55 protein-coding genes and 1 other RNA gene (1 of these 56 running past the window's edge) are annotated in these 54890 nt (G+C 66.4%); 36 read left to right on the forward strand and 20 right to left on the reverse strand.

What is annotated here, in order from left to right:
• The first annotated feature begins 358 nt into the window (after positions 1–358).
• Positions 359–790 carry a hypothetical protein gene (locus EO139_RS12050; protein ID WP_104649338.1) on the forward strand — a complete coding sequence of 144 codons (432 nt, stop codon included), beginning with the start codon at positions 359–361 and terminating at the stop codon, positions 788–790.
• Positions 791–822: 32 nt separating this feature from the next.
• Here the strand turns inward: EO139_RS12050 and EO139_RS12055 are convergent, their stop codons facing one another.
• Positions 823–1302 carry an Lrp/AsnC ligand binding domain-containing protein gene (locus EO139_RS12055; protein WP_024940284.1) on the reverse strand — a complete coding sequence of 160 codons (480 nt, stop codon included), beginning with the start codon at positions 1300–1302 and terminating at the stop codon, positions 823–825.
• Between the two features lie 148 nt (positions 1303–1450).
• Between EO139_RS12055 and EO139_RS12060 the strand changes: the two genes are divergently transcribed.
• The gene (locus EO139_RS12060; protein WP_104649339.1) at positions 1451–2740 is read left to right on the forward strand and encodes a D-amino acid dehydrogenase; all 1290 of its coding nucleotides are present in this window, start codon (positions 1451–1453) and stop codon (positions 2738–2740) included.
• Complete coding sequence (alr, locus tag EO139_RS12065) at positions 2740–3840, forward strand: alanine racemase (RefSeq protein ID WP_126970816.1); 1101 nt, start codon at positions 2740–2742, stop codon at positions 3838–3840. Before EO139_RS12060 ends, alr begins: the two co-directional genes overlap by 1 nt.
• 389 nt (positions 3841–4229) lie before the next feature.
• Here alr and EO139_RS12070 read toward each other — a convergent pair whose 3' ends face one another.
• Positions 4230–4805, reverse strand: a complete 576-nt coding sequence (locus EO139_RS12070) for a DUF3016 domain-containing protein (RefSeq protein WP_126970818.1) — start codon at positions 4803–4805, stop codon at positions 4230–4232.
• A 249-nt stretch (positions 4806–5054) separates the two neighbouring features.
• On the opposite strand from EO139_RS12070, the gene EO139_RS12075 reads away from it, so the two are divergent.
• The 5 genes from EO139_RS12075 (at position 5055) to EO139_RS12095 (ending at position 9777) form a co-directional block, all read left to right on the forward strand.
• Positions 5055–5501, forward strand: a complete 447-nt coding sequence (locus EO139_RS12075; protein ID WP_164739831.1) for a hypothetical protein — start codon at positions 5055–5057, stop codon at positions 5499–5501.
• Positions 5488–5778: a hypothetical protein gene (locus EO139_RS12080; RefSeq protein WP_016903448.1), complete on the forward strand. Its 291-nt coding sequence runs from the start codon at positions 5488–5490 to the stop codon at positions 5776–5778. The genes EO139_RS12075 and EO139_RS12080 overlap by 14 nt, the downstream gene beginning before the upstream one ends.
• Positions 5779–5885: 107 nt before the next feature.
• Positions 5886–7919, forward strand: coding sequence for a PAS domain-containing sensor histidine kinase (locus EO139_RS12085; protein WP_164739836.1), 2034 nt, complete (start codon positions 5886–5888; stop codon positions 7917–7919).
• Positions 7920–8046: 127 nt separating this feature from the next.
• The gene (locus EO139_RS12090; RefSeq protein ID WP_104562110.1) at positions 8047–8355 is read left to right on the forward strand and encodes a DUF3247 family protein; all 309 of its coding nucleotides are present in this window, start codon (positions 8047–8049) and stop codon (positions 8353–8355) included.
• A gap of 87 nt (positions 8356–8442) precedes the next feature.
• Entirely contained in the window at positions 8443–9777 is a 1335-nt protein-coding gene (locus tag EO139_RS12095; protein ID WP_104649342.1) for a sorbosone dehydrogenase family protein, read from the forward strand.
• Between the two features lie 87 nt (positions 9778–9864).
• Here the strand turns inward: EO139_RS12095 and EO139_RS12100 are convergent, their stop codons facing one another.
• Positions 9865–10125: a hypothetical protein gene (locus tag EO139_RS12100; protein ID WP_104583227.1), complete on the reverse strand. Its 261-nt coding sequence runs from the start codon at positions 10123–10125 to the stop codon at positions 9865–9867.
• Positions 10126–10318: 193 nt separating this feature from the next.
• Here EO139_RS12100 and EO139_RS12105 point away from each other — a divergent pair, with 193 nt between their 5' ends.
• Both EO139_RS12105 and EO139_RS12110 read left to right on the forward strand, forming a co-directional pair.
• The gene (locus tag EO139_RS12105) at positions 10319–11386 is read left to right on the forward strand and encodes a class I SAM-dependent methyltransferase (RefSeq protein ID WP_126970822.1); all 1068 of its coding nucleotides are present in this window, start codon (positions 10319–10321) and stop codon (positions 11384–11386) included.
• Entirely contained in the window at positions 11383–12096 is a 714-nt protein-coding gene (locus EO139_RS12110) for a pseudouridine synthase (protein WP_119131752.1), read from the forward strand. Before EO139_RS12105 ends, EO139_RS12110 begins: the two co-directional genes overlap by 4 nt.
• A gap of 53 nt (positions 12097–12149) precedes the next feature.
• On the opposite strand, the gene EO139_RS12115 is transcribed toward EO139_RS12110, so the two are convergent.
• From EO139_RS12115 to EO139_RS12140, 6 genes are all read right to left on the reverse strand, one after another.
• Positions 12150–12956 carry an SDR family oxidoreductase gene (locus tag EO139_RS12115; protein WP_126970943.1) on the reverse strand — a complete coding sequence of 269 codons (807 nt, stop codon included), beginning with the start codon at positions 12954–12956 and terminating at the stop codon, positions 12150–12152.
• Between the two features lie 235 nt (positions 12957–13191).
• A complete protein-coding gene (locus EO139_RS12120) occupies positions 13192–13752 on the reverse strand; it encodes a DUF1415 domain-containing protein (protein ID WP_104583230.1) in 561 nt (186 codons plus the stop codon).
• A gap of 154 nt (positions 13753–13906) precedes the next feature.
• The gene (locus tag EO139_RS12125) at positions 13907–14728 is read right to left on the reverse strand and encodes an alpha/beta fold hydrolase (protein ID WP_126970824.1); all 822 of its coding nucleotides are present in this window, start codon (positions 14726–14728) and stop codon (positions 13907–13909) included.
• Positions 14715–16454: an ATP-binding protein gene (locus EO139_RS12130; RefSeq protein ID WP_126970826.1), complete on the reverse strand. Its 1740-nt coding sequence runs from the start codon at positions 16452–16454 to the stop codon at positions 14715–14717. The genes EO139_RS12125 and EO139_RS12130 overlap by 14 nt, the downstream gene beginning before the upstream one ends.
• Complete coding sequence (locus EO139_RS12135; RefSeq protein ID WP_126970828.1) at positions 16447–16911, reverse strand: hypothetical protein; 465 nt, start codon at positions 16909–16911, stop codon at positions 16447–16449. Before EO139_RS12135 ends, EO139_RS12130 begins: the two co-directional genes overlap by 8 nt.
• Before the next feature lie 133 nt (positions 16912–17044).
• The gene (locus tag EO139_RS12140) at positions 17045–17530 is read right to left on the reverse strand and encodes a YajQ family cyclic di-GMP-binding protein (protein WP_016903460.1); all 486 of its coding nucleotides are present in this window, start codon (positions 17528–17530) and stop codon (positions 17045–17047) included.
• A gap of 106 nt (positions 17531–17636) precedes the next feature.
• On the opposite strand from EO139_RS12140, the gene EO139_RS12145 reads away from it, so the two are divergent.
• From EO139_RS12145 to EO139_RS12170, 6 genes are all read left to right on the forward strand, one after another.
• Positions 17637–18533, forward strand: coding sequence for a DMT family transporter (locus EO139_RS12145; RefSeq protein WP_126970830.1), 897 nt, complete (start codon positions 17637–17639; stop codon positions 18531–18533).
• Positions 18534–18723: 190 nt separating this feature from the next.
• Entirely contained in the window at positions 18724–19731 is a 1008-nt protein-coding gene (locus EO139_RS12150; RefSeq protein WP_104583235.1) for a methionine ABC transporter ATP-binding protein, read from the forward strand.
• A complete protein-coding gene (locus tag EO139_RS12155; RefSeq protein ID WP_104583236.1) occupies positions 19728–20423 on the forward strand; it encodes a methionine ABC transporter permease in 696 nt (231 codons plus the stop codon). Before EO139_RS12150 ends, EO139_RS12155 begins: the two co-directional genes overlap by 4 nt.
• Before the next feature lie 136 nt (positions 20424–20559).
• Positions 20560–21363, forward strand: coding sequence for a MetQ/NlpA family ABC transporter substrate-binding protein (locus EO139_RS12160; protein WP_024940265.1), 804 nt, complete (start codon positions 20560–20562; stop codon positions 21361–21363).
• 62 nt (positions 21364–21425) lie between these two features.
• A non-coding RNA gene (locus EO139_RS12165) (sX9 sRNA) lies at positions 21426–21502 on the forward strand.
• Positions 21503–21527: 25 nt separating this feature from the next.
• Complete coding sequence (locus tag EO139_RS12170; protein ID WP_104583237.1) at positions 21528–22085, forward strand: DUF1453 family protein; 558 nt, start codon at positions 21528–21530, stop codon at positions 22083–22085.
• 267 nt (positions 22086–22352) lie between these two features.
• Here the strand turns inward: EO139_RS12170 and EO139_RS12175 are convergent, their stop codons facing one another.
• Complete coding sequence (locus EO139_RS12175) at positions 22353–23024, reverse strand: OmpW family outer membrane protein (RefSeq protein WP_016901022.1); 672 nt, start codon at positions 23022–23024, stop codon at positions 22353–22355.
• A 184-nt stretch (positions 23025–23208) separates the two neighbouring features.
• Between EO139_RS12175 and EO139_RS12180 the strand changes: the two genes are divergently transcribed.
• From EO139_RS12180 to EO139_RS12205, 6 genes are all read left to right on the forward strand, one after another.
• Positions 23209–23727, forward strand: coding sequence for a DNA-deoxyinosine glycosylase (locus tag EO139_RS12180; RefSeq protein ID WP_126970832.1), 519 nt, complete (start codon positions 23209–23211; stop codon positions 23725–23727).
• A gap of 233 nt (positions 23728–23960) precedes the next feature.
• A complete protein-coding gene (locus EO139_RS12185) occupies positions 23961–24755 on the forward strand; it encodes a DUF2884 family protein (protein WP_126970834.1) in 795 nt (264 codons plus the stop codon).
• A 128-nt stretch (positions 24756–24883) separates the two neighbouring features.
• Positions 24884–26647 carry a dihydrolipoyllysine-residue acetyltransferase gene (locus EO139_RS12190; RefSeq protein WP_126970836.1) on the forward strand — a complete coding sequence of 588 codons (1764 nt, stop codon included), beginning with the start codon at positions 24884–24886 and terminating at the stop codon, positions 26645–26647.
• Complete coding sequence (locus EO139_RS12195) at positions 26644–27291, forward strand: hypothetical protein (RefSeq protein ID WP_126970838.1); 648 nt, start codon at positions 26644–26646, stop codon at positions 27289–27291. The genes EO139_RS12190 and EO139_RS12195 overlap by 4 nt, the downstream gene beginning before the upstream one ends.
• Before the next feature lie 16 nt (positions 27292–27307).
• Positions 27308–29143, forward strand: coding sequence for a dihydrolipoyl dehydrogenase (gene lpdA, locus EO139_RS12200; RefSeq protein ID WP_126970840.1), 1836 nt, complete (start codon positions 27308–27310; stop codon positions 29141–29143).
• A 62-nt stretch (positions 29144–29205) separates the two neighbouring features.
• Positions 29206–29493, forward strand: a complete 288-nt coding sequence (locus EO139_RS12205) for a hypothetical protein (protein ID WP_126970842.1) — start codon at positions 29206–29208, stop codon at positions 29491–29493.
• 138 nt (positions 29494–29631) lie between these two features.
• Here EO139_RS12205 and EO139_RS12210 read toward each other — a convergent pair whose 3' ends face one another.
• The gene (locus EO139_RS12210) at positions 29632–30444 is read right to left on the reverse strand and encodes a hypothetical protein (protein WP_042594608.1); all 813 of its coding nucleotides are present in this window, start codon (positions 30442–30444) and stop codon (positions 29632–29634) included.
• A 530-nt stretch (positions 30445–30974) separates the two neighbouring features.
• Here EO139_RS12210 and EO139_RS12215 point away from each other — a divergent pair.
• The 10 genes from EO139_RS12215 (at position 30975) to EO139_RS12260 (ending at position 39146) form a co-directional block, all read left to right on the forward strand.
• Positions 30975–31340 (forward strand): hypothetical protein, encoded by a 366-nt coding sequence (locus tag EO139_RS12215; RefSeq protein WP_016901016.1) that lies wholly within the window; start codon positions 30975–30977, stop codon positions 31338–31340.
• A gap of 25 nt (positions 31341–31365) precedes the next feature.
• Positions 31366–32166: a F0F1 ATP synthase subunit A gene (atpB, locus tag EO139_RS12220; protein ID WP_039421795.1), complete on the forward strand. Its 801-nt coding sequence runs from the start codon at positions 31366–31368 to the stop codon at positions 32164–32166.
• Between the two features lie 72 nt (positions 32167–32238).
• Positions 32239–32541 carry a F0F1 ATP synthase subunit C gene (gene atpE / locus EO139_RS12225; RefSeq protein ID WP_002814105.1) on the forward strand — a complete coding sequence of 101 codons (303 nt, stop codon included), beginning with the start codon at positions 32239–32241 and terminating at the stop codon, positions 32539–32541.
• A gap of 113 nt (positions 32542–32654) precedes the next feature.
• A complete protein-coding gene (locus tag EO139_RS12230; RefSeq protein ID WP_016901014.1) occupies positions 32655–33125 on the forward strand; it encodes a F0F1 ATP synthase subunit B in 471 nt (156 codons plus the stop codon).
• A gap of 3 nt (positions 33126–33128) precedes the next feature.
• Positions 33129–33656, forward strand: coding sequence for a F0F1 ATP synthase subunit delta (locus tag EO139_RS12235; protein ID WP_115050627.1), 528 nt, complete (start codon positions 33129–33131; stop codon positions 33654–33656).
• A gap of 47 nt (positions 33657–33703) precedes the next feature.
• Positions 33704–35251 carry a F0F1 ATP synthase subunit alpha gene (gene atpA, locus EO139_RS12240; protein WP_104535126.1) on the forward strand — a complete coding sequence of 516 codons (1548 nt, stop codon included), beginning with the start codon at positions 33704–33706 and terminating at the stop codon, positions 35249–35251.
• 112 nt (positions 35252–35363) lie between these two features.
• On the forward strand, positions 35364–36227 hold the full coding sequence (atpG, locus tag EO139_RS12245) for a F0F1 ATP synthase subunit gamma (RefSeq protein ID WP_065032896.1): 864 nt from the start codon (positions 35364–35366) through the stop codon (positions 36225–36227).
• A 125-nt stretch (positions 36228–36352) separates the two neighbouring features.
• Positions 36353–37759, forward strand: coding sequence for a F0F1 ATP synthase subunit beta (atpD, locus tag EO139_RS12250; RefSeq protein ID WP_104649355.1), 1407 nt, complete (start codon positions 36353–36355; stop codon positions 37757–37759).
• Positions 37760–37926: 167 nt separating this feature from the next.
• On the forward strand, positions 37927–38349 hold the full coding sequence (locus EO139_RS12255; protein ID WP_104583248.1) for a F0F1 ATP synthase subunit epsilon: 423 nt from the start codon (positions 37927–37929) through the stop codon (positions 38347–38349).
• Positions 38350–38576: 227 nt separating this feature from the next.
• Complete coding sequence (locus EO139_RS12260; protein ID WP_126970844.1) at positions 38577–39146, forward strand: chorismate mutase; 570 nt, start codon at positions 38577–38579, stop codon at positions 39144–39146.
• A gap of 132 nt (positions 39147–39278) precedes the next feature.
• Here the strand turns inward: EO139_RS12260 and EO139_RS12265 are convergent, their stop codons facing one another.
• Complete coding sequence (locus tag EO139_RS12265; RefSeq protein WP_104583250.1) at positions 39279–39662, reverse strand: GtrA family protein; 384 nt, start codon at positions 39660–39662, stop codon at positions 39279–39281.
• A 145-nt stretch (positions 39663–39807) separates the two neighbouring features.
• On the opposite strand from EO139_RS12265, the gene glmU reads away from it, so the two are divergent.
• Both glmU and EO139_RS12275 read left to right on the forward strand, forming a co-directional pair.
• Positions 39808–41172 (forward strand): bifunctional UDP-N-acetylglucosamine diphosphorylase/glucosamine-1-phosphate N-acetyltransferase GlmU, encoded by a 1365-nt coding sequence (gene glmU, locus EO139_RS12270; protein WP_126970846.1) that lies wholly within the window; start codon positions 39808–39810, stop codon positions 41170–41172.
• Positions 41173–41284: 112 nt separating this feature from the next.
• Positions 41285–42256: a NosD domain-containing protein gene (locus EO139_RS12275; protein WP_126970848.1), complete on the forward strand. Its 972-nt coding sequence runs from the start codon at positions 41285–41287 to the stop codon at positions 42254–42256.
• A 23-nt stretch (positions 42257–42279) separates the two neighbouring features.
• Here the strand turns inward: EO139_RS12275 and EO139_RS12280 are convergent, their stop codons facing one another.
• The 8 genes from EO139_RS12280 to EO139_RS12315 form a co-directional block, all read right to left on the reverse strand.
• Positions 42280–43635, reverse strand: coding sequence for a HAMP domain-containing sensor histidine kinase (locus EO139_RS12280; RefSeq protein ID WP_104649359.1), 1356 nt, complete (start codon positions 43633–43635; stop codon positions 42280–42282).
• Positions 43636–43643: 8 nt separating this feature from the next.
• Entirely contained in the window at positions 43644–44987 is a 1344-nt protein-coding gene (locus tag EO139_RS12285; protein WP_115677870.1) for a sigma-54 dependent transcriptional regulator, read from the reverse strand.
• 108 nt (positions 44988–45095) lie between these two features.
• On the reverse strand, positions 45096–46331 hold the full coding sequence (locus EO139_RS12290; RefSeq protein ID WP_126970850.1) for an FtsX-like permease family protein: 1236 nt from the start codon (positions 46329–46331) through the stop codon (positions 45096–45098).
• Between the two features lies 1 nt (position 46332).
• Positions 46333–47661 carry an ABC transporter permease gene (locus EO139_RS12295; RefSeq protein WP_126970852.1) on the reverse strand — a complete coding sequence of 443 codons (1329 nt, stop codon included), beginning with the start codon at positions 47659–47661 and terminating at the stop codon, positions 46333–46335.
• Between the two features lie 42 nt (positions 47662–47703).
• Positions 47704–48936, reverse strand: a complete 1233-nt coding sequence (locus EO139_RS12300; protein ID WP_126970854.1) for an FtsX-like permease family protein — start codon at positions 48934–48936, stop codon at positions 47704–47706.
• Positions 48937–48991: 55 nt separating this feature from the next.
• Complete coding sequence (locus EO139_RS12305; protein WP_126970856.1) at positions 48992–50293, reverse strand: ABC transporter permease; 1302 nt, start codon at positions 50291–50293, stop codon at positions 48992–48994.
• A gap of 12 nt (positions 50294–50305) precedes the next feature.
• Positions 50306–51025 (reverse strand): ABC transporter ATP-binding protein, encoded by a 720-nt coding sequence (locus EO139_RS12310; protein ID WP_104583259.1) that lies wholly within the window; start codon positions 51023–51025, stop codon positions 50306–50308.
• A 106-nt stretch (positions 51026–51131) separates the two neighbouring features.
• Positions 51132–52403 (reverse strand): efflux RND transporter periplasmic adaptor subunit, encoded by a 1272-nt coding sequence (locus EO139_RS12315; protein WP_126970858.1) that lies wholly within the window; start codon positions 52401–52403, stop codon positions 51132–51134.
• Positions 52404–52607: 204 nt separating this feature from the next.
• Between EO139_RS12315 and glmS the strand changes: the two genes are divergently transcribed.
• Both glmS and EO139_RS12325 read left to right on the forward strand, forming a co-directional pair.
• Positions 52608–54437 carry a glutamine--fructose-6-phosphate transaminase (isomerizing) gene (gene glmS, locus EO139_RS12320; RefSeq protein WP_126970945.1) on the forward strand — a complete coding sequence of 610 codons (1830 nt, stop codon included), beginning with the start codon at positions 52608–52610 and terminating at the stop codon, positions 54435–54437.
• A gap of 344 nt (positions 54438–54781) precedes the next feature.
• On the forward strand, positions 54782–54890 hold the beginning of the coding sequence (locus EO139_RS12325; protein WP_126970860.1) for a hypothetical protein. The gene runs 365 nt beyond the window's last position; 109 of the gene's 474 nt are visible here — the first part of the coding sequence; the start codon lies at positions 54782–54784; its stop codon lies beyond the right edge, outside the window.

Consider the following 54890-nt stretch of genomic DNA (forward strand, 5'->3'; position numbering starts at 1 on the left):
GATCCGCACCGAGATCGTCTGCGCGCGCTGGCAGGGGTGCCGCGCCTGCACTCGTGATGTGGGCGTTGTCGGCGTGGTTCAAGCGTGCGGGTGACCAAGCCCCTCTCCCGCCGGCCGGGGCGCGGAGCGGGGGTTGGGCTGAGGGTACGGCGGCGGGGCCATGGCCCCGTACTGATCGCCAGGTGTTGCACGCACCCTCATCCGGCGCTGCGCGCCACCTTCTCCCGCTGGGAGAAGGATGCTTTCGCGCCGCTATCACCTCACGAACGCGTTCATCCCGCAGCCAATCTCCCGCATTGCCGCAGCACATCGGCGCCCCCATCCAGTCGGTACTCCTCGATCAAGCACGGTGTCCGTCATGGCGATTCCTTCTTCGATGCGCGGCCTGCTGCTGTGTGGTCTGTTGCTTGCCGCAGGCGCGGCAACGGCGCAATCGGCCACCAGCACACGCGCGTCCAATACCCTGCAGCCGATCACCAGCCCCACGCCCGCCCAGCCCACGCTGACCGCACCGCGCGCCGTGCAGCCTGCGCCGGGCACGGCTCCGGTGCCCTCGCAGCTCGGCCAGCGCCCGTCCGCGCCCACCATTCCGACCCGTGGCCCGGCACAGACGCCGGTGGCACCGGCCGGCAGCCAGGTTGCGCCGGCCAGCGCGCCAATGGTCTACGACCGCAATGGCCGCTTGCTGCAGGGCATGCAGCCGGCTGGCGCCAACCGGGTGCTGGATACCAAGACCGGGCGCTACTACGACGCGGTTCCGGCCGGCGACGGCATGCGCGTGGTGCGCTGACCCACGCTGTCACGAATCCCGAATCCCAGCCATCAGCCCTCGATCGGCAACGCCAGGGTCTCCTTGACCTCTTCCATCACGATGTAGCTCTTGGATTCGCGCACATGCGGCATGGTCAGCAAGGTGCTGCCGAGCAGCTTGCGATACGACGCCATCTCGCTGATGCGCGCCTTGAGCAGGTAGTCGAAATCGCCCGACACCAGATGGCATTCCAGCACGTTGGGCAGCTTGAGCGCGGCGCGGCGGAACTCCTCGAAGATGTCGCCGGACTTGTAGGCCAGGCTGATCTCGACGAACACCAGCAGGCTGGCCTTGAGATAGTGCGGGTCCAGCCGCGCGTAGTAACCGGTGATGGCGCCATCGCGCTCCAGCCGGCGTACGCGCTCGGTGCAGGGGGTGGTCGACAGACCCACCCGCTCGCCCAGTTCGGTAAAGGAAATCCGCCCCTCCTGCTGCAGGATGCGCAGGATCTTGCGGTCGATCTTGTCCAGCTCGCGCGTGCGGGTCGTCATCGGGTCTGCTTCCACAAGTTTTGACAGGAGGATTCACTGCCAAGGTGCGCTGATTCCAGAAATGGCACTGCCTGGCTCGCAATATACTGCGTCTAACTATCCCCCTCGGCGCCTGGTTGTGGGGGAATACCCTTTCCAGGAGAACGACATGCGGGTGCTCATTCTCGGTAGCGGCGTCATCGGCACCACCACGGCCTGGTATCTGGCGCAGGCCGGTTGCCAGGTCACCGTGGTCGACCGCCAGCCGGCGGCGGCGTTGGAGACCAGCTATGCCAACGCCGGCCAGCTGTCGTTTGGCTACACCTCGCCATGGGCTGCGCCGGGTGTGCCCGGCAAGGCGATGAAGTGGCTGTTCGAGCAGCATGCACCGTTGTCGATCCGGCCCACCCGCGACCTGCGACAACTGGCCTGGCTCAGCCAGATGTTGCGCAACTGCACCGCCGAGCGCTATGCGGTGAACAAGGCGCGCATGGTGCGCATGTCCGACTACAGCCGTGATTGCCTGAACGCATTGCGTGCCAGCACCGGCATCGAATTCGAGGGTCGCCAGCTCGGCACCACCCAGCTGTTCCGCACCCAGCAGCAACTGGATGCCGCCGCGCAGGACATCGAGGTGCTGGCCCAGTACGGCGTGCCCTACGAGCTGCTGACCCCGGCGCAGATCGCGCAGTTCGAGCCGGGCCTGGCCGGCGGTGGCGCGCAGATGGCCGGTGCCTTGCGCCTGCCCGAAGACCAGACCGGCGACTGCCGGCTGTTCACCCAGCGCCTGGCCGAACTGGCCACGCAGGCCGGGGTGGAGTTCCGCTACGGGCAGCAGATCGAGCATCTGCAGCACGCAGGTGGGCGCGTCACCGGCGTGCAGATCGATGGCCGCATCGAAACCGCCGACCGCTACGTGCTGGCGTTGGGCAGCTATTCGGCCGACCTGCTGCTCTCGCTCGGCCTGCATCTGCCGGTGTATCCGCTCAAGGGCTACTCGCTGACCATTCCGATCGTGGACGCGCAGCGCGCGCCGACCTCCACGGTGCTGGACGAGAGCTACAAGATCGCGCTGACCCGCTTCGACGACCGTATCCGCGTCGGCGGCATGGCCGAGGTGGCCGGCTTCGACCTGTCGCTGAATCCGCGCCGCCGCGCCACGCTGGAGATGGTGGTCAACGACCTGTTTCCCGGGGCCGGCGATCTGGCCCAGGCCGAGTTCTGGACCGGCCTGCGCCCGGCCACGCCGGACGGCACGCCGGTGGTCGGCGCCACGCCGTATGCCAACCTGTTCCTCAATACCGGCCACGGCACCCTGGGCTGGACCATGGCCTGTGGGTCTGGCCGCTACCTGGCCGACCTGATGCAGGGCCGTACGCCCGACATCGATAGCGAAGGCCTGGACATCTTCCGTTACCTGTCGCCACGCAGCGCACGCGCGCAGCAGGAGGCCGCGTAGTGCGTCCTGCGCAAGCGTTGATCGACTTGGACGCATTGCGTCACAACTACCGCCTGGCCAGGCGCCTGGGTAACAGCAAGGCCCTGGCGGTGCTCAAGGCCGATGCCTACGGCCACGGCGCAGTGCGCTGCGCGCAGGCGCTGGACGGCGAGGCCGACGGCTTTGCGGTGGCCTGCATCGAAGAAGCGCTGGAGCTGCGCCATGCCGGCATCCGCGCGCCGATCCTGCTGCTGGAAGGGTTCTTCGAACACGACGAACTGCGCCTGATCGCCGAGCACGATCTGTGGACGGTGGTGGCCACGCCGCAACAGGTGCGCGCGCTGGCCGAATTCCAGAGCCCGCGCCCGTTGCGGGTGTGGCTGAAGCTGGACAGCGGCATGCACCGGCTGGGCCTGTCGCCGGAAGATTTCCGTGCGGCGTGGCTGCGTCTGCGCGGGCTGCCGCAGATCGCCTCGCTGGTGCTGATGACCCATCTGGCGCGCGCCGACGAGCTGGAGTGCAGCCGCACCGACGAACAGGCGGTGGCGTTCGCGCTGACCGCCGGCGGCATGCCTGCGGAAACCAGCCTGCGCAATTCGCCCGGCCTGCTTGGCTGGCCGGCGCTGCGCAACGACTGGTCGCGTCCGGGGTTGATGCTGTACGGCGCAAACCCGTTCCCGCAGGACACCGACATCACCGCGCAGCTGCGCCCGGTGATGACGCTGCGCTCGCGCATCATCTCGGTGCGCGAGCTGCCGGCCGGCGAGCCGGTGGGCTACGGCGCACGTTTCGTCGCCGAACGGCCGACCCGCGTCGGCGTGGTGGCGATGGGCTATGCCGACGGCTATCCGCAGTTTGCCCCCAACGGCACGCCGGTGCTGGTGGATGGACAGGTCTGCCCGCTGATCGGCCGCGTGTCGATGGACATGCTGACCGTGGATCTCACCGAGCATCCGCAGGCCGACATCGGTGCCAGCGTGCAGCTCTGGGGAGACGCGCCGCGCGTCAGTCCGCTCGCAACGCAGTGCAATGTCAGCGCGTATCAGTTGCTGTGCGGACTCAAGCGCGTGCCGCGGGTGTATGTGGGCGAGGCTGCAGTGGGCGAGGGCCTCACGCGGTGAGGTGTCTCGCTTCTCCCATCGGGAGAAGCTGCCCCGAAGGGGAGGATGAGGAGACGTGCGAAGCCACAGGCACTTGGAACGACACGTGGGCTTCGCCCCATACCCTTACCCCAACCCCCGCTCCGCGCCCGGCCCGCGCCAGCAGCGCGGGCACTCCAAGGCCCGCGCGCCAATGGCGCGCAGGCAGTGCCTTATCGCCCCGCCGGGAGAGGGGCGATAAGGGGTTGTCGTACGCCGGAAGTGCGCTAGTAACTCCTATGGCGCTGTTAACCGTCATGGCATTGCGGATGCGTAATCGCCTTGCGCGCTATGAATAAAAACGGCGCGTCGCGACGCGCCGTTCTCACACAAAGCCGAGTTGCTTTTCTGGCGCCGTCAGCACCAACCAATCACAGCCCGGCCGTGTTCCGGTCGCCGCGGAACTGCTTGCGCACCCAGTCGTCGATCATCGCCTTCTCGAAGCGCAGCGGGTCGCTGTCGGTCAGGCGCGGCCCGCTCATCAGAAACGCCGAATCCACCAGCTTGCGTTCGCCCTGGTCGATCACCTGGCCATCGGCGCCGGTCAGCGTGTAGTTGAAGCTCAGGCGCGGCGGGTAGATGTCCTTGACGATGCGCACGTCCTGCATGCGCGGCCCGCGCCAGGGCTCGTACTGGCCGGCGCGTCGGATGTCGGTGATGGTCACGCTCAGGTGCTGGCCGTCGGGGAGTTTGCGCGCGGCGCTCTGCTGGAAATAGCTCGCCAGCTGGGTGACCCAGTCGCCACGCTGTGCTTCCCAGCGGTTGCCGCTGAAGCGCACTTCGGAAAACTGTGCCGGATCGGTCCAGCGGACATCGACCTTGCCGTCGCCGCTCACCGCGCGCGGCGCCTGTGGATCGGTGACGTTACGTATACGTGCCTGCGCGCCGGTTGCCGCGAGCAGTCCTGCCAGCAACAGGCTGGCGCCGCAAAGGCTGGAACGTTTCATGGAAAGTCTCCAAGCGGAAGGTACGTGGAAGTACCGGGCGTTTGTGCAGTGTGGGGGCGCGTCTGCTTGCCGGCAACGCTTGCCGCGCAAGGCCTGGCAGGCCATTGCCACGCGGTTAATCCGCGGCGTCGGCACCATGACGGCGGGTTCACTGCGCCTGCGCCTGCGCTTCACGGCGCAGCCGGGAAGATCGCCAGCATGGACACCCACTCTTTCCGCACAAAATCAGCCTCTTCGGCGCCGGCACATATGCCGTCGGACGTGCGCCTGCAGTTCATCGACTGGGCGAAGCAGCACGGCCACAACCCCGCCACCGGGGCGGCCGCCTTCGTCGCCCTGCAAAGCGAGGTGGACCTGGATCTGGCAACGCGCACGCTGCGCCTGGCACCGGGGGCCTCGCCGCGCGAGGCCTTGCGCGAGCACCTGGCCGCGTTGGCGCGCCAGGGCGACGTGGCGGTGCAGTTCCCGCCGGTCTACGCCTACATCGCTGCCAACGGGCTGGAGTATCGCTACTCGCTGATGCTGGTGATTGCCGAGGATTGCGTTGAGTGGACCGGGCGGGTGTGGCAGGACCTGGATTACCAGGGAATGCTCACCGGCCGGGGCCAGGGTCCGCGTGCCAACTACACCCAACTGGCGCGGATGGCGCTGGAACACGAGCTTGATCAGGAGCGTCCCCGTTATGTCCAGGCATGAACTCGAACTGCAGCTGCCGCTGGGCGCACAGGTCGCCACCGGCGAAGATGGTTTCAGCGAGCGCTGCCGCAGCGAATGCGCCAAGCTCGGCCTGTCGCGGGTGAGGCTGCTGTTGCTCGATGCCGAGTACGCGCGCTCCACCGCCTGGCGCGAAGAAGCGCAGCGCTGGATGGACGAGCAATTGCGCCGCGAAGGCGAGTGGGTGTTCCGCGGCGTGATCGCCGGGATCGTGGTGCTGGCGGCATGCATCGCGCTGTGCGCGGCGCTGTTGTGGTGATCGCCGGGGAACCGGCTGGATGCGTGTGAACCGGGTCGGCTGGCTGTGCACCCGCTGACGACACCGTGCGTGCTTTCATCTGCCCGTCATCCGCCCTGGCATCACCCCTGGATCCCGATTTGAGCACCTCGACCACCCGCCCCGATCTGGCCACCGGCCTCCCGGCAGCATCCGCCGAGCCCTTCCTCGACCCGGGGATGTACCACGAGATCTTCCATAACCTGGATGCGGGGTTTTGCGTCATCGACATGGTGTTCGACGGCGACCAGGCCGTCGATTACGTGTTCCGCATGACCAATGACGCGTTCGAGCGTTACACCGGTCTGTCTGACGTGGTGAACGTGTCCATTCGCGGCATGCTGGCCGACCACGAACAGGAGTGGTTCGACCGCTACGGCCATGTCGCCCGCACCGGTAACCGCATCCACTTCGAAATGCAGGCCAAGGCGCTGCGCCGCTGGTACTCGGTGGATGCGTTCCGGGTCGGTCAGCCGGAGCAGGCGCGGGTGGCGGTGTTGTTCATGGACATCACCGAGCGCAAGCGGGTGGAGCGCGAGCTGGCCGAGAGCGAGGCCCGCTTCAGCGCGCTGGCCGACGGCCTGCCGATGCCGGTCTGGGTGCTGGACGCGCAGGGCGTGGTGCGCTTCGTCAACAGCGCGTATGGCGAATTTTTCGGCATCGACATTTCCAGCGGCACGGTCTCGGCCTGGAGCGAGTTGCTGCATCCGGACGACCTGTCGATCTTCCAGTTCGAACTCGCCGCCGCGCTGGACGAACAGCGCGGCCTGCACGCGCTGGTGCGTGCGCGGCGCCACGACGGACAGTGGCGCTGGATCGAGATGACCGCCACGCCGCGCTACTCGGCCGACGGGCGCTTCATCGGCCTGGCCGGCAGCAGCCCGGACGTGACCGAACAGCGCGAGATCGAACTGGCGCGCGAGCAACTGCTCGAATCCGAGCGCAGTGCGCGCAACGAAGCCGAGAGCATGGCGCGGCTCAAGGACGAATTCCTGGCCACCTTGTCGCACGAATTGCGCACGCCGCTGACCACCATCCTGGGGTGGAGCGAGCTGTTGCTGCAGCGGGTCGAGGAAGGCCATCCCAACTACAAGGGCCTGTCGGTGATCGCCAGCAGCGCCCGTGCGCAGAAACGCCTGATCTCGGACATGCTCGATCTCAGCAGCATGTTGCTGGGCAAGGTGCAGCTGGAGGTCGAGTCGCTGGACCTGGCCGAGCAGGTGCGCGAAGCCTTGAACACCCAGGAGCTGGCGGCCGAGGGCAAGGACCAGGTGCTGGAGGTGCATGCCCCGTCGACGCCGTGCCTGGTGCTTGGCGATGCCACGCGGCTGCAGCAGGTGTTGTGGAATCTGCTGTCCAATGCGATCAAGTTCACTCCGGCGCATGGCCGCATCGACGTCACCATCGAGCGCGACGATGGCCACTTGCTGGTGTCGGTGCGCGATTCGGGCGACGGTATCGCAGCCGAATTCCTGCCGCATCTGTTCGGCCGGTTCCGCCAGGCCGACGGCACCACCACGCGCCAGCACGGCGGCCTGGGCCTGGGCCTGGCGATCGTGCAGCAGCTGGTGGAAATGCATGGCGGCCAGGTCAGCGCCACCAGTGGCGGGCGCGGCAAGGGCGCCACGTTCACGGTGCGCCTGCCCGAGCATGTTCCCGACCAGGCCAGGCGTCCGCGGCGCGAGCTGCGCCGGCGGCTGATGTCCGAGCAGATCATCGAAGCGCGTGCGCTCAATGGCCTACGCCTGCTGGCGGTGGAAGATCAGCCGGACATGCTCGACTACCTGCGCCGCCTGCTGGAAGAGCAGGGCGCCGAAGTGGTCACCGCCGGCAGCGCCACCGATGCGCTGGCATTGATCGATCATCGCGGCCACGCACGCTTCGATCTGATGCTGACCGACATCGGCATGCCGGGCATGGACGGCTACGGGCTGATCCGCACCGTGCGCGACAACCTGGGGCTGGATGCGGCGGCGCTGCCGGCCGTGGCAGTGACCGCACTGGCACGCGACGACGATCGCAAGCGCGCGCTGGACTCCGGTTTCCAGGAGCATCTGGCCAAGCCCTACAGCGTCGCCCAGCTAGTCACCGCGGTGCGCGCCGCGCGCGAATCGGTGGAGTGAGGCCGAAGGCGGGTCTGATGTCGCGCCGTCGCGGCGACAGATCCGCCACCGGCCGAAGGGGGCTGTTTGCTGCCTCTTTCACAGCATGTGGCCTAGCGTGATGCACTCCCTCGATGGAGATGACGCCATGTCCAGATACGCCCCGCACGTCTATTCGGAACAAGTGCAGATCGCCACGCTCGAACATTGGGTCTCGCTGCTCGGTGGCCAGGAGCGCGTCCGCGTCGAGCTCGACGACGGCAGCACGATCAGCGGCACCGTCGCGGTGCGCCCGAGCATCCAGACCTACCTGGACGACCAGCAGCGCGAAGGGCTCAACGGCCAGCTGCGCATCGACCAGCTGGACGCCGCACAGGAGCCGCACTGGATCTGGATGGACCGCATCGTGGCCGTGCATCCGTTGCCATTGGGCAGTGATCCGCAAGCCGCGCCCTGAACGATGCATTGACGATGTGTTTACTTCTCGTCCTGGCGGTGACGGCATGATGGCCGATTGTCGCAACTGTTCAGGATTGCCCGCGCAATGAATGCTCCCGCGTTGAAGCTCGCCCGCTGGCCGCTGTCGTTACTGACCGTCGCCGTCCTCGCCGCCTGCGGCGACACCGCCACGCTTGCCATCGAACAGGGGACCGGGCCGAACCCGCAATTGCCCGAGCCGGTCAAACGCCTGATCCCCACCGTCAAGGTGGCGCCGGTCAAGCGCTGGACCGAGAACGCCAAGCCGATCGCCGCCGACGACCTGCAGGTTGCCGCGTTCGCGCGTGATCTGGACCACCCGCGTTGGATCTATGTGCTGCCGAATGGCGACGTGCTGGTGGCCGAAACCGCCGAGCCGCCAAAACCGGACAGCGCCGAAGGCGGTGGCATTCGCAAGAAGGTGCAGGGCGCGATGATGAGCAAGGCCGGTGCCGTGGTGCCCAGCGCCAACCGCATCACCTTGCTGCGCGATGCCGACGGCGACGGCGTGGCCGAAGTGCGTACCCAGTTCATCAGCGGCCTGTTTTCGCCATTCGGCATGGCCCTGGTCGGCGATCGTTTCTATGTGGCCAATGCCGATGCGCTGGTGAGCTTCCCGTACAAGCCCGGCGAGACGCATATCACCGCCAAGCCGACCTTCGTGGCCAATCTGCCTGGTGGGCTGAATCACCACTGGACCAAGTCGCTCCTGGCCAGTGCAGACGGCAGCAAGCTCTACGTCGGCGTCGGCTCCAACAGCAATGTGGCCGAAAACGGCATGGAGGCCGAACTCAACCGTGCGGCGATTCTGGAGATCGACCCGGCCACCGGCAGCAGCCGCGTGTTTGCCAGCGGCCTGCGCAATCCGGTCGGCACCGCCTGGGAACCGCAGAGCAAATCGCTGTGGGTCGTGGTCAACGAGCGCGACGAGATCGGCAGCGATCTGGTGCCCGACTACCTTACGTCGGTGCGCGATGGCGGCTTTTATGGCTGGCCGTACAGCTACTACGGCCAGCACGTGGACGAGCGGGTCAAGCCGCAAAACCCCGAGCTGGTGGCCAAGGCGCTCAAGCCCGATTACGCGTTGGGCCCGCATACCGCTTCGCTCGGTCTGAGCTTTGCCAGCGGAAGCCTGCTGCCGGAGCGCTTCCGGCAGGGCGCCTTCATCGGCCAGCACGGCTCGTGGAATCGCGATCCGCCCAGCGGCTACAAGGTGTTGTTCGTGCCGTTTGCCGACGGCAAGCCCAGCGGCACGCCGATCACCGTGCTGGATGGTTTCCTGGACGCCGAGGGCAATGCGCAGGGGCGCCCGGTGGGCGTGAGCCCGGACAATACCGGCGCGCTGCTGGTGGCCGACGATGTCGGGAACGTGATCTGGCGGGTGACACCGAAGACGCGCTGATCCAGGCCGTCAAACAGGAAAAACCGGGCCCAGGCCCGGTTTTTTCATGCGCGTTCCGCTATCGCGCGCGCTGTTGCGCCGGTGCGCTCAGCGCGGCGATTCGGGCGACGCGCTGAAACGTCGTGCATAGCCGCGTTCCTCGGTGATCCGGCTGATGTCTTCATCGGCCATCTCCGGCGCGCCATAGACCGCATACGCCACGCTGCCGTCATCGCGCTCGCCGACCTGATGCAGGCGATAACGCGGCCGGCCCGCGCCGGTGTTTTCGGGGTAATGCATCGGTGGCGGGGTGTCATCCAGATCCATTTCGCTGTTGTCGACCACTCCACCTACGAACAGGGCTCGCATCGCGTCTCTCCGGTATTGGTGTGATTCCAGCCTAGGTGGGCGGATGTTGCGTGCGCATCAATAGTCCGTATAGACATTGGAAGGGCCGCGGTCTGCAGGTCACGCAATCGAACGCCCGTTCAAGCCAGCACCAGGGCGGGGGGACAGGCAGTGCTCCCTTACAATGGCAGCCTGTTCCCGACCCGATGATCCGATGGCTGGCCCGCACGATGCCCCGCTTCAAGCCCTGTTTCTGCCCTTTGCCCAGGGCGTGCTGCCGTGGCCCAGCGGCCCGGTGCTGTTCCTGCGCGCGCGCGACGGCTTTCCGCTGCGCGCGCATGCGGCGGCCGATGCACTGACCTGCGAGCAGAGCTTTCGCCCGTTCGCCGAGGCGCTGGAGCGCAATGGCTGGAGCGTGCGCGAAGAGAGCCAGATCGAGGCCGACAGCACCCGTTACGCCCTGGTGCTGGTGCTGCCGCCGCGGCAACGCGAGGAAGCGCGTGCCTTGTTTGCGCGCGCAGTGGCGCTGGCTGCGCCGGGCGGCCGCGTGGTGGCCTGCCAGTCCAACAACGAGGGCGCGCGCTCGGGCGAGGCCGATCTGTGTCAGCTCACCGGCCTGGCCGGCAGCCTGACCAAGCACCATTGCCGCACCTACTGGAGCCCGCCGCTGCCCGCCGACACCGATGCGGCGCTGCAGGCGCGCTGGGCCGCGCTGGATGCGCCGCGCCCGATCCTGGACGGGCGCTTCGTCAGCCGCCCCGGTGTGTTCGCCTGGGACCGCATCGATCCTGCCTCGGCGCTGCTGGTCGAGCATCTGCCGGGCACGCTGGCCGGGTACGGTGCCGACCTGGGCGCGGGCTTCGGCTATCTGTCGGCCGAGGTGCTGGCGCGTTGTCCCAAGGTCACCGGACTGGATCTGTACGAGGCCGAGGCGCGTGCACTCACCCTGGCGCAGCGCAATCTGCAGGCCATCGCGCATCCGGCGCAGTTGCAGTACCACTGGCGCGACGTCACCGCCGGCCTGGCGGCGCAGTACGATTTCATCGTCAGCAACCCGCCGTTCCACACGCCTTCGCGCGCCGACCGCCCGGATATCGGTCAGCGCTTCATCGCCGTGGCCGCGCAGGCGCTGCGCCCGGGTGGGCAGCTGCTGCTGGTCGCCAACCGGCATCTGCCCTACGAATACGTGCTCAACGAAAGTTTCGGGCAGGTGCGCGTGGCCGCCGAACGCGATGGGTTCAAGCTGATTTCCGCCATCCGCGGCCGCGGAGCGCGCGCATGAAGCTGGTCAAGCACATCGCCAATCTCGGCTACGGCAGCCGCAAGCAGGTGACCCAGCTGTTTCGCCAGGGCGCGGTCACCGATGCCGCCGGCGAGGTGCTGTATGCCGACGACCAGGTGGAGCACGATGCGATCCGCATCGATGGCGAGCCGCTGGATCCGCCACCGGGTCTGAGCCTGTTGCTGCACAAGCCCGGCGGCTACACCTGCTCGACCAAGGACACCGGCCGGCTGATCTACGAACTGCTGCCGCCGCGCTTCCGCTCGCGCGCACCGGTGCTGGCGCCGGTGGGGCGGCTGGACCGCGAGACCAGCGGCCTGTTGCTGATGACCGACGACGGCGCGCTGCTGCACCGGATCATTTCGCCCAAGTCGGCGCTGGACAAGGTCTACGACGTCACCCTGGCCGAGGACCTGCGCGGCGACGAAGCGGCGCTGTTTGCCAGCGGCACGCTCCTGCTGGAAGGCGAAACCAAACCGCTGCTGCCGGCCGAACTGGACGTGCTCGGCCCACGCCAGGCACGCCTGACCTTGCACGAAGGCCGCTATCACCAGGTGCGGCGCATGTTCGCCGCCGCTGGCAACCACGTGGTGGCCTTGCACCGCAGCCGCATCGGTGGCTTGTCGCTGGATGGCCTGCCGTCCGGGCAATGGCGCGCGTTGGCGGCGGAGGATCTTGCGGTGTTGTTCGGCCGCGGTGCGCAGGCCTGAGCCGCCGCGGCCGTTGAGTGTGCATGCGCCGATCCTGGCATGCGCGGCACTCCCTAGACGTACTGCATCTTGCGCGACATGCCGCCATCGATGATGAAGTCCTGCCCGGTCACAAAGCCCGACAGCTGCGGCGACAGCAGATAGACCGCCAGTTGCGCGATGTCGTCCGGCGTGCCGACCCGTCCGGCCGGATGCTGGGCATGGTCGCGTCGCGACAATTTCGGTGCGCGCCGGCGCTGCGGCGCGCGCCAGGCGTCGGTGCTGATCCAGCCCGGGCTGATGCTGTTGACGCGTACCTGCGGGCCTTCGCTCAGCGCCAAGGCGTGGGTGAAGGCCACCAGCCCGCCCTTGGCGGCGGCATAGGCCTCGCTATGCGGCTCCGATTGCCAGGCGCGGGTGGAGGCGATATTGACGATCGCGCCGCCGCTCGGGGCCTGCGCCAAGGCGGGCAAGGCTTGCTTGCTGCACAGGAATGCGCCATGCAGGCTGGCCAGCCGGTGATTCCACTCGTCCCAGTCCAGTTGCGGCAGTGGCGCCACATGCGGATCGGCCACGCCTGCGTTGTTGACCAGGCCATCGAGTCGCCCGAAGCGCTTGAGCGCGGTAGCGATCAGGCGCGCTGCCTGCGGTTCGCGCGCGGCATCGCAGCGCACGAAGGCACTGCGCCGCGGCAACGCCCACTCCTGCAGGCAGGCCTTGCCGGCATCGGCATCCAGGTCGCCGATCACCACGCTGCCGCCGGCGCCCAGCACCGCCTGCGCGATGCCACGGCCGATGCCTTGGGCACCACCGGTGATCACCACCACGCGGTCCTGCAACGGGGAGGGATTCCATGCGGAGACGGCGGGAGTCAGCGGCATCGGGCGCACCATGGCAGTGAGGTCGCGCGCACTGTAACGCGGGCGCCGTGGTGGCCACAGCAACGCGATTCCCGCGTGCGGCCCGGGCATGCTGGTGCCTCCTGGTGCCTCCTGGTGTCTTACCGCGCCGTCATCGGTGGGCCGAGCTAGGGCGCGCCGGCACGGCGCCACGTGTCTCCGACGCGGCCGTCGCGGCCGTCCGGTACCGCTGGTGCCGCCGCACGCGCTGCGGCGGTCAGTGCTGCGATGCGCTCAACAACCGTTCCCAGCCGTCCTGGCCCAGGCGTTCCAGCGTCTGGATATTGCGTTCGACGATCACGTCCGGGTCCGGGAACGCGGCCACCGCGCGCTCCACGCTGTCTTCGCGCAGCAGGTGCAAGGTGGGGAAGGGCGAGCGGTTGGTGAAGTTGGCCACGTCATCCACCGCCGCGCCTGCGAACTGATAGTCCGGATGGAAGCTGGCCACCTGCAGCACGCCGTCCAGATCCAGCGCGTCCACCGCCGCGTCGGCGTTGTCGAGGAAGTCGTTGTAGTCCAGGAAATCGGTGAGCACGTCCGGATGCACGATCAAGGTGGTGTCGATCTGCTCGGCCGGCGTGTCGCGCAGCAGCACCAGCTCCTCGGCCAGTTGTTCGAGTAGCGCCTCGGGCGTGCTGGCATCGCTGAGCACCAGCCGCACCTGCTCCTTGACGTAGACCGCCTTGGCGAATGGACACAGGTTCAAGCCGATCACCGCGCGCTCGATCCACTGGCGGGTGGCGGTCAACGGATCAAGCGTGGCAGGCGTGGGCGTCATCGTGGCGGCGGCGTGATGGTGGGCCAGTGTATGCGATCGCTGCCGGCGCGGCCGCCCGTGCCGCTGCGGCGCCGCGCCGAGCAGGCGCGGCCGACACGGCGAGCGGAGTGCAGGGAAAACCCGCGGCAGTTGCAGCGCTCACGCGGATACGGCGTCATCGGCGTGCGCCCTTGAGGCCGACATGCGCGCGCAAGAATGCAATCGAGGCCCGCGCAACCGTATCGGCGTGCGGGGTCTTGTGCGGCGAGCCGATCGCATGCGCGCCGGTATCGAAGGCCATCGCGCAGGTGTGTGCCGGCGCGCTGCCGAGCGCGGCGAACATGGCCAGCATCGCCGGCACCGAGGCGGTTGGATCCTCCTCGCCGTTGGCAGCGCGGTAATAGCCCAGAAACACCGGGCAGCGCACGCGTGGCCACGGTGGATCGGCGGCAACCGCGTCGAACAGGCTGCGCAGCGCGCGGAAGCCGTCCGGGTGGATGGTGCTCGACCAGAACGCCAGGGACGCGGCGGTGCGCGGGCGTGGGTCGGTCAAGGGCGTTTGCGCGGCGCAGACCTGATCCAGCAGCGCCGGGTCGGCCGGCCGGATGCCCGGTGACCAGGCAATCACTGCGGCCACCGCATCGGGCCGTTGCGCCGCCAGCCACAAGCCCAGCGTGGCGCCCATGGACGAGCCGACGATCGCCACGCGCGCGCCCATGCGCTGCGCTTGCGCCAGCGCATCCAGTGCCGAGGCCTGCAACACCGCCGGCGTCAGCCCCTGCATCGCATCGGCCGCGCTGCGGCCATGCCCTGGCCACCGGTGCACGTACAGGTTGGCAGCCAGCGCATCGGCGATCTGCTCGGGCAGGTCGCCGGCTTCTCCCGGGCTGGCGGTGAACCCGTGCAGGTACAGCAGCGCCAGCGGTGTGCGCGTCTGCGCGCCGGCATGCCAGTGCTGGCGCGCCCCGTTGCCCGGTTTCAGGTCAGCCGGTTGCATGGGGGGCCTGCGCGCCCAGGATGGCCAGCAACTCGTGCGCGTTGATCGGCTTGGACAGATAGCCGGCAACGCCGGCGGCGGTGGCCTCGCGCATCGAATCGGTGCGGGTGTCGGCGGTCAGCACGATGATCGGCGGCAGGGCGGCGATCGCCTCGCGGGCCTCGCGCAGCGCGTCCCAGCCCGAGGTGCCGGGCATGTGCAGGTCGAGGAACACCAGGTCCGGCGCCGCTTCGCGGATGCGCTGCACCGCGTTGCTGCCATCGCTGTGAAAGCTCACCCGATGCCCGGCGCGGGTGAGCAGGTTGCCGATCACCAGCCGATTGGTGTCCAAGTCCTCGAACACCAGGCAATGCAGCGGCGGCACCGTCGCGGCATGCTGCTGCAGGGCCTCGCGCAGCGCCGGCGGTCGGCTGCGGTGCGCCGCGGCGGCAGCCAGCGCGAAGGTCCAGCGAAACACGCTGCCGCCGCCGGGATTGTCGCGCACGCTCAGGCTGCCGCCCATCGCGTCGGACACCGACAGCGCAATGTACAAACCCAGGCCGACCCCGCCCTCGGTGCGGCTGAAACCGGTGCTGAGCTGGGTGAAGGGGGTGAAGATGTAGGCCTTCTGGTCGTCGGCAATGCCGATGCCGGTGTCGGTCACGGTCACCGAAATCGCCCAGCGCTGCTGCACCTGCGTGGCGGCGAGCAGCACGTCCACCGACCCACCGGCCGGGGTGAACTTGATCGCATTGATGACCAGGTTGGTGATGACCTGTTCGATACGCCCCTCGTCGCCGATGAGGTCAGGCGTCTGCGCCGCATCGCTGCGCAGTTCCAGCGCCACGCCCTTGGTGGACGCGGCACTCGCACACACCGCTTTGACCGTGGCCAGCACATCGAGCAGGCTCAGCGGCTTGCTGTGCAGCTGCAGCCGACCACCGTCGATGCTGGCCACGTCGATCACTTCGTTCACGCGGTGGCGCAGCGCGATCGCATTGACCGTCATCGCCTGCATCAGTTCGCGTTGTTGTGCCGACAAGGTATCGCCATCGATCAGCTGCGCGCAGTTGATGACCGCGTTCAACGGTGTGCGCAGTTCGTGATTCATGGTGCTGATGAAGCGGCTCTGCGCATCGCGCGAGGCCAGCGCCTGCAGGGCGATCTCCTGCATCGCGCTGACGATGCGCGCCACCAGCAGCGGCAGTACCACGCTCAGCGCCACCGCGTACACGAAATAGGCAGGGCGCGAGAGCCAGTAGCCGGCCGGCGCGGTCAGCAGCATCAGCACGAAGGTGCTGAGCAGCACCGGCAGCGTCGCCTTCTGCCCGTAGCGCGCCACCGCGGCGATGGTGATGAAGGGAAGGAAGGCATTCAGCGACATCAGCAGGATGAAGGCCAGATAGGTCTGGATGCCGATGAACAGCAGGTTCATCGCAAACCCGACCGCATCCAGCCACTCGCCGGGCGGGATGAGCCGGCGTCGCACCAGCACCATCCAGACCACCGCCAGCCCCCACAGCATCGCCGCGGTGGGGAACACCGCCTGCGCATCCCTGACCAGCACCGGCTGCGGCCCGTACAGCCAGCCGAAACACCACAGGGCCACGATGGTCTGCACGATCACCCGGCCGACGCAGGCGCGGTATTCCAGGAACGATTCGAACAGCCGCACCAGCCGGTCGTTGCGCAGCTGCCGGGCGGCCAGAATCAGGCCGGGCGCTGCACGGTTGGATCCACTACGCATCGGGGCCGGTGTCGTCGTTGGGGAGGGTGCGTCGGTAATTCTTGACCAACAGGCCGGCCGCGGTCGCAATGGCGGTGTAGCGCTGCGCAAGCGCGCACCCGAGTTCGCCGCCGTCGACATCGCCGCGCAACTGGTCGCAGGCGTTCAGCAGTTCGGCAGAGCCGGTCAGCGAGAGCGTGTTCTTGAGCGAATGGATCTGCTCCAGCGCCTGCGCCCGGCTGGTGCTGGCCTGGCCGAGCGTGCAGCTGGCGATGGCGCGCTGCACTTCCGTCGCATAGGCATCGGCAAACGCTGCAGCCGCGAGCGGGTCCAGCCCGGCCAGCGTGTGCAGCGTCGAGCCGGCTTCGATGCGTGGCTGTGCGTGCGTCATGGCGCACGCCGTCCCGGCACCGGGCGGCGCCTGCGGCACCGTGGCCAGGTGCGCGCGTTGCAACAGGCTGGAGAGCAGGCCACGCATGCTTGCATCAGCTCCGTAACGCGCCGGCGCGCGCGTGGCCGATGCCCGGGTAACGGGCGGCCGACACACCGCGCTGCGCGGCCCGCCTGCACAGCGCGGCACAACAAGGCGCCGTGTCAGCCACAACGCGTGCTCAGTCGCGGAAGTTGTCGAACTGCAACGGCAGCTCGAAATCGGCCTTCTTCAGCAGCGCCATCGCATCCTGCAGGTCGTCGCGCTTCTTGCCGCTCACGCGCAGCTTGTCGCCATTGATCTGCGCCTCGACCTTGAGCTTGGCCTCCTTGAGCTTGGCGACCAGCTGCTTGGCCTGTTTCTGCTCGATGCCCTGCTTGACGGTGACCTTCTGGCGCGCACCGGCCAGGTTGGTCTCCATGTCGCCGAACTCCAGACAGCGCACGTCGATGCCGCGTGCCAGCAGGCGCGCGCGCAGGATGTCGGTCATCTGCTTGACCTGGAAGTCGCTGGGCGCGGACTGGTTGATCGCCTTGCCGTCCTCCAGCTCGAACCTGGCTTCCACGCCCTTGAAATCGAAGCGCGTATCCAGCTCGCGATTGGCCTGGTCCACCGCATTGGTCAGTTCGTGCTTGTCGACTTCGGACACCACGTCGAATGAAGGCATGCAAAGCTCCTGCTCTCTATAAACAGCCGCCATTCTAGGGCATCGCGTCGTCGCCCCGGTCCACACGCGGTTGGCAGTCTGCGCGCAAGCGCAGCGATAATGGCCCATGCCCACCACCCGCTCTCCGCTTCCCGCCATCACCTGGATGGTGGCCGCCGTGGCCTGCTTCTCGCTGATGGACGCGGGAATGAAGCTGCTGTCGGCGCATTATCCGCCGCTGCAGGTCACCCTGCTGCGTGGCGCCGCCTCGCTGCCGTTCGTGCTGGTGTGGGTATTTGCCACCGCCGGCCCGCGCTCGATCGTGCCGGTGCGCTGGGGCCTGCACCTGCTGCGCGGGGTACTGGGCATGGTGATGATCGGCTGCTTCGTCTACGGCCTGAAGCGCATGCCGCTGTCGACCGCCTACACGCTGTATTTCGTCGCCCCGTTGCTGGTGGCGGCGCTGTCGGTGCCGTTGCTGGGCGAGCGGGTCGGGCCACGCCGCTGGACGGCGATCGGGATTGGCCTGGTCGGGGTGATCGTGGTGTTGCGCCCGGGCGTGGACGGGCTGATCTCGCTGCCCGGCCTGATGGTGCTGCTGGCGGCCACCGCCTATGCCATCGCCGCCATCAGCGTGAGTCTGCTGACCCGCACCGACACCCCGCAGGCGATGGTGGTGTCGTTCCTGCTGTTCATGGCGATCGGCGCCGGCCTGCTGGCCATTCCCGACTGGGTGCCGTTGCGGGGCGAGCACGCCTGGCTGATCGCCGGCATGGGCCTGGCTGGCGCACTGGGGCAGATTGCGCTGACCCAGGCCTTCCTGCGCGGCGAGGCCTCGATGATCGCGCCGCTGGAATACACCGGCCTGGTCTGGGTGATCGGCTTGGACTGGCTGCTGTGGCAGACCCTGCCCGATGGCTGGACCTGGACCGGCACCGGCATCATCGTCGCCAGCGGGCTGTATTTGCTGCGGCGGGAGCGGATACGGCAGGCGGATCGCCCGGCGGCGTTGGATAGGCCGTGATTCTGAAGTCGGGATTGGCGATTGGGGATTGGGGATTGGGGATTCGGGATTCGCAAAAGTCAGGGCGCCTTGCCGTTGCTCTAACGAATCCCCAATCCCGACTCCCGAATCCCCATGGTTAGAACCTAATGGAATATCGTCCGCAAACATTGACTGGTAGGCTTCACGGCCCCCCAATCGGCCACGCGCGGTGATCCAGTTTCAGCGCCTGCACAAGTCTTATTCCGTTGACGGTCGCCAGGTCGTGGCGCTGCATCCCCTCGACCTGCGGATCGGCCCCGGCGAGGTGTTCGGCATCATCGGCCACTCCGGTGCCGGCAAATCGACGCTGATCCGGCTGATCAACCGGCTGGAAGAACCCAGCGGCGGGCGGCTGCTGATCGGCGAGGAGGACGTCACCGCGCTGGACAGCCAGGGCCTGCGCGCGCTGCGCCGGCGTGTCGGGATGATCTTCCAGCACTTCAACCTGCTGTCCTCGCGCACCGTGGCCGGCAATGTGGCGTTTCCGCTGGAACTGGCCGGTACCCCGCGCGCCGAGGTCGATGCGCGCGTGGCCGAGCTGCTGGCGCGGGTCGGGCTGGAGCAGCACGCCGGCAAGTATCCGGCGCAGTTGTCCGGCGGGCAGAAGCAGCGCGTGGGCATTGCGCGCGCGCTGGCCACCCGGCCGCAGATCCTGCTGTGCGACGAAGCCACCAGCGCGCTGGACCCGCAGACCACCGCCTCGGTGCTGCAGCTGCTGGCACAGATCAACCGCGAGCTGGGCCTGACCATCGTGCTGATCACCCACGAGATGGACGTGATCCGCCGGGTCTGCGACCGCGTCGCGGTGCTCGATGCCGGCAAGCTGGTGGAAACCGGCCCGGTGACCGAGGTGTTCCTGCATCCGCAGCACCCCACCACCCGGCGCTTCGTGTCCGAGGCCGAACACGTGGACGAGGCCGAGCTGCATCGCGACTTCGCTGCGGTGGGCGGGAGCATCGTGCGGCTGACCTTCCTGGGCAACGGCACCTATGAACCGGTGCTCGGCCGCATCGCCCGCGAGACCGGGGTGGACTACAACATCCTGTCCGGGCGCGTGGACCGCATCAAGGACACCCCGTATGGGCAGCTCATCGTCGCCCTGACCGGTGGCGACCATAACGCGGCACGCGCCGGCTTCGTCGCCGCCGGCGTGCATGTGGAGGATTTGCGCGCATGACCCTGTCGATCGCGACAACCAGCGGGTTTTTCCGCAATCTCGACGCCGGCAAGTGGGGCGACATCGGCCAGGCCACCCTGGACACCCTGCTGATGCTCGCCGGCGCGCTGCCGCTCACGCTGTTGATCGGGCTGCCGCTGGGGGTGGCGCTGTTCCTGTGCGGCGCCCCGCAGCTGCGCCGCCGACCGGTGCTGTACGGCGTGCTCGCGGCAGTGATCAACCTGCTGCGCTCGGTGCCCTTCATCATCCTGATGATCGCGATGATTCCGCTGACGCTGACGCTGATGGGCACCTCCCTGGGCGTGCGCGGCGCGATCCTGCCGCTGGTGGTCGGTGCCGCGCCGTTCTATGCGCGGCTGGTGGAAACCGCCTTGCGCGAAGTGGACCGCGGGATCATCGAGGCCAGCCAGGCGATGGGCGCCACCACCCGCCAGCTGGTGCTGCGCGTGCTGCTGCCCGAAGCCCGTCCGGGCCTGATCGCCGGTGCCACCGTGACCACCATCGCGCTGATCGGCTTCACCGCGATGGGCGGTGCGATCGGCTCCGGCGGGTTGGGCGATGTCGCGTACCGCGAGGGCTATCTGCGCTCGCATTCGGATGTCGCGCTGATCACCGTGATCGCCCTGCTGGTGCTGGTGCAGCTGCTGCAGATGCTGGGCGACTGGCTGGTGGCGCGCTACAGCCGGCGCTGAGGTCTGCCGCGACCGGGTGCCGCGTGGCGCAGAGGGCCACGCAGGCCACACGCGCTTGCGAATCGCCGCTGCACCCGCGGTCTGCTAGGTTTACCTCTTGCGGCAGTGCCGCATTCCTCCTCCCACGGACCCCTACATGAGCACATTCGCGTTTCGTTCCCTCCTGGCTGCGGCCACGCTGGCCCTGGCTTCCTGTGGCGGTAGCGGCGGCAGTAGCGGCGGCGACACGCTGACGGTGGCCGCCACCGCGGTGCCACACGCCGAAATCCTGGAGGTGGTCGAACCGCTGCTGGCCAAGCAGGGCGTCAAGCTCGACGTGCGCGTGTTCAACGACTACGTGCAGCCCAACGACCAGGTCGTGCAGAAGCAGATCGACGTCAATTATTTCCAGACCGAGCCGTATCTGGATGCTTACAACCGCGACCGCAAGAGCCAGCTGGTGACCGTGGTCGGCGTGCATATCGAACCGTTCGGCGCGTATTCGCGCCGGTTCAAGGCATTGGCCGAACTGCCCAACGGCGCCGACGTGGTGATTCCCAACGACCCCAGCAACAACAGCCGCGCGCTGATCCTGCTGGACAAGGCGGGCGTGATCAAACTCAAGGATCCGAGCAACGCCCTGTCCAGCCAGCGCGACATCGTCGAGAACCCCAAGCAGCTGAAGTTCCGCGAACTCGACTCGGCGATGCTGCCGCGCGTGCTCGACCAGGTCGACCTGGCGCTGATCAACACCAACTACGCGCTCGACGCCGGCCTCAACCCGACCCGCGACGCGCTGGCGATCGAAAGCAAGGACTCGCCGTACGTGAACTTCCTGGTCTCGCGCCCGGACAACAAGGACGATCCGCGCGTGCAGAAGCTGGCCAAGGCCTTGACCAGCCCGGAAGTAAAGGCGTTCATCGAGCAGAAGTACAAAGGCGCGGTGTTGCCGGCGTTCTGAGAGCGGCTAACAAACCGACCGCGCTCACCGCCAGGCGGGCGCGGTCGGTGCTCGGCGTCGGCATGCACCACGCGGACACGTCGGTTCCGAGCGCGCCGTCCACGTCCACCTGACGGCCGCGCGCTACGTCGTGCTGGTCACTCCTTGCCGCCACCGAGCATCCGATGCCACTTCTCCTCGCCATTCCGCTGGCCGTGATCATCGCCCTGGCGGTACTTGCGGTGCTGTTGCCGTTGTCGCTGGTGCAGCGCTTTCGTGTCGGTACCGCGCGGCGGCAGGCACGTGGCTGGCTGTTGATGATCAATCTGGTCTCGGCCGGCCTGTCCACCGTGTTGTTTGTGATCTTCGTACTGATCGCTGCCGCGTTCTGGCCGGGCGCGATCAGCCACGCCGCCTTCGGCTGGGCCTGCGGGCTGGCGCTGGGCTTGCTGGCGTTGCGCCTGACCCGCTTCGAGCGCACCCAGCAGGGCCTGTTCTACCGGCCCAACCTGTGGCTGGTGCTGGCCCTGACCGCGCTGGTGGTGGTGCGCGTGATCGCGGGCATGGTGCAGGGGTGGCGCAGCACCTGGCAGGGAGCGGCCTGGCCAACGGAAGGGTGGCTCAGCCACGCCAGCCTGTTGGGCGCGGCCGGCGTCTTGCTCGGCTACGCGCTGGCCTATGCCACCTTGCTGTGGTGGCGCTGGCGCAGTGCGCGCCTGCGCGGCAGCGTCTACTGGCGGTGAGCTGGCGCGCGTACGTAGCGAATGGCGATGCTTCACTGGCACTGGCACTGGCACCACCGTTATCACCCGCACCGGCGATCGCAATCGCGCTGGTATGGAAGGGCACGGACGTGGGCGGGCTACCCCTCGCACGCAGCGTTCCCACGCAGATCGCGTGCGAGATTCAGCGCTTCGCAATCGATGCAGCACCGCGCTTTCCACGCGCATAAAAAAACGGGCCTTGCGGCCCGTTTTTGTTCGACTGAAACGTCGCTTGCCTGCGCGTGCTTAGAAGCGCGCGCCGACGCCGAAGCCGACGGTCCACGGATCCAGTTCCAGCTCGCTGCCGGTGCCCTGGCCGCCCACGCGCAGTTCCGGACGCGAACGCATGTAGCGGGCGTCGGCACGTGCGAACCAGGTGGAGTTGATGTTCATGTCCACGCCGACGGTGCCGATGACACCCTTGGCGGTGTCCAGGCCCACGTGCTGGCCGGTGGCCGACGCCGCGTCGATCTTCTCGTTGCTGAAGTTCGACTCGTAGTAGCCCACGCCCACGAACGGACGGAACACGTTATCGGCCTGGCCGAAGTGGTACTGGCCGCTGATGGCGATCGGCTGCTGCTCGACGGTACCGATCTTGCCCACGCCATCGGCGTTGACACGGTGGTTGAACTTGTCGGCGGCGCCCCACAGCTCAACGGCCCAGTTGTCGTTGATGTAGTAGCTGGCGCTCAGCGTCGGCGCCGGGCCGCCATCCACGTCCAGGCCCGGGGCCGGATCGTTCTTCGGCTTGATCAGCGCAACACCGCCGACCACTGCCCAATGCTTTCCGGAGGCGCTGTCGGCGCTGGTGGAAGCCGAGGAGGTATCGCCGGTGTAGGTGGTGTCTTGTGCAAATGCAGACGGGGCAAACGCAAGTGCGGATACGGCAGCCAGGCTCAGGATGGAAATGGCACGCATTGGGGGTCTCCTCAGTATTCTTGTTGGGCCCGTGGAGTGGGCCGCGCCAAAGCTATTCCTGAAAATCTGAATCCACGCCCACCCGTGGCTCGCTAAAATTTCGTTTGTTCAGCAAGTTTCCGGAGAAGGCCGTGGCTGCAATGGGCAAGCTGAAAAAGGCATTCACGCAGATGCGACCGTTGTGATGAAAACCGACGTCTTGCAGGGCCTTCCAGCGCACATTCCTAACGATTGCCGTGTCCTGGTGCTCGGCTCGATGCCCGGCAACGCCTCGTTGCAGGCATCGATGTACTACGCCCATCCGCGCAACCGTTTCTGGCCGCTGATGCAGGCATTGCTGGGCATCGATGCCGGGTTGGCGTATCCGGCCCGGCTGCAGGCGCTGGCCGGCTGCGGGATCGGCCTGTGGGATGTGATCGGCCAATGCGCGCGGCGCGGCAGCCTGGACACGGCCATCGTCGCCAGCAGCATCGTGGTCAACCCGCTGGCGGCGCGGCTGGCCACGCTGCCGCAGCTGCGCGCAGTGGCCTGCAATGGCGCGGCCGCCGCGCAGGCATGGCGCCGGCATGTGTGGCCGCTGCTGCCGGTTGCGTTGCATGCCGTGCCGATGTGGGCGTTGCCATCCACCAGCCCGGCCAATGCGGCATGGTCGCTGCCACGGCTGTGCGACGCCTGGCAGCCGCTGCGCGACGCGCTGGATTAACGAGGTTGGATCGCCACCCAGCCATTCCACGATCGAGGCATCCGTGGGGCGAAGGGCGCCGTTGGCGCCAGCTGCCCGCATGCGGCCGGTCCAGCCAGCACGTGTGAGCACCGCAGTGCCGGCCGTGCTGGCGACGGCGCAGCCAGCGGCCGGAAGTCATGCCAGCCTCCGGCACGGGCAAGTGCGCCACGTGCGCAGGCATGCTGCCCCCAACCCATAACGGAAACGACCAGATGGCGATCAAGCACGCACGACCGAGGGCAGCGGGCCTGCTGCTGGGCCTGCTGGTCGCCGGACAGGCCGCCAGCGCCGACGATCTGCACTGCAACGTCAGCAGCGACTACGACCTCACGCTCAACCCGCGCAGCGTGATCCTGATCCGCACCCCGGGTACCTCGGACACGTCGGACACGTCGGACACGTCGGGCGCGCCGCAGCGGCTGGTGCTGCGTCAGGGCGCGTTGTTCGTCGACGACCGCTGGGTCGCATTGAGCGCGGACGATCGCGCCCGGTTGATCCAGTTCGAGCGGCAGACCCGCGAGGTAGTGCCGCTGGCGCAGGAGGTCGGGCGCGAAGCGGCCGATATCGCCGTCACCGCGCTGGGCGAGGTGGCGGCCGGCTTCAGCCGCAGCCCCGAGGCCACGCGCGTGCAACTGGCGGCCGTGCGCGAAAAGATCGACACGCGCCTGAAGCAGAGCTTCGGGAAAAGCCAGCTGACCTCGATCGATATCGATGACGACATCGGCGCGATGGTGGCCGAGCTGCTGCCGCAGCTGATCGGCGATGTCGTCGCCGGCGCGGTGCAGTCGGCACTGACCGGAAACGATCTGCAGCTGCGGTCGCTGGAGGGGGTGGAAACGCGCATCGAGCGCCTGATCGAGCCGCAGGCGCGTGCACTGCGACCACGCGCGCAACAGCTGTGTGCACGGGTCGAAGCGCTCGACGGCCTGGACAATGCGCTGGCGTATCGTTTGCCCTCGGGTGAGCCATTGCAACTGTTGCGGGTCGATCGCCACGCGTCGAAATGATCCTGCGCCTGCGCCTGCGAACGCTGCGTCCCGCCCGATGCGCGACTTTTTCCACGGCAATGGTTGGCGCTGCGGGCCGCAGCCGGCCACAATAGGGGTTTCCCCATTCTGTTGCCGGAGTTCCCCGTATGGCCGAAATCAAGGAAGCACTTGTCCCCGATATCGGTGACTACAGCGATGTCCCGGTAATCGAGGTGCTGGTGTCGGTCGGCGATACGGTCAGCAAGGACCAGAGCCTGGTCACGCTGGAATCGGACAAGGCCACGATGGAAGTGCCTTCGTCGGTGGCCGGCGTGGTCAAGGAGATCAAGGTCAAGGTCGGCGATTCGCTGTCGCAGGGCGCGCTGGTCGCGCTGATCGAAGTGGCCGATGCCGGCGCCGAAACCGCCGCGGCACCTGCACCGGCCGCCGCTCCCGCCGCCCCGGCCAAGGCCGCGGCCGCGCCGGCGCCTGCCGCCAAGGCCGAGCCGGCCGCGTCTTCGGAAGGCGGCCTGGTCGAGGCCCGCGTGCCCGATATCGGCGACTACACCGACATCCCGGTGATCGAGGTGCTGGTCGCCGTCGGCGATACCGTCGCCAAGGACCAGAGCCTGGTCACGCTGGAATCGGACAAGGCCACGATGGAAGTGCCGTCCTCGGCCGCCGGCGTGGTCAAGGAACTCAAGGTCAAGGTCGGCGACACGCTCTCGCAGGGCAACGTGGTGGCGATCATCGCTGCCAGCGATGGCGGCGCCGGTGCGGCGCAGTCTCCGGCCAAGCCCAGCACCGACACCGCCGAAACCGCCGGCAAGGTCGAGCCGGTCGCGGTGTCCGCGGTGCCGGACAAGCTGGCCCAGCGCGAGATCGCACAGGTGCAGGGCGCTCGCTCCAGCGAGGCCGCGCAGCCTGCGCAGGGCGGCCAGCCGTCCGCCGGCAGCCCGTCCAGCCCGCCGGTGACCTTCGACGCCGACAGCGTGCTGCCGTCCAAGGTGGCCTACGCCAGCCCGGTGGTGCGCGTGTTCGCACGCGAGCTCGGCGTGGACCTGAACCAGCTCAAGGGCAGCGAGAAGGGCGGCCGTATCACCCGTGAGGATGTGCAGCGCTTCGTCAAGGCCGCACTCAGCGGCGGCACGCCTGCCGCAGCCGGTGCTACGCCGGCCGGTGGCGGCAATGGTCTGAACCTGCTGGCCTGGCCGAAGGTGGACTTCAGCAAGTTCGGCGAGACCGAGACCCAGCCGCTGTCGCGCATCAAGAAGATTTCCGGTGCCAACCTGGCGCGTAACTGGGCGATGATTCCGCACGTCACCCAGTTCGAATCGGCTGACATCACCGACCTGGAAGCGCTGCGCGTGGCGCTGAACAAGGAGAACGAGAAGGCCGGCATCAAGCTGACCATGCTCGCCTTCCTGGTCAAGGCCAGTGCCGCGGCGTTGAAGAAGTTCCCCGAGTTCAATGCCTCGCTGGATGCGGCCGGCGAAAACCTGACGTTGAAGAAGTACATCAACATCGGCTTCGCCGCCGATACGCCGAACGGCCTGGTCGTGCCGGTGATCCGCGACGTCGACAAGAAGGGCGTGCTGCAGATCGCGCAGGAAAGCGGCGAGCTGGCCAAGAAGGCGCGCGACGGCAAGCTCGGCCCGGCCGACATGAGCGGCGGCTGCTTCTCGATCAGCTCGCTCGGCGGCATCGGTGGTACCGCATTCACGCCGATCATCAATGCGCCGGAAGTGGCGATCCTGGGCGTGTCCAAGTCGGCGATGCAGCCGGTGTGGAACGGCAAGGAGTTCGCGCCCAAGCTGATGCTGCCGTTGTCGTTGAGCTACGACCACCGCGTCATCGACGGCGCGCTGGCCGCACGCTTCACCACCTACCTCAGCCAGGTGCTGGCCGACATGCGCCGCGTCCTGCTGTGAGAGCAGCGCTGCTGACGCTTGCCCTGCTGGGCGTGCTGCCGTGGACATCGGCGGCGGCACGCCAGTGCGAGAGCACGCTCGGGCGCGGCTGGCCGCCGGCGGTGGGCAACTACGGCACCGCGGTGACCACGCTGCTCGACGCCGGTACCAGGCCGAGCCTGGCGTTGCTGACGCTGCCTACCCGCGGCGTGGAAAGCGGGGTGTCGCTGGTGCCGGGCAAGGATGGTGCCGACTGGACCCTGCGGCATAGCCGCGCCGATGAGCGCGTCTACAGCTGGGTCAGCCAGAGCGACCGCGGCAGCGTGCAGTTCCGCACCGAGCAGACCCCGGAAACGGTGGAGATCCCGATCCCGGCGGCATTGGCAGAGCGTCTGGTCAGCCACTGGAGCGGCGCACTGACGCAACTGGCGCCAGCCGGCCGCAGCGCGCCGGTAAGCGAGGGCGAGGTGCTGTCGTTCCAGGTCGATGGCGTGCGTTACAGCGGCACCCGCCCCAGCTGCGGCGCCGGCGAGCTGCTGCTGCAGCAGGCCGCGTTGCTGATCGAAGCCAGCGAAAGCAAACAAAACAAGCGCGACAAGCGCTGGACCCAAATCGAATCGTCGCTGGATGAACTCCAGCAGACGCTTGCCGGCACGGCCGGTTGAGCCACAGGAGAAGCAAATGGCGGTCATTGAAATCAAGGTTCCCGACATCGGCGATTACAGCGATGTCCCCGTCATCGAAGTGCTGGTCGCCGTCGGCGACAGCGTGGTCAAGGACCAGGGCCTGGTGACGCTGGAGTCGGACAAGGCCACGCTGGAAGTGCCGTCCTCGGCCGCCGGCGTGGTCAAGGAGCTCAAGGTCAAGATTGGCGACACCCTGTCCGAAGGCGCAGTGGTCTTGCTGCTGGAAACCGAAGGCGAGGCCGCTGCCGCACCCGCCGCGCCGAAGGCCGAGACCAAGGCCGCTGCGCCTGCTGCGGCCCCGGCAGCTGCCGCGCCCGGCAGCAAGCCGCCGGTGACGCCGTCGCATCGCGCCCCGGCCGAACCGGCGCCGTCCAAGCCGGCACTGGCCAGCGGCAAGCCGGCCGATATCGAATGCAAGATGGTGGTGCTCGGCGCCGGCCCCGGCGGCTACACCGCCGCGTTCCGCGCCGCCGACCTGGGCCTGGACACGGTGCTGATCGAGCGCTACGCCAGCCTGGGCGGGGTCTGCCTCAACGTCGGCTGCATCCCGTCCAAGGCGCTGCTGCATGCCGCCGCGGTGATCGACGAAGTGGCGCATGCCGGCGACTTTGGCGTGGACTTCGGCCAGCCCCAGATCACCCTGGACAAGCTGCGCGAGTACAAGGAAAAGGTGGTCGGCAAGCTCACCGGCGGCCTGGCCAGCATGGCCAAGCAGCGCAAGGTGCGTACCGTCACCGGCGTGGCGTCGTTCGTGTCGCCCAACGAGCTGGAGATCGTCGGCGACGACGGCAAGACCCAGCTGCTGCGCTTCGAGCACTGCATCATCGCCGCCGGCTCGCAGGCGGTGAAGCTGCCCAACTTCCCGTGGGACGACAAGCGCGTGATGGATTCCACCGACGCGCTGGAACTGCACGACATCCCCAAGACCCTGCTGGTGGTCGGCGGCGGCATCATCGGCCTGGAAATGGCCACGGTGTACAGCGCGCTCGGCAGCAAGGTCACCGTGGTCGAGTTCATGGACCAGCTGATGCCAGGTGCCGACAAGGACCTGGTCAAGCCGCTGGCCGATCGGCTGAAGAAGCAGGGCGTGGAGGTCCACCTCAAGACCAAGGCCACCGACGTCAAGGCCGACGCCAGCGGCATCACGGTGTCGTTCGAAGCGGCCAGCGAAGGCGACAAGCCCGGCCTGCAGGCCACAGCGTTCGACCGCGTGCTGGTGGCCGTGGGCCGCTCGCCCAATGGCAAGAAGATCGGCGCGGAAAAGGCCGGCGTTACCGTCACCGATCGCGGATTCATTCCGGTCGATCGGCAGATGCGCACCAACGTGCCGCACATCTTCGCCATCGGCGACATCGTCGGTAACCCGATGCTGGCGCACAAGGCCACCCACGAAGGCAAGCTGGCCGCCGAAGTGGCTGCCGGCGAGAAGAAGGAGTGGGTGGCGCGGGTGATCCCGTCGGTGGCCTACACCAACCCGGAAATCGCCTGGGTCGGCGTCACCGAGACCGAGGCCAAGGCCAAGGGCCTGAAGGTCGGCGTGGCCAAGTTCCCATGGGCGGCCAGCGGCCGTGCGATCGGCATCGGCCGCACCGAGGGCTTCACCAAGCTGATCTTCGACGAAGACACCCATCGCATCATCGGTGGTGCCATCGTCGGCGTGCACGCCGGCGACCTGCTGGCCGAGATCGGGTTGGCCATCGAGATGGGCGCCGAAGCCGAAGACATCGGCCACACCATCCATGCGCATCCGACCCTGAGCGAGTCGGTCGGCATGGCCGCCGAGGTCTACGACGGCACCATCACCGACCTGTACATCGCGAAGAAGAAGTAGGCGCCGTTCCGCACGGCCTTGCCGCCGCGTGTGGTGCGGTCGCCGCGGTGGTGAGTCGACGCATGGAGGTCGTGATGGGGCAGGGCGATCTGTGTCCTGAACTGCAGGCGCTGCTGCAGCGCGAACTGGCCAGCGGCAACCGTATCGCCGAGCCGCCGCGGCGGACCGACTGGCCACATCCGGGCTCGGTGTTCGTCTCGCTGAAGCGCGACTTGCGCAGCGACGTGGCGTCGCTGCCGGCAACGGTGCAGCATGCGATCTGCACCGATCCGCACTACGGTTGGCACGACGAGTGCTACTGCACCACGCACCAGCATCTGTTGGTAGCGGGTGCGACCAAGCCGCCCTGAGCGTGTGTCCGCTGCTGCCCTGGGTTGCAGCCGCGTCGGTTACTTGCCACGCATCCGTTAAACGACAAAACCCCGCATCGCTGCGGGGTTCTGCATGAAGCTGCTTTTTCGGGCCCCGGGTTCCGGGGCCCGAAAGAATCAGAACGCGAACGTCACGCCGGCCACCGGGCCCTTGAACTCCTGCTTCAGGCCGATCAGGCCGTCGCTGCCGCGCTGGTCGACGTCGAGCTTGAACCAGTCGTAGCCGGCGAAGATGCCGAAGTTCTTGGTGAAGCGGTATTCGGCCATCGCGTTGGCGCGGCTCAGGTCGCCCGAATAGTCGCCGAAGTCGCCCCAGCTGGTGTTGAGGTACTGGCCCTGCACGTTGAACAGCCAATGCTCGCTCGGACGTGCAGTGAAGCGGATACCGACCACCGGCGCCACGCCGTCTTCGCTTTCGTCCAGCACGTCGCCGGTGAACACGTCGCCCAGGTCGGCGTATGCGTTCGCCTCGACCTTGGCGTATTCGGCACCGATCTGCAGGCCCAGGCTGAATTCCGGGGTGTCGACCACGGAGTAGTCGTACACCAGGCTCGCCACCTGGTACTTGAGCTCGCCCTTGATGAAGCTGCCGCTCGGCACGGTGAAGCCACCGGCGCTGACGTCTTCACCCAGGGTCTCGCGGCGATCCTTGTCGTACTTGAAGTAGTCGAAGATCAGGCGCTGACGGGTGCTCATGCGGAACACACCATCAATGCGCGGCTCCCACTCCTTGCCACCGAAATCGAAATCCTGGTCCAGCGCGATTTCGTTGCCGGCCACCACGGTGTTGCCACGCAAGGTGTTGTCGTTGTCGATGTTCATCGCGCCCAGACGGATCTGGAAGCGGTCATCGGTATCTTCGGCGTGCGCCGGCGCGGCATAGGCGGCAGCCAATACGCACGGGATGGCCAGTGCGAGGAGGTGTTTCATGGGGAGCTCCGATTCTTGGAATGGTCAGGCGGTTGGGCCTGTGCCGCGCATCTTCGATAAGACGGCGTCTTCCATAAGTGAAGGAGCTGTCGCATACGCGTGAAGGGCAAGATAGCAATCGGACAAAACGGTCCGCTGCCGCAGGCGCTCCGACATTGGTCGTGCGCTGCGCAGTGGGGCGCCAACAGCGAAGCGATACCATTCGGCGTCGCGCAGCGACTGCTCTGATTGGACCGCCGATGGGAAGGTGGGAGGGTGCGACAAAATGCGTAAAAAAGCAGGAGCCCCGGTGGCCCGGGGCTCCCATACGCGACCTGCGGCGGAACCTTTCGACGAGGATGTGCAGGCCTCGGCGGTTATGACCGCCAGTTTGTGGCAAAGTTCCCACCCGCTGCGGCGCCCCCTGTCTGGTGCGCCGCAGCAACGGATGACCTCTGCCGGTTGTCTCGCAATTTGTCCCATTGCTATACTTTCGCGGCTCGACGAGGCGCATCTGCGCTTCCCACTCATTCACACGTAAGGTAACCGTAGTGCTGAACTCCGTTGACGCGGGTCGGCGGTTGATGCTGCGCGCTGCGGTATATCCGCTTGCCGCCGTAGCTATAACCAGTCTGGGGTTGCTGTTGGTCGGTCCCCGTTACTCTGCCGGTCTGGCATTGACCGGGTTTGCGACGGTGCTGGGCGGTTGGGTGGCAGCACGTACCGCGCTAGGTGGCGGTATTCAGGCAGCCGGCATTGCCATGGTCCGGCTGATTCTGGCGATGGTGTTGAAGTGGGTGTTGGTTTTCGTGGCGCTGGCGCTCGGCTTCGGCCTGTGGCGGCTGCCTCCTCTGGCCTTGCTGGCGGGTATCGCCATCGGGCTGATTTTTCAGGTTCTGGCTCTGGCCAGGCGTTGATTCGAACTTAAAGGGCTCCGGACACATGGCGGGCGAGGCAGCAACACCTACCTCCTATATCCAGCATCACTTGCAGAACCTGATCTATCCGGTTCGCGAGGGTGGCGGCACGTTTTGGACCATCCACGTCGACACCCTGGTCATGGCGGTGTTGATGGGCCTGGTCATGGTCCTGGCGTTCTGGACGGCGACCCGTAATGCCACCGCCGGCGTGCCGGGCAAGTGGCAGGCGTTCGTCGAGATCTGCCTGGAGTTCGTCGACCGCCAGGCCAAGGACACCTATCACGGCAGCAGCAAGCTGGTGACGCCGATCGCGATCACCATCTTCTTCTGGATCCTGTTGATGAACCTCATCAAGATGATCCCGGCCGATTTCATCGCCATCCCGCTGGGCTGGGCCGGTATCCACGCCTGGAAGCCGGTGCCGACCGCCGACGTCAATGCCACCCTGGGCATGTCGATCAGCGTGTTCTTCCTGATGATCGTCTTCTCGCTGCGCTCCAAGGGCGTGGGCGGCATGACCAAGGAATTCCTCACGGCGCCGTTCGGCAAGTGGATGATGCCGTTCAACCTGCTCTTGAACATCGTCGAGTGGCTGAGCAAGCCGATTTCGCTGGCGATGCGACTGTTCGGCAACATGTTCGGCGGCGAGATCGTCTTCCTGCTGATCTGGGTGCTGGGCGGTGCGGGCATCGCCGGCATGGTCGCTGGCGGCGTATTCGGCCTCGGCTGGATGCTGTTCCACCTGTTGGTGATTCCGCTGCAGGCCTTCATTTTCATGATGCTGTCGATCGTGTATCTGAGCCTTGCCGAAGACAGTCACTGAGTTTGCTGCACCCTTCATCTGCTTCATCCCGATTCATCCATCACCCTTAGAAACTTTCGTTCGGAGATCACCATGTACCTCGCCGTCCTGACCAACCTCGCTCAAGTCCAGAGCTCCACCGTCCTTGCCGTCGGCATCATGATCGGCCTGGCCGCGCTGGGTGCCGGCCTCGGTCTGGCCATCATGGCTGGCAAGTTCCTGGAATCTGCCGCGCGCCAGCCGGAACTGATCCCGGTGCTGCAGGTCCGCATGTTCATCACCGCCGGCCTGATCGACGCCGCGTTCATCATCAGCGTCGCTGTCGGCCTGCTGTTCGCCTTCGCCAACCCGCTGGCCCAGGTGTTCATCGAACGTCTGTCGCAGGCTGCCGGCTGATCCAGCGGTAGCAGGATGTGGAGGCAACCGCGTGCGGTTGCCCCCGCGGATGAAGGTCGGAAAGCGTCGCCCCGCGGTGGCGCTTTCACCCCTAAACAGCGATTGAGCGACCCATGGATATCACCCTTACCATCTTTGCCCAGGCGCTGGCCTTCGCCGGTCTGATCTGGATCGTCGCGACCAAGATCTGGCCGCCGCTGCTGCAGGCGATCGAAGAGCGTCAGCAAAAGATCGCTGAAGGTCTGGCTGCGGCCGATCGCAGTCAGAAGGATCTGGCGCAGGCGCAGGAAAAGGTCAACGAAGCACTGAAGGACGCACGCACCAAGGCCAACGAGATCATCGATCAGGCCCATGCGCGCGCCAACCAGATCATCGAAGCGGCCAAGCACGAGGCAATTGCCGAAGCCAACCGCCAGAAGGATCTGGCACAGACCGAGATCGACGCGTCCGCCACGCGTGCCCGCGAGGAACTGCGCAAGCAGGTGTCCGTGCTGGCCGTCAGCGGTGCCGAGAAGCTGCTCAAGCGCGAAATCGATGCCAACGCCCACAAGGCGCTGCTCGACGAGCTGGCGGCGGAGATTTAATCGATGAGTCAGGCCCTCACACTTGCCCGTCCGTACGGCCGCGCCGCGTTTGCGATCGCGCGTGAGGGCGGCAACTTCGCGCCCTGGTCCGATGCGCTGGCATTTTCGGCGCAGGTGGCCGGTGACCCGCGCGTGGCAGCGCTGCTGCTCAACCCGGCCCTGCGCCAGGATCAGGCAGTAACGTTGCTGGCACCGCCGCAGGCGAGCGAAGACTATCTGCGTTTCCTCGGCCTGCTGGCCGACGCGCAGCGGCTGTCGCTGCTGCCGGAAGTGGCAGGACTATACGAACAGCTGCGGGCCGAAGCCGAACACGTCGTCAAGGCGACGGTGACCTCGGCGGCTGCAATGAGCCAGGCGGAACTGGACACGATCGCTGCTGCGCTGAAGAAGCGTTTCGGCCGCGAGGTGGACATCACCACCGCGGTGGACGCCTCGTTGATCGGCGGCGCGGTGATCGACACCGGCGACGTGGTCATCGACGGCTCGCTGAAGGGCAAGCTTGCGCGTCTGCAAAGCTCGCTCGCCCACTGAATTCACATAAACGCATGGCCCTCGCGGCCGGCACCTAGGACTGAACGATGGCAACCACGCTCAACCCCTCCGAAATCAGCGACCTGATCAAGACCCGCATCGAGGCGGTCAAGCTGTCCGCAGAGTCGCGCAACGAAGGCTCCGTGACCAGCGTGTCCGACGGCATCGTGCGCATCTTCGGCCTGGCCGACGTGATGCAGGGCGAAATGATCGAACTGCCGAACAACACCTTCGCGCTCGCACTGAACCTGGAGCGCGATTCGGTCGGCGCCGTGGTGCTGGGCGATTACGAAAACCTGCGCGAAGGCGACGTGGCCAAGACCACCGGCCGCATCCTGGAAGTGCCGGTCGGTCCGGAGCTGCTCGGTCGCGTGGTCAACGCGCTGGGCGAGCCGATCGATGGCAAGGGCCCGCTGGGCGCCACCCAGACCGCACCGGTGGAGCGTGTGGCGCCGGGCGTGATCTGGCGCAAGTCGGTCGACCAGCCGGTGCAGACCGGTTACAAGTCGGTCGATGCGATGATTCCGATCGGCCGCGGCCAGCGCGAGCTGGTCATCGGTGACCGTCAGACCGGCAAGACCGCGCTGGCGATCGATGCGGTGATCAACCAGAAGGGCACCGGCATCAAGTGCGTGTACGTGGCGATCGGCCAGAAGGCCTCGACCGTTGCCAACATCGTGCGCAAGCTCGAAGAGAACGGCGCGCTGGCGCACACCGTGGTGGTGGCTGCGACCGCGTCCGAGTCGGCCGCGATGCAGTACATCAGCCCGTATGCCGGCTGCACCATGGGCGAGTACTTCATGGACCGCGGTGAAGACGCGCTGATCGTGTACGACGACCTGTCCAAGCAGGCCGTGGCCTACCGCCAGATCTCGCTGCTGCTCAAGCGCCCGCCGGGTCGCGAAGCCTATCCGGGCGACGTGTTCTACCTGCACTCCCGCCTGCTTGAGCGCGCTGCGCGCGTGTCCGAGGAGTACGTGGAGAAGTTTACCAACGGTGCGGTGACCGGCAAGACCGGTTCGCTGACCGCGCTGCCGATCATCGAAACGCAGGCCGGCGACGTGTCCGCATTCGTGCCGACCAACGTGATCTCGATCACCGACGGCCAGATCTTCCTGGAAACCGACCTGTTCAACGCCGGCATCCGCCCGGCCGTGAACGCCGGTATCTCGGTGTCGCGCGTCGGTGGTGCGGCCCAGACCAAGATCATCAAGAAGCTGTCCGGCGGCATCCGTATCTCGCTGGCGCAGTACCGCGAGCTGGCGGCGTTCGCGCAGTTCGCCTCGGACCTGGACGAAGCCACCCGCAAGCAGCTCGAGCGCGGTCAGCGCGTCACCGAGCTGATGAAGCAGAAGCAGTACGCGCCGATGTCCATCGCCAACCAGGCGCTGTCGATCTACGCCGTCAACGAGGGTTACCTCGATGAAGTGCCGGTCAACAAGCTGCTGGCGTTCGAAGAAGGCCTGCACGCGCACTTCGCCAACACCCAGGGCGAGCTGATCTCCAAGATCAACGCCACCGGCGGCTGGGACAACGACATCGAAGCTGCCTTCAAGAAGGGCATCGAAGAGTTCAAGACCACGGGCAGCTGGTAAATCCAGCTGCGGGAATCGGGAATCGAGAATAGGGAATCGTCAAAGCGGGTTGGCTGTGCCAATTCCCGATTCACGATTCCCCATTCCCACTAAGCGAGCGAAGCGAGCGAGTATGGCAGGCGGACGCGAAATCAAAACCAAGATCAAGAGCGTGCAGAACACCCGCAAGGTGACGCGCGCGCTCGAAATGGTCTCGGCCTCCAAGATCCGCAAGGCGCAGGACCGCATGAAGACCTCGCGTCCGTACGCGCAGGCGATGAAGCAGGTGATCGGGCATCTGGCGCAGGCCAGCACCGACTACCAGCATCCGTTCCTGGTCGAGCGTGAGCAGGTCAAGCGGGTCGGCTACATCGTGATCTCTTCGGACCGCGGCCTGGCCGGCGGCCTGAACAACAACCTGTTCCGCAAGATGCTGGGCGAAGTGCGCCCGTGGCAGGACAAAGGTGCCGAGATCGACGTGGTGACCATCGGGCAGAAGGCCTCGGCGTTCTTCCGTCGCATCAAGGTCAACATGGTCGGCAGCGTCACCCATCTGGGTGACAGCCCGCAGATCGAGCAGTTGATCGGCGTGATCAAGGTGATGCTGGATGCGTTCGTCGAGGGCAAGGTAGACCGCGTGTATCTGGTCTACAACCGCTTCGTGAACACGATGACGCAGAAGGCCAGCTTCGATCAGCTGCTGCCGCTGCCGGCCGCCGAGCACAAGGTGGCCCACCACGATTGGGATTACCTGTACGAACCCGATGCCGCGACCGTGCTGGAGCACGTGATGACGCGTTACATCGAGTCGCTGGTGTACCAGGCCGTGCTGGAAAACGTGGCCTCCGAACATGCCGCGCGCATGGTGGCGATGAAGGCCGCCAGCGACAACGCCAACAAGATGATCGGCACCTTGCAACTGGTCTACAACAAGGCGCGCCAGGCGGCGATCACCCAGGAAATTTCGGAAATCGTCAGCGGCGCGGCCGCTGTCTAGCCGGGAATGGAGAATCGGAAAACGGGAATAGGCAAGGCCGTCGGTGCTCTTGATCTTCCCATTCCCCATTCTCGATTCCCCATTCCCGACACAAGAATCGAACAGACATTAGTGGAGTTATCCAAATGAGTCAGGGCAAGATCGTTCAGATCATCGGCGCGGTCGTCGACGTCGAATTCCAGCGCAATGAAGTGCCGAAGGTCTATCACGCGTTGAAGGTCGATGGCACCGAAATCACCCTGGAAGTGCAGCAGCAGCTCGGCGACGGCGTTGTGCGCACCATTGCGCTCGGCTCCACCGACGGCCTGAAGCGCAACCTGCTGGCCACCAACACCGAGCGTGCGATTTCGGTGCCGGTCGGTGCCGGGACGCTGGGCCGCATCATGGACGTGCTGGGTCGTCCGATCGACGAAGCTGGCGAGGTGCAGGCATCGGACCATTGGGAAATTCATCGCGCTGCGCCGTCGTACGAAGACCAGTCCTCCAGCACCGAGCTGCTGGAAACCGGCATCAAGGTCATCGACCTGATGTGCCCGTTCGCCAAGGGCGGCAAGGTCGGCCTGTTCGGCGGCGCCGGCGTCGGCAAGACCGTCAACATGATGGAGCTGATCAACAACATCGCCAAGGCGCACTCGGGTCTGTCCGTGTTCGCCGGCGTGGGCGAGCGTACCCGCGAGGGCAACGACTTCTACCACGAGATGAAAGACTCCAACGTGCTGGACAAGGTCGCGATGGTGTACGGCCAGATGAACGAGCCGCCGGGCAACCGTCTGCGCGTGGCGCTGACCGGCCTGACCATGGCCGAGTACTTCCGCGACGAGAAGGACGCCAGCGGCAAGGGCAAGGACGTGCTGCTGTTCGTCGACAATATCTACCGCTACACCCTGGCCGGTACCGAGGTGTCCGCGCTGCTCGGCCGCATGCCGTCGGCAGTGGGCTACCAGCCGACCCTGGCCGAGGAAATGGGCGTGTTGCAGGAGCGCATCACCTCGACCAAGAGCGGTTCGATCACCTCGATCCAGGCCGTCTACGTGCCCGCGGACGACCTGACCGACCCGTCGCCGGCGACCACCTTCGCCCACCTGGATTCCACCGTCACGCTGAGCCGTAACATTGCCTCGCTGGGTATCTACCCGGCGGTGGATCCGCTGGATTCCACCAGCCGCCAGATGGACCCGCTGGTGATCGGCCACGAGCATTACGACACCGCCCAGCGCGTCCAGCAGACCTTGCAGAAGTACAAGGAACTGAAGGACATCATCGCGATCCTGGGCATGGACGAGCTGAGCGAAGAAGACAAGCAGTCGGTGTCGCGCGCACGCAAGATCGAGCGCTTCTTCAGCCAGCCCTTCCACGTGGCCGAAGTGTTCACCGGCTCGCCGGGCAAGTACGTCTCGCTGAAGGACACCATCCGCGGCTTCAAGGCGATCTGCGACGGCGAGTACGACCACCTGCCGGAGCAGGCGTTCTACATGGTCGGCAGCATCGAAGAAGCCGTCGAGAAAGCCAACAAGATGAGCGCCAAGGCCTGATGGATCCCAGCCGCTATGCGGCTGGAATCGGGAATCGGGAATCGGGAATCGTAAAGGCGGGTCATCGGTAGGTCGGAATCGACAGGAAGAGGGAAAGCGTGCAGCCAGCCGCTCTTCCCAATCCCGATTCCCGATTCCCGATTCCCGCCTCACTACAGTGAGGCACCATGAGCACTATCCGTTGCGACATCGTCAGCGCCGAGAAGGAAATCTTCCACGGTGAGGCGACGCTGGTCGTGGCCACCGGCGAGCTGGGTGAGCTGGGCATCGCGCCCAAGCACGCGCCGCTGATCACGCGCCTGAAGCCGGGCAAGGTGGTGGTCACCACCGCCAATGGCGAACACCTGGACTTCGCCATTTCCGGCGGCATCCTGGAAGTGCAGCCGCAGGTGGTGACCGTGCTGGTCGACACCGCGGTGCGTGCCCAGGACATCGACGAAGCCGCCGTGCGCAAGGTCAAGGAAGAGGCCGAGCGTCTGCTGGCCAACCGTGGCGACACCGTGGACGTGGCCGATGCACAGCGTCGGCTGGCCGAAGCGACCGTGCAGCTGCAGGCACTGGAACGGCTGCGTCGCACCCTCAAGCACTAAGCACGCGGGCTCGCGCCCGTTTGCTCGTTACGCGATACCTGCTGCACCGCCATACCCAGGTGTGGAGTGAAAACGCCGACCCTCGTGTCGGCGTTTTCGTTTCTGGCGCTGCGCATGCGTGGGGTGGCTTGCAGGCTCGGGGACTGCAGGCACACTGCGTGGCTTGTGCTGTGCTGTGCTGTGCTGCCGGCGGCGCGGCATCTCACCTGCATATCGAGGAACACCCGATGACCCGGACGATCGATGACTTTCGTGGCTACGCGCTGAGCGGCCTGCTGGCCGTGGCGTTGCTGGGGTGTGCGCTGCCGGCACGCAGCCAGCCGCCGCTGGATCCATTGCTGGACCGCATCGTGCAACGCAACGCCATCGGCGATGCGGTGGCGCTGAGCAAATGGGACAGCGGCAAGCCGGTGCTGGACCAGACCCGCGAGGCGGCGGTGCTGCAGAGCGTGCGCGAGCAGGCGCCTGCGCACGGGCTGGATGCCGACGATGCGGCGCGCTTCTTCGCTGCGCAGATCGAGGCCAACAAGTCGGTGCAGTACGCACTGCTGAACCACTGGCGCGAACGTGGGCGCGCGCCGGACACGGCGCGGCCGGATCTGGCGGGCCTGCGCACGCGTCTGGATCAGCTGCAAGGCGAACTGCTCGACGCACTGGCCGAAGTCGCGCCGGCACGTGCAGCGCCGCAATGCCCGGCCAATACCGCGCATGCCGCCGCCCGGTATGCGGCGCAATGGCAGCTGGACGCGCTGCATCGCGCGGCGCTGGTCCGCAGCCTGGGCGATTTCTGCCACTGATTCGCGTGGCGTCCAAGGCGGGCCATGCACGGCGCAGACCTCGGCGGTGCGGGTGACGGCAACGCCGATCGTGTTTTCTGTCGGTCCAACCCGGCACCGTTGTCGGCGACTGCGCTGACGTCAGCGCGCTCGCTAGCGATACACCACGTGCCGGCCCAGGAAAAACGACACGATCGCCAGGCCACCTTCCACCAGCGGTTTGGCCAGCCAGGCCTGACGCAGGCCGACCAGATCCACTGTCGCCGACAACAGCCAGGTGCTGATGAGGGTCAGTGCCAGCCACATCAGCGCAAAGCGACGGAAACGCGGCCAGCCCAGGCGTGCACCGCCGTCCTGGGCGAAGGTGTAGCGGCCGTTGAGCCAGAAGCCCAGCACCGCGCCGCTGATCCGCCCGAGCAGATTGGCCGGCACGGCAGGCATGCCGGCCGCGGTGGCGGCGATGAAGATGCCGCAATCCACCGCCAGCTGCAGGGCGCCAATGATCATGAATTGGCTGCCTTGGCGGAACAGACTCATGCAGGCCGGGTCATCGTGGAGGGGCGCTCATGCTAACGGCAGCGGCGCTTGAAAAGTGTCATCGTCGCGCGTGCTGCAGGCGGGACACGACGCATTGCCGGGACAGCGACTAGAATTTAGCGCTCCCACGTTCTGGAACGCTTCGATGACTCTGCCCTTGCACGTCGTGATCCTGGCCGCGGGCGAGGGCAAGCGCATGCGCTCGTCCCTGCCCAAGGTGCTGCAGCCGCTGGCAGGCCAGCCGATGCTGGCACATGTGATCGCCACCGCGCGGCAGCTGCAGCCGGCAGCGATCCATGTGGTGCACGGGCATGGCGGCGAGCAGGTGCAGGCGGCGTTCGCCGCGCAGGACGACCTGCACTGGGCCGAGCAGCGTCAGCAACTGGGCACCGGGCATGCGGTGCAACAGGCGATGGATGCGATTCCGGATGCGGCGACGGTGCTGGTGCTGTACGGCGATGTGCCGCTGATCCAGTGCCAGGACCTGCTGCAGTTGCTGCACGCACCCGGGCGCATGGCGGTGCTGGTGGCCGATGTGCCCAATCCCACCGGGTACGGCCGCATCCTGCGCGATGCCGAAGGCAAGGTCGCCGCGATCGTCGAGCAGAAGGACGCCAATGACGAGCAGCGCCGCATCCGCACCATCAACACCGGCATCCTCACTGCCGAGTCCACGGCGCTGCGCCGCTGGCTGGGTGGTCTGTCCAACGAGAACGCACAGGGCGAGTTCTATCTCACCGACGTGTTCGCCAGCGCCGCTGCCGATTTCACTCCGGCCGACATGGTGCACGTGGCCGATGCGCAGGACGTGGAAGGCGCCAACGACCCCTGGCAGCTGGCGCAGCTGGAGCGCGCCTGGCAGCTGCGTGCGGCGCGTGCGCTCTGCCTGCAGGGCGTACGCATGGCCGACCCGGCGCGCGTGGAGCAGCGCGGCTCGGTGACGGTAGGCAGCGACGTGCAGCTGGACATCGATGTGGTCCTGGAAGGCGATGTGACGCTGGGCGATGGCGTGGTGATCGGCCCCTTCGTGCGCTTGCGCGATGTGACGCTGGGCGCCGGCACGCAGGTCCGCGCGCACTGCGACCTGGAAGGCGTGGTGACCGACGGGGCGGTGCAGATCGGCCCGTTCGCGCGGCTGCGTCCTGGCACCGTGCTGGCCGATGGCGTGCATATCGGCAACTTCGTCGAGACCAAGAAGGTCACGATGGGCGTGGGCAGCAAGGCCAACCATCTGACCTACCTGGGCGATGCGGTGATCGGCAGCAAGGTCAACATCGGCGCCGGCACCATCACCTGCAATTACGACGGGGTGAACAAGTCGCAGACCACCATCGGCGATGGCGCCTTCGTCGGGTCCAACAGCGCGTTGGTGGCACCGATCGAGATCGGCGCAATGGCCACGATTGGCGCCGGCTCGGTGATCACGCGCGATGCGCCGGCGGGCCAGCTCAGCGTGGCGAGGCCACGGCAGACCGTGATCGAAGGTTGGGAGCGGCCGACCAAGAAATAGCGTGTTTTCCAGGCGTGCGGCGTGGCTGCACGTCGCTGCAAGGGGCGGGCCGCCGCTGTGCAGTGGTGCCGTGCACAGGCAACGCCCGCCACGACCGATCACGAGGTGCACGATGCAAACGTCACGTTGCGCGTTGCGGGTGACATTACTGCTGACATTGGCGGCACTGCTGCCCATGTCAGCCCATGCGCAGACCTACCGGCTGTATCTGGCGCCGGACGGCAACGATGCGGCCGCGGGCACCAGCGCAACGACCGCGCTGCGGAGCCTGGCGGCTGCCCAGCAACGGCTGCTGGAGCAGCGGCCGGGCGGTGCGGTGGACGTGGTGATTGCCGCAGGCACGTATCTGCGGCAGTCGGTGCAATGGACCTTCACCAACGGGGCGCCCATTCGCTTCATCGCTGCGCCGGATGCGGCCGCGCCACCGTGGTTCGACGGACGCGGCGGTGCGACCTGGTTCACGCTGAAGGGCGGTGGTGATGCCGCCACCCGGCTGACCTTCGCCGGGTTGAAGGTCAGCAATTACTGGATGGCGATGGACCTGGGCAGCAGCAAGCGCAGCGCCGACGGCAACAGCGGCAATGTCATCCGCAACATGACCTTCGAGCGGATCGGTGGCATCCATGGCAGCAGCAGCGAGGCCGCCTATTCGTTCGCGGCGATCCGCATGCAGAACTCGCGCGACAACCGCATCGAACGCAATCGCTTCATGTCCATCGAAAACGACACCCGGACCTCGGGTTTCGTGCACGCGATCTACCTGGCGCGCCACTCCTCCGGCAACCGCATCGAAGGCAATACCTTCACCGAGGTCAACGGCGATGCCGTGCGTACCCGCGATGCCTCTGACAATACCTACGTGGCGACCAATCGTTTTGTCCGGGCCGGCAAGTACGCGGCGTTTTCGGACTGGATCAAGCCCGATGGCGAATGTCCGTCGCAAGGCGGGCAGTTCGTCGACAACACCGTGGGGGCTGGCTATTACGGCGCCATCGCCGCCACCCGCACCAGCGGTGCCGACGATGCCTGCGGTGCGTTGAAACAGCCACGGATCCAGGAGCGCGGGACGCTGCGCGGCGATTGAACGCTGCGATCGCTTGCAGCGAACTAGCCGGCCGCCGCCGCCGGCAGCAGCAAGGTGACGCATAAGCCGCCGTGTTCGCGGTTGTGCAGCGAGATGCGCCCGCCGTGCGCTTCGGCGATCTCGCGGGTGAGCGCAAGCCCGAGCCCGGTGCCATTGCGCTTGGTCGAGTAGAACGGCATCAGTGCGTTATGCAGCACAGCCTCGTTCATGCCGTTGCCGCGGTCCAGCACTTCGATCCGCAGCCATTGCGGCACGCGCGTGACGCGGACGGCGACATCGCTGTTGGGCGGCTGCGCTTCGCTGCACGCCTCGTGCGCGTTCTTGAGCAGGTTGAGCAGCGCCTGCTCGATCTGCGCGGCATCGATGCGGCTGGAGACATCGCTCAGTGCGCCTTGCAGCTGGAACGGAATCTGCTGCCGCAAACGTTCCAGGAACGGCGCCCATTCGATGGTCTGCAATTGCGGCTGCGGCAGCTTGGCAAACCGCGCGTAGCCGCGGATGAAACCTTCCAGATGACGGGCGCGTTCTTCGATGGTTTCGAACACCGTGCCGAGCCGGTCGGTGCGTTCGCGGCGCAGCAACTCGGCGCCGGAATGCGCCAGCGAGGCGATCGGTGCGAGCGAGTTGTTCAATTCATGGCTGATCACGCGAATGACTTTTTTCCAGGTCTGCACTTCCTGGCGCCGCAATTCGGTGGTCAAGGTACGGATCAGCAACAGCTCGTGGCCGCGTCCATTGAGATGGAAACTGCGGCGTGACAGGTGATAGATCTGCTCGTCGTCTTCGTCATCGCCGTCCTCGCGCACCGCGAACAGGCAATCGCCGCCGCGTGCCAGCGCATCGCGCAGTTCGCCGGGCATGCGCGCGAGCACGTCGTCCAGGTGCTGGCCTTCGAGCTTGCGGCCGTCGTGCAACAGCTTGCGTGCGGCATTGTTGGAGAAACCGATGCGGCGCACGCCATCGCCCCCGGCCACGACCAACAGCATCGCCACCGGGGTGTTCTGCAACATGGTGTCGAGCATCAGTTCGCGTTGCACCAGATTGCGCCGCTGCGCGCGCAGTACCTCGCCCAGTTCCGCATGCGCCTGCACCAGTTGCGCCAGTTCGTCGCTGCCGCGCCAGTACACGCCGAAGTTGTATTCGCCATCGCGGTAGCTGCTGGTGGTGCCGGCCAGGGCGCGGAACAGCGAGCGCATCGGTGCAGTGGCGCGTTGCAGGCTCCACCACATCGTCGCCAGCAGCACGATGGCGGAGATCACCGCCACTTCCCAGCCGCGATCCAGCCAGTACGCGGTGAACCAGGGCAGGGCGGCGGCCAGCACCAGCACCGGCAGCAGGCGCAGGAACAGCGAGAAGGTGAAGGAACGTGGCTGCCACATGCTCAGGCTTACTCCTGGCTGATGCCGTAGCGGTCCATGCGCCGGTACAGCGCCTGCCGGCTCAGCCCCAGCTCGGCGGCGGCCTGGGCGATGACGCCCTGCGCGCGCGCCAGCGCCTGCTCGATCCGGGCGCGATCCGGCTCGCCGGCGGTCGGCGCGGCCGGGCGCGCTGCGGCCGCGCGCGGCAGGTTCAGATCGCCGGCTTCGATGCGCGCACCTTGCGCGAGCAGGGACGCACGTTGCAGCACGTTGCGCAGCTCGCGCACGTTGCCGGGCCAGGCGTGCCGTTGCAAGGCATCGCGTGCCTGCGTGGACAAGGGTTTTTCGCCGGCCAGGAAGTGCTCGGCCAACGGGCCGATATCGCCAGGGCGTTCGGCCAGGGCCGGCAACGCGATTTCCACCGTGTTGAGGCGGTAGTACAGATCTTCGCGGAAGCTGCCATCGCGAATCATCGCCGGCAGATCGGCGTTGGTGGCGCTGATCACCCGCACCTTGGCATGACGTTCGCGGTTGGAGCCCAGGCGCTCGTAACGGCCGGTCTCCAGCACGCGCAGCAGCTTCATCTGCCCGGCCAGCGGCAGGTTGCCGATTTCGTCCAGAAACAGCGTGCCGCCATCGGCGGCTTCGAACTTGCCCTCGCGCGCCTTGTTGGCGCCGGTGTATGCGCCGGCTTCGGCGCCGAACAGCTCCGCTTCGATCAGTTCGCCAGGCAACGCGCCGCAATTGAGCGCAATGAAGGGGCCGTGCCTGGCAGGCGAGTTGGCCTGGATGATCTCGGCGATCTTCTCCTTGCCGCTGCCGTTGGGGCCGGTGATCAGCACCGGCAGGTCCGAGCGTGCGACCTGGCAGGCGAGCGCGATTGCGCGTTCGCTGGCCGGGTCGGCGAACACCGCCCCGCGCAGATCGTAACGCTGGGTCAGCTGCTCACGGCCGCGCCGCTCGCGCGCGCGCCGACGTTCCAGCTCGCGGCGCGCTTCGGACAGCTCCAGCAGGTTGTTGACCGTGGTCAGCAGCTTGGTGTCGTCCCAGGGCTTGGCGATGTAGTCGGCTGCCCCGGCCTTGACCAGGCCCACCGCGCTGCCCAGGTGGGTCCAGGCGGTGAGCAGGATGACCGGCAGGTCCGGGTGGCGCTGACGGATCTGGGTGAACAACGCTTCGCCTTCCTCGCCGGAGGTGGTGTCGGCAGTGAAGTTCATGTCCTGGATCACCAGGTCGAACACCTGCTCGTCCAGCAGCGCCAACCCGGCCTGCGGCGAATGCGCGTGCCGCGCCTCGATGTCGTGCAACGAAAACAGCACCTCCAGCGCAGTGGCCACGGCGGTGTTGTCGTCGATGATCAGGATCTGCGGCATCGGGAACCTTGTTGGAGTGCGAGGGCGAACGGACGGACGAGGTAGACAGATCGCATCATCGCAGCAGCAGGCAGGATTGTCGTGCCGGCATCCGGCAGGCCGGGCGCCTCATGCACTGCGTGTCGCAATCGCCGGGGCCACTGCCGCAGCGCGTCGTGCAGGCCACAGCACCGCAAGCTGGCCGAGCAGCAGCACGGTCACCGCACCGGCGGGTAAGTAAAGTGGCGGCAGGGGCACCGCGTCGTAACGGAGCATCAGCCATTGGTTGAGCAGCACTGCCAGCAGCATGCCCGGGGCGCTGCCGCTGCCGACGATCAGCAGGTTTTCCGCCTGGAAGTAACGCAGGATATCGCCACGGGTTGCACCAATGGCGCGACGGATGCCGATCTGTCGCGTCCGCTGCTGGACCCAGAAACTGGCCAGTCCTCCGATGCCCAGGGCGGTGACAAACAGCAGGCCCGTGGTCGCCGCGAGCAACAGGCCGATCATCGTCGTATCGCGTTGGAAATAGCGTGCGCGTATCTGCGCAAAACTGCGTTGCTTGTCGCCCGGGACCATCCGCAACGGGCCGGATCTGGCCAGCACGCCGGCCACCTGCGCCAGCACGCGACCGCGGTCCTCCGGCGCGCTGCGCAATAGATAATGCGTCTGATTGCCGCTGGGGAGTTGCGGCGACAAGGCCACCAGATGATCAAGCTCGGGCTTGCGCAGCCTTGGCCGCAGCAGGTCCTCCACCACGCCGACGACGGTGCTTTGGCTGTCCCATCCGTACAGCGTTTTGCCAACGGCCAGCTGATCTGGCCAGAGTTGCTGCGCCAGCGAGCGGGTGACGATGATCGCGCCCGGCGTGGCGCCGGAATACTCGTCCGGTCGAAAATCGCGGCCGGCGATCAGGCGTGCGCCCATGGCCTGCACGAAGCCGGGCGAGCCGGTGTAGTAGCTGGCGTCGACGCAGCCGGCAGCGCCGCTGGATCGCAGTGCGATTGCGCGCTCCAGTGCGCGTTGATCGGCACAGATGCCGCTGTCGTCGGCGCCACCCGACAACGGCAGCGTCGCTCCGATTGCGGTGGCTGCCGTGACCCCGGAAATGCCGCGCAGCGCGATCAGGTCCGCCTGCCATTGCGCTGGCGCATCGGCCTTGGCGTGCAGGCCGCGAACGGTGACCAGCGATACTTCGTCTTCGGGCAAGCCGGTCGCCGTGCGCAGTCTGTCGATCCGGTCGCCGATCAGGAATACCGCATTGGTGACGAATGCACAGGTCAGCGCCACCTGCGGGGCCAACAGCCCGGCGGTGAGGCGGTGGTGTCCCAAGCTGGAAAGAATCGGGCGAAGTGGCAGGTGCATCTCAGAGGTCCTTGACCTGCAGGGCCGGGTTGATGCGGCTGGCCCGCCAGGCCGGCAGCAGTCCTGCAAGCAGTGCGGCGACGATGGCAAGCGCCACGGTGGTCAGCAGCATGGGTGCATCCAGGTGCGCCAACGCGGCATAGTCGTCGGGCCGCTGGCGCACGCTCCAGAGCCCCACTTCGGCGATCGCGGTCCCCAGCAGGCCACCCACGACGCCGATCAGCGCCGCTTCAGTGCCAAACTGCAGCATCACGTGGCCGCGGCGCGCGCCAAGTGCGCGGCGCACGCCAATCTCGCCACGGCGGCGCAGGAATTTCGCCAGCAACAACGCAATCACGTTGATCAGGCAGATCCACAGAAACCCCAAGGCCAGCAGCGTCTGCAGGCGCAGGTCGTTGGGCACCATCTGCAGGTGTTTCAGCCAGTCCATCAGCGAATACAGTCGGGCCGTCTGCGGTGGCCGCTGAAAGCGCCCGCTGGCGTGTTGGGTCGCAGCATAGTCGTAGAGAAAACGCTCGTATGCGGCCACCTGTTGCGGGGTATCCAGTTGCACCCAGAACTGCAGCCAGCTGGTGGATGGGTTGTGGAGTTGTCTGACGCCGCTGTCGCTGCGCGTCTCCCAACTGCTGATGCTGGTGCCGGCGTCCAGTTCAAGCTCCATCGCGGTCGAGAGCGGCAGAAAGAAATCGTCCTGGTCGCCAAACGCGCCCTTGCGGCTTGGGTCGGCATAAAAGAGCGGTTGCGGATTCCATTTGGCAACGACGCCAATAACGCGAAGACCGATGCGCTGCTCGCCGACGGCGACGGTCTGGCCGATTGGATCGCGTGAACCGAACAAGGTGTTTGCAAGCTGCTGGCTCAACACGATCACGCGCGCGTGGTTCTGGTCGTCCTGCCCGCTCCAGCCGCGCCCACGTTGCAGCGGGATGCCGAACAGCGCAAAGAACCCTGCAGTGGCATAGCGGCCGTTGAGGTCGAGTGGGGATGTGGCGGCCTGTGCGGGCCAGATCAGCGCTTGCCCGCTCGCCGTTGCCGCCTGATGGACGGCCGGCCCTGCACGTAGCAGGGCCATCGCATCTGGCCAGGTCAGATTGTCCGACGGGTCGCCCCATTCCCGCGTGCGTGGAAGGTCCAGGGGCAGCGGATCCAGATGTGGGGTGTAGAGCAGCTGACTTCTGCCTGGCAGCGGATCGCGCGACATGACATGCAGGACCGTCAGCATGGTCATGCTCGCACCGATGCCCAGACCGATTGCCAGTACCACCAGGGTGCTGGCGATCGGGGTGCGCAACAGGCTGCGCCAGGCCAGTTGCAGGCAGTAATGCAACATCACCGGACGTCTTTGCGGGGTTCGATCGGCATCTGTGTCACCTCACGCGCTGCGCGTGGCCACTGCCGGCGGCACCAGCGCGGCGCGCCGGGCGGGCCAGAACACGGCGATCTGGCCCAGCGCCCAGAGCAATAGCGCGCCGATCGGCAGATACAGCACCGGCAGGCGTGGCAACTCGTAGCGGTCCATCAGCCAGATGTTGATGGAGTACGCCAGCAACATGCCGAGCACGATGCCGACCGAGGCCAGCAGGAAGTTCTCGATCTGGAAGTAGCGCAGGATCTGCCCGCGTGTAGCGCCCAGTGCGCGACGGATGCCGATCTGCTTGGTGCGTTGCTGCACCCAGAAGCTGGCCAGGCCGACGATGCCCAGTGCGGTGACGATCAGCAGTGCGATACAGACCGCGCCAAGTAGCCACACCATTGCGCGATCATTCTCGAAATATTCCGTCCGAATGTCGCTGTACGTCTCTTGTTTCAGGACCAGCCGGCTATTGTCTAATTTCATCAGCGCAGCGACGGCAGATTGCAGCACTTCTGCCCGCCGCGTTGGGTCGGTGACACGAATAATGTACTGGCCTGCGGTGTAGTCGATGCGCAGTGGCAGCAACATCGAGTAATTGCTTTGATCAACACCGCCGGCGCTGTTGTTGGTGGGGCGTGCCAGTGTCTGCACGATGCCGATGATGTGGAGTGCGGTATCGCCTGCATAGACTGTCTTTCCCAATGCATTTTGCGAGGGGAATAGCTTGTCGGCCATGCGCTGGGTGATGATCACTGACAGGCCTTTTTTGTCGATGGACCTGTCGTTATTGGCCTGTGCCATATCGATGAATTCGCTTGCGGTGAAGTCACGCCCCGCCACCAGTTGCAGGCCAAGCGTGCCGAGGGTGCCTTCGCTGGCCATGTATTGCGCAGCGCTAAGTGTCTGGCGCTCTTGTTCACGCGTCAGAGAGATGCTGCTGTTCCATGAATAATGCACAAAGGGAATCTGGTTGATGACGATCGCGCTGCGGACACCTGGCAGGCTGCGCAGTGCAGCCAGGTCTTCGCGTGTGCGCGCTTCTGCATTGACCTGGGTGCCGATGCCTCCCAATTGGATGCTGACCAGTTCCGATTCGGCGATGCCGCTGGGTTGCTGCAGCGTCTCGATGCGGTTGCCGATCAAGAACATGGCATTGCAGATGATGGCGCAGGCGAGTGCGATCTCGAGCACGATCAATGCTGCTGCGGTCTTGTGACGGCGCAGGGTGGAAATGATGGGGCGGATGTCCATGGGCGGTACCTTCGGATAAGAGGCCGTGCCCGCCGCTGGGCGGCGGGCCTGGTGGTCAGGACGCTTTGAGCTGTAGCGCGGGCGCAACCTGGATGGCACGCCAGGAGGGCAGCAAGCCGGCCAACAGGCTGGCAACGAGCGCCAATGCGAAGGTGAGCAACAACATCTTCGGATCCAGGTGCGCAAGCTTGGCGTAGTCGACAGGTTGTTGGCGCACGACCCACAACCCCAACCATGCCAGCCCAAGCCCTGCCATGCCGCCTGCAAGTCCGATGGTTCCGGCTTCGACCAGGCATTGCGCAAAGATGGCGCCGCGTGAGGCACCCAGGGCACGACGCACGCCGATCTCTCCACTGCGGCGCAGGAACTTGGCGAGTAGCAACCCTACGGTATTGAGCAGGCACACCAGCAGGAAGCCCATCGCCAGCCACAGCTGCAGTCGGACGTCGCTCGGGACCACTTCCTTGTAGTCCAGCCACTCCATCACGTTGCGCAGGCGGGTATTGTTCGGACGTTCAAAGCGCCCTGCAGCGCGCTGCTGATCGGAGTAGTTATCCAGGTAGGCTTTGTAGTCGCCGGCCTGCGCTGGGCTGTCAAGCTCCACCCAGTACTGCATCCATGTGCAGGATGCGTTGAGCGCTGTCTGATCGCTGTTGTCGTTTTTACCGTAGCAATTCATACCGCCGTAATGGTCCATCTTCAGATCCATTGCGACGGAGAATGGCAGATACACTTGCTCGTTCGAGCCGTAGCTGTTGGTGACATCATAGAAACGTGGGTTGACTTTCCAGTCATTGAGAACACCGACGATGCGAAAGGTGTTCTTGTCCATGCGCAGGTCGCGGCCGACACTATTGCTGCCGTCGAACAGTTTGTCGTTGAGTTCCTTGGTGATCACCGCAACGCGTTCGTGGCCCGCGTCGCTACCGGCCGACCAGCCTTGGCCATACAGGAAAGGTGTTTCGAACATCGGGAAGAAATCTGCCGACGTAAAGCGCACTTCCGATTTGAAGGCAGTCATACCGTTCTTGTCGGGCTCGATCGCCACTCTTCCACCGGTCATCAGCGCTTGCCGTTTTGCACGTTTTTCGCGCAGCAGCGTTTCGGCATCGAAGCGAGTGACCTGGTCGCCAGGCTCTTCTCCCGGCTGGTAGCCTGCCTTGGGGTATGGATCCACCAAGGCGCTGAACAACCGATCGCTCTTCTGCGGAATCGGATCACCCGACAGCACATAGAACACCGTCAAGGTGGTCATGCTGGCGCCGATGCCCAGCGCGATCGCAAGCACCATCAGTGCGGTCAGTATCTTGTTGCGGCGGAAGCTGCGTAACGCCAGATTGAAGTAGTAGCCGAACATGGGATGTGCCTCTTATTCGGCCAGGGTGGGGGCGCTGTGGCGCGCGCGCATCAGGGCGGGGTTGCGTTCCAGATCGGTGGCCTGGCCGTCGACGATGTGCACGTTGCGCTGCGCGCGAGCGGCCAGTTCCGGGTCGTGGGTGACCATCACGATGGTGGTGCCCTGGCTGTTGATCTCTTCCAGCAGTTCCATCACCCCGCGTGCCATTTGCGAGTCGAGGTTGCCGGTGGGTTCGTCGGCCAGCAGCAGGCGCGGGCTGCCGGCCAATGCGCGGGCGATGGCGGCACGTTGCTGCTGGCCGCCCGACAGTTCGGTGGGGTAGTGCTTCAGGCGCGAGCCCAGGCCGACCTTGGTCAAGGCCTCTTCGATGCGCTGCTTGCGCTCGGCCGCAGCCATGCCGCGGTAGCGCAGCGGCACATCGACGTTGTCGAACAGGTTGAGGTCGGGAATCAGGTTGAAGCCCTGGAAGATGAAACCGATCTTGCGGTTGCGCAGGCGCGAACGCGCATCGTCGGACAGATGGCTGACATCCTCGCCGTCGAGCAGGTACTGCCCGCTGGTGAAGGTCTCCAGCAGCCCGGCCAGGTTGAGGAAGGTGGTCTTGCCCGAGCCCGAAGGGCCGGTGACGGCGACGAATTCGCCTTCGCGCACATGCAGGTCCAGCGAACGCAGTGCATGCGTTTCCACCTGTTCGGTGCGGAAGACCTTGGAGACCGATTGCATCTTGAGCATTGCCGAGTCCTTTGCAAGAGAGATATGTGCGAACGAGATTTAGAGTGGTGATCGCAATGTGGCGCGCGGTCGTCAGGCGTGTGTAAGTCTGAGTAGTGGCTGCTTTCTAGTGGACGGTGACGCGCGGCGCATCGCCAAAGTTGTCTGCACCGGAGACCACCACGCGGTCGCCGGCCTGCAGCCCGGACAGCACCTGCACCTCGCCCAGGCTGCTGACACCCATGCGCACCGGTCGGCGCACCGCGGTGTTGCCATCCATCACATAGGCGTAGCTGCCGCCGGATTGTTCGACGAACGGGCCGCGCTCGACCTTGAGCACGTTGCGGCGCGTGTCCATCACCACCCGTGCGCTCATGCGCTGGCTCTGGCGCAGGCCCGGCGGCTGCTTGTCGGCAAAGCGGATGCGTGCGGTGACTTCGCCGTTGACCACTTCCGGCGACACCGCCGAGATGGCGCCGGGGAACGGTTCGCCGCTGCCGCTGGTGAGCTGCGCCGGCATGCCGATGGCCAGGTCGCGCGCAAAACTTTCCGGCACCTTGATCTCGACTTCGAACTTGGACAGATCCACCACGCCCAGGATCGGCGCGTTTGCCGCGACCTGGGTGTGCTGCACCGCCTGCACCTGGCCGACCTGGCCATCGAACGGCGACAGCAGCGTGAGCGCATCGACCTGGCGCTGCACTTCGGCCACCACCGCGCGCTGGCGGTCGGCGAGCAGGCGCTTGTTGCGCGAATCCAGGTCTGCCCCCTGGCTCTTCAGCGATGCGTCGCGCTCGGCGTGCTGCAGGTCGATGTCGGTCTTCTTCAAGGTGTCCTGCGCCTTGGCCAGTTCCACCTGCGGCACCGCGCCGCCATCGTAGCCGCGCTGGTAGCGCTCCAGGTCGCGCGCGGCAGCCTGCTTGTCGATCTTGGCCTGGTCGGTGAGCTTGCTGGCGTTGGCGCGGGCCAACGTGGCGTCCAGCCCGGCGCGGCTGGATTCGGCTTCCAGGCCTGCCAGCGTGGCCTGCTCCTGGGCCAGCTTGCTGCGCAGTTCCGGGCTGTCGATGCGCGCCAGCTCCTGGCCCTGCTTGACCACGTCGCCTGCCACCACGCTCAGCGTCACCGTGCCGGCCGAGATGGCGTACAGCACGGGGCTGTTGGCGGCGATGACGCGGCCATCGGCGGCGATGTCGCGCACCAGGTCACCTTGGCTGACGGTGGCGATCCGCACCCGGCTGGCATCGAACGAACGGCTGCCGGCGCTCCACGCGGTGACCGCCCAGCCGATGCCGGCCAGTATCGCGACCACGGCGACGCCGGGCCATAGCCAACGGCGCCAGGGCGCGTGCCGGGCGGGTGTACGGAGAACCTGGTCCTGGGCGGAGGTATCGCGAATCATGGTCGGCTGGCTCGGTGGCGTCACTGCGATAAAGCAGGACGTGTGCCAATCTTCAAGTGATTGAAAGCAATCATCTTTATGGGCTGGCGGGCGGTGTCCGCAGTGTCCGCGGACACCGCTGCGGACAGGTTGTCCGGGCATGGTCATGCAGCGGACAAGAGCGGACACGCTAAAATGCGCGGCTTCGTCCTCAAGGGTTGTCCTATGTGCGGCATTGTCGGAGCGATCGCCGGGCGCGACGTGGTCCCGGTCCTGATCGAGGGACTCAAGCGTCTGGAGTACCGCGGCTACGATTCTTCCGGCATCGCCGTGCTCGATGGCGACCAGGTGCGCCGCGTGCGCCGCACCGGGCGCGTGGCGGAGATGGCGCAGGCGGCGCAGGCCGAGCAGTTCGGCGCGACGCTGGGCATCGGCCACACCCGCTGGGCCACCCATGGCGGCGTCACCGAGGCCAACGCGCACCCGCACATCAGTGCGGGCGTGGCACTGGTGCACAATGGCATCATCGAAAACCACGAGCAGCAGCGCGAGAAGCTGCGCGCGCTCGGCTACACCTTCGAGTCGCAGACCGATACCGAGGTCATCGCGCATCTGATCCATCACCATCTGGGCAGTGCAGTCGACCTGTTGACCGCGCTGCAACGCACCGTCAAGGAACTCACCGGTGCCTATGCGCTGGCGGTGATGAGCCAGGCCGAGCCGGAGCGCTTCGTCTGCGCGCGCATGGGTTGCCCGTTGCTGATCGGCGTGGGCGAGGGCGAGAACTTTGTCGCCTCCGATGTCTCGGCCATCGTGCAGGCCACCCGCCAGGTGATCTTCCTGGAAGAGGGCGACACCGCCGAGTTGCGCCGCGATGGCGTGCGCATCTTCGATGGCAACGACGCGCCGGTCGAGCGCCCGTTGCATCTGTCGGATGTGTCGCTGGCATCGCTGGAACTGGGCCCGTTCCGCCATTTCATGCAGAAGGAAATCCACGAGCAACCGCGTGCGCTGGCCGATACCATCGAAGCGGCGATCGATGCCAAGGGCTTTCCTGCGTCCCTGTTCGGTCCGACTGCCGGAGCGGTGTTGCGCGACATCGAAGGCGTGCAGATCCTGGCCTGCGGCACCAGCTATTACGCCGGCATGACCGCGCGCTACTGGATCGAGGCGATCGCCGGGCTGCCGTGCAGCGTGGAGATCGCCAGCGAGTACCGCTATCGCGCCGCCTACGCCAACCCGAAACATCTGATCGTCACCATCTCCCAATCAGGCGAAACGCTGGACACGATGGAGGCGCTGAAATACGCCAAATCGCTGGGGCATCTGCACACGCTGTCGATCTGCAACGTGCCCGAAAGCGCCATCCCGCGCGCCAGCGAACTGGTCTGCTACACGCGTGCCGGTGCCGAGATCGGCGTCGCCTCGACCAAGGCATTCACCACCCAGCTGGCGGTGCTGTTCCAGCTGACCATGGTGCTGGGAAAATTGCACGGACGCATCGGCGAAGCCGAAGAGGCGGACTATCTGGAGCAGCTGCGCTTTCTGCCCGGCAGCGTGCAGCACGCGCTGAATCTGGAGCCGCAGATCATGGCCTGGGCCGAGCGCTTCTCGGTCAAGGAAAACGCACTGTTTCTTGGCCGCGGCCTGCATTACCCGATCGCGCTGGAAGGCGCGCTCAAGCTCAAGGAAATCTCCTATATCCACGCCGAAGCGTATCCGGCCGGCGAGTTGAAGCACGGCCCGCTGGCGCTGGTGGACGCGGCGATGCCGGTGGTGGTGATCGCGCCCAACGATCGCCTGCTGGAAAAGGTCAAATCCAACATGCAGGAAGTGCGCGCCCGTGGCGGCGAGCTGTTCGTGTTCGCCGACCAGGACAGCCACTTCAGCGAGTCCGAAGGCGTGCACGTGATCCGCACCCCGCGCCACGCCGGCGTGCTGTCGCCGGTGATCCACACCATCCCGGTGCAGTTGCTGGCCTACCACACCGCACTGGCACGCGGCACCGATGTGGACAAGCCGCGCAACCTGGCCAAGTCGGTGACTGTGGAGTAGGTAGGCGCAGCTGATCGAAGGGCTGCGCTCGGTGCAACGCGAGCGCAGTCGCCGCCAGCTATGGCAACTAACCGCGTGCATGGCGGTTCTCCACCGCACCTGCAGACGACTGCCCGCCGCGTCTGGCCAACCTCCCCTTGGTTGCGTTCTGGCATCGGGTGACGGTGCGGCGGCATGCGTCGCCATGACCCACAGGTTGAGGGGTCATCGGGTCGTGCCACCGGGTTCAGGGCGCGATCGATGCGGAAGTGATGAAGATTGGCAGACGACCGGTCCGGCTGCCAACGCGATGGCCCAGGTTATGCATACGCTTGCTGCGAGGGTCCCATCACGCAGGAGGACGTATGCACGAGTCTTTCAAACAGGGCGCGCCGGCCGAGTTGTGGCAGGCGTTGGTACGTGAGGCCGGGCAGCGGATCGCACATCCGCTGGACGAATCGCGCGAGCACTATC

Origin of the sequence: Xanthomonas sp. BRIP62411 (genome assembly GCF_003993525.1) — a bacterium.
Classification (GTDB): domain Bacteria; phylum Pseudomonadota; class Gammaproteobacteria; order Xanthomonadales; family Xanthomonadaceae; genus Xanthomonas; species Xanthomonas euroxanthea.

Excerpts from the sequence above, each read along its gene's own strand:
- EO139_RS12050 (WP_104649338.1), top strand. The coding sequence starts at position 359 with ATGGCGATTCCTTCTTCGATGCGCGGCCTGCTGCTGTGTGGTCTGTTG.
- EO139_RS12055 (WP_024940284.1), bottom strand. The coding sequence starts at position 1,302 with ATGACGACCCGCACGCGCGAGCTGGACAAGATCGACCGCAAGATCCTG.
- EO139_RS12060 (WP_104649339.1), top strand. The coding sequence starts at position 1,451 with ATGCGGGTGCTCATTCTCGGTAGCGGCGTCATCGGCACCACCACGGCC.
- EO139_RS12070 (WP_126970818.1), bottom strand. The coding sequence starts at position 4,805 with ATGAAACGTTCCAGCCTTTGCGGCGCCAGCCTGTTGCTGGCAGGACTG.
- EO139_RS12075 (WP_164739831.1), top strand. The coding sequence starts at position 5,055 with ATGCCGTCGGACGTGCGCCTGCAGTTCATCGACTGGGCGAAGCAGCAC.
- EO139_RS12080 (WP_016903448.1), top strand. The coding sequence starts at position 5,488 with ATGTCCAGGCATGAACTCGAACTGCAGCTGCCGCTGGGCGCACAGGTC.
- EO139_RS12090 (WP_104562110.1), top strand. The coding sequence starts at position 8,047 with ATGTCCAGATACGCCCCGCACGTCTATTCGGAACAAGTGCAGATCGCC.
- EO139_RS12095 (WP_104649342.1), top strand. The coding sequence starts at position 8,443 with ATGAATGCTCCCGCGTTGAAGCTCGCCCGCTGGCCGCTGTCGTTACTG.
- EO139_RS12100 (WP_104583227.1), bottom strand. The coding sequence starts at position 10,125 with ATGCGAGCCCTGTTCGTAGGTGGAGTGGTCGACAACAGCGAAATGGAT.
- EO139_RS12105 (WP_126970822.1), top strand. The coding sequence starts at position 10,319 with ATGGCTGGCCCGCACGATGCCCCGCTTCAAGCCCTGTTTCTGCCCTTT.
- EO139_RS12110 (WP_119131752.1), top strand. The coding sequence starts at position 11,383 with ATGAAGCTGGTCAAGCACATCGCCAATCTCGGCTACGGCAGCCGCAAG.
- EO139_RS12115 (WP_126970943.1), bottom strand. The coding sequence starts at position 12,956 with ATGCCGCTGACTCCCGCCGTCTCCGCATGGAATCCCTCCCCGTTGCAG.
- EO139_RS12120 (WP_104583230.1), bottom strand. The coding sequence starts at position 13,752 with ATGACGCCCACGCCTGCCACGCTTGATCCGTTGACCGCCACCCGCCAG.
- EO139_RS12125 (WP_126970824.1), bottom strand. The coding sequence starts at position 14,728 with ATGCAACCGGCTGACCTGAAACCGGGCAACGGGGCGCGCCAGCACTGG.
- EO139_RS12130 (WP_126970826.1), bottom strand. The coding sequence starts at position 16,454 with ATGCGTAGTGGATCCAACCGTGCAGCGCCCGGCCTGATTCTGGCCGCC.
- EO139_RS12135 (WP_126970828.1), bottom strand. The coding sequence starts at position 16,911 with ATGCGTGGCCTGCTCTCCAGCCTGTTGCAACGCGCGCACCTGGCCACG.
- EO139_RS12140 (WP_016903460.1), bottom strand. The coding sequence starts at position 17,530 with ATGCCTTCATTCGACGTGGTGTCCGAAGTCGACAAGCACGAACTGACC.
- EO139_RS12145 (WP_126970830.1), top strand. The coding sequence starts at position 17,637 with ATGCCCACCACCCGCTCTCCGCTTCCCGCCATCACCTGGATGGTGGCC.
- EO139_RS12155 (WP_104583236.1), top strand. The coding sequence starts at position 19,728 with ATGACCCTGTCGATCGCGACAACCAGCGGGTTTTTCCGCAATCTCGAC.
- EO139_RS12160 (WP_024940265.1), top strand. The coding sequence starts at position 20,560 with ATGAGCACATTCGCGTTTCGTTCCCTCCTGGCTGCGGCCACGCTGGCC.
- EO139_RS12170 (WP_104583237.1), top strand. The coding sequence starts at position 21,528 with ATGCCACTTCTCCTCGCCATTCCGCTGGCCGTGATCATCGCCCTGGCG.
- EO139_RS12175 (WP_016901022.1), bottom strand. The coding sequence starts at position 23,024 with ATGCGTGCCATTTCCATCCTGAGCCTGGCTGCCGTATCCGCACTTGCG.
- EO139_RS12180 (WP_126970832.1), top strand. The coding sequence starts at position 23,209 with ATGAAAACCGACGTCTTGCAGGGCCTTCCAGCGCACATTCCTAACGAT.
- EO139_RS12185 (WP_126970834.1), top strand. The coding sequence starts at position 23,961 with ATGGCGATCAAGCACGCACGACCGAGGGCAGCGGGCCTGCTGCTGGGC.
- EO139_RS12190 (WP_126970836.1), top strand. The coding sequence starts at position 24,884 with ATGGCCGAAATCAAGGAAGCACTTGTCCCCGATATCGGTGACTACAGC.
- lpdA (WP_126970840.1), top strand. The coding sequence starts at position 27,308 with ATGGCGGTCATTGAAATCAAGGTTCCCGACATCGGCGATTACAGCGAT.
- EO139_RS12205 (WP_126970842.1), top strand. The coding sequence starts at position 29,206 with ATGGAGGTCGTGATGGGGCAGGGCGATCTGTGTCCTGAACTGCAGGCG.
- EO139_RS12210 (WP_042594608.1), bottom strand. The coding sequence starts at position 30,444 with ATGAAACACCTCCTCGCACTGGCCATCCCGTGCGTATTGGCTGCCGCC.
- atpB (WP_039421795.1), top strand. The coding sequence starts at position 31,366 with ATGGCGGGCGAGGCAGCAACACCTACCTCCTATATCCAGCATCACTTG.
- atpE (WP_002814105.1), top strand. The coding sequence starts at position 32,239 with ATGTACCTCGCCGTCCTGACCAACCTCGCTCAAGTCCAGAGCTCCACC.
- EO139_RS12230 (WP_016901014.1), top strand. The coding sequence starts at position 32,655 with ATGGATATCACCCTTACCATCTTTGCCCAGGCGCTGGCCTTCGCCGGT.
- EO139_RS12235 (WP_115050627.1), top strand. The coding sequence starts at position 33,129 with ATGAGTCAGGCCCTCACACTTGCCCGTCCGTACGGCCGCGCCGCGTTT.
- atpA (WP_104535126.1), top strand. The coding sequence starts at position 33,704 with ATGGCAACCACGCTCAACCCCTCCGAAATCAGCGACCTGATCAAGACC.
- atpG (WP_065032896.1), top strand. The coding sequence starts at position 35,364 with ATGGCAGGCGGACGCGAAATCAAAACCAAGATCAAGAGCGTGCAGAAC.
- atpD (WP_104649355.1), top strand. The coding sequence starts at position 36,353 with ATGAGTCAGGGCAAGATCGTTCAGATCATCGGCGCGGTCGTCGACGTC.
- EO139_RS12255 (WP_104583248.1), top strand. The coding sequence starts at position 37,927 with ATGAGCACTATCCGTTGCGACATCGTCAGCGCCGAGAAGGAAATCTTC.
- EO139_RS12260 (WP_126970844.1), top strand. The coding sequence starts at position 38,577 with ATGACCCGGACGATCGATGACTTTCGTGGCTACGCGCTGAGCGGCCTG.
- EO139_RS12265 (WP_104583250.1), bottom strand. The coding sequence starts at position 39,662 with ATGAGTCTGTTCCGCCAAGGCAGCCAATTCATGATCATTGGCGCCCTG.
- glmU (WP_126970846.1), top strand. The coding sequence starts at position 39,808 with ATGACTCTGCCCTTGCACGTCGTGATCCTGGCCGCGGGCGAGGGCAAG.
- EO139_RS12275 (WP_126970848.1), top strand. The coding sequence starts at position 41,285 with ATGCAAACGTCACGTTGCGCGTTGCGGGTGACATTACTGCTGACATTG.
- EO139_RS12280 (WP_104649359.1), bottom strand. The coding sequence starts at position 43,635 with ATGTGGCAGCCACGTTCCTTCACCTTCTCGCTGTTCCTGCGCCTGCTG.
- EO139_RS12285 (WP_115677870.1), bottom strand. The coding sequence starts at position 44,987 with ATGCCGCAGATCCTGATCATCGACGACAACACCGCCGTGGCCACTGCG.
- EO139_RS12290 (WP_126970850.1), bottom strand. The coding sequence starts at position 46,331 with ATGCACCTGCCACTTCGCCCGATTCTTTCCAGCTTGGGACACCACCGC.
- EO139_RS12295 (WP_126970852.1), bottom strand. The coding sequence starts at position 47,661 with ATGTTGCATTACTGCCTGCAACTGGCCTGGCGCAGCCTGTTGCGCACC.
- EO139_RS12300 (WP_126970854.1), bottom strand. The coding sequence starts at position 48,936 with ATGGACATCCGCCCCATCATTTCCACCCTGCGCCGTCACAAGACCGCA.
- EO139_RS12305 (WP_126970856.1), bottom strand. The coding sequence starts at position 50,293 with ATGTTCGGCTACTACTTCAATCTGGCGTTACGCAGCTTCCGCCGCAAC.
- EO139_RS12310 (WP_104583259.1), bottom strand. The coding sequence starts at position 51,025 with ATGCTCAAGATGCAATCGGTCTCCAAGGTCTTCCGCACCGAACAGGTG.
- EO139_RS12315 (WP_126970858.1), bottom strand. The coding sequence starts at position 52,403 with ATGATTCGCGATACCTCCGCCCAGGACCAGGTTCTCCGTACACCCGCC.
- glmS (WP_126970945.1), top strand. The coding sequence starts at position 52,608 with ATGTGCGGCATTGTCGGAGCGATCGCCGGGCGCGACGTGGTCCCGGTC.